This window comes from uncultured Gimesia sp. (genome assembly GCF_963972345.1).
Lineage (GTDB): Bacteria > Planctomycetota > Planctomycetia > Planctomycetales > Planctomycetaceae > Gimesia.
The window spans coordinates 1-48,409 of record NZ_CAXAVM010000028.1 but is presented as its reverse complement, the minus strand read 5'-3'; the positions used below and the strand labels follow the sequence as shown (position 1 = coordinate 48,409).

Annotated in this window: 39 protein-coding genes and 1 tRNA gene; 23 read left to right on the top strand and 17 right to left on the bottom strand. The window is 50.5% G+C overall.

Annotated elements, in window-relative coordinates; genetic code table 11:
• Positions 1-55 precede the first annotated feature (55 nt).
• Positions 56-1,075: a Gfo/Idh/MocA family oxidoreductase gene (locus tag AACZ40_RS07180; protein ID WP_291170718.1), complete on the bottom strand. Its 1,020-nt coding sequence runs from the start codon at positions 1,073-1,075 to the stop codon at positions 56-58.
• A gap of 355 nt (positions 1,076-1,430) precedes the next feature.
• Here AACZ40_RS07180 and AACZ40_RS07175 point away from each other — a divergent pair, with 355 nt between their 5' ends.
• Complete coding sequence (locus tag AACZ40_RS07175; RefSeq protein ID WP_291170719.1) at positions 1,431-2,279, top strand: hypothetical protein; 849 nt, start codon at positions 1,431-1,433, stop codon at positions 2,277-2,279.
• 168 nt (positions 2,280-2,447) lie between these two features.
• On the opposite strand, the gene ettA is transcribed toward AACZ40_RS07175, so the two are convergent.
• Positions 2,448-4,121: an energy-dependent translational throttle protein EttA gene (gene ettA, locus AACZ40_RS07170; RefSeq protein ID WP_291170721.1), complete on the bottom strand. Its 1,674-nt coding sequence runs from the start codon at positions 4,119-4,121 to the stop codon at positions 2,448-2,450.
• Between the two features lie 186 nt (positions 4,122-4,307).
• The gene (locus AACZ40_RS07165) at positions 4,308-6,446 is read right to left on the bottom strand and encodes a DUF2079 domain-containing protein (RefSeq protein ID WP_291170723.1); all 2,139 of its coding nucleotides are present in this window, start codon (positions 6,444-6,446) and stop codon (positions 4,308-4,310) included.
• A 201-nt stretch (positions 6,447-6,647) separates the two neighbouring features.
• Between AACZ40_RS07165 and AACZ40_RS07160 the strand changes: the two genes are divergently transcribed.
• The 7 genes from AACZ40_RS07160 (at position 6,648) to AACZ40_RS07130 (ending at position 15,655) form a co-directional block, all read left to right on the top strand.
• Complete coding sequence (locus AACZ40_RS07160; RefSeq protein ID WP_291170724.1) at positions 6,648-7,310, top strand: nucleoside 2-deoxyribosyltransferase; 663 nt, start codon at positions 6,648-6,650, stop codon at positions 7,308-7,310.
• A 37-nt stretch (positions 7,311-7,347) separates the two neighbouring features.
• Positions 7,348-8,679: an HD domain-containing protein gene (locus AACZ40_RS07155; protein ID WP_291170725.1), complete on the top strand. Its 1,332-nt coding sequence runs from the start codon at positions 7,348-7,350 to the stop codon at positions 8,677-8,679.
• Positions 8,680-8,832: 153 nt separating this feature from the next.
• Positions 8,833-10,017, top strand: a complete 1,185-nt coding sequence (locus AACZ40_RS07150; protein WP_291170726.1) for an SUMF1/EgtB/PvdO family nonheme iron enzyme — start codon at positions 8,833-8,835, stop codon at positions 10,015-10,017.
• A gap of 238 nt (positions 10,018-10,255) precedes the next feature.
• Complete coding sequence (locus tag AACZ40_RS07145) at positions 10,256-10,711, top strand: MarR family transcriptional regulator (protein WP_291170728.1); 456 nt, start codon at positions 10,256-10,258, stop codon at positions 10,709-10,711.
• Positions 10,712-10,789: 78 nt separating this feature from the next.
• Positions 10,790-12,085, top strand: a complete 1,296-nt coding sequence (locus AACZ40_RS07140) for an efflux RND transporter periplasmic adaptor subunit (protein ID WP_291170729.1) — start codon at positions 10,790-10,792, stop codon at positions 12,083-12,085.
• 12 nt (positions 12,086-12,097) lie between these two features.
• The gene (locus AACZ40_RS07135; protein ID WP_339673740.1) at positions 12,098-14,440 is read left to right on the top strand and encodes an efflux RND transporter permease subunit; all 2,343 of its coding nucleotides are present in this window, start codon (positions 12,098-12,100) and stop codon (positions 14,438-14,440) included.
• A gap of 3 nt (positions 14,441-14,443) precedes the next feature.
• A complete protein-coding gene (locus AACZ40_RS07130; RefSeq protein ID WP_339673747.1) occupies positions 14,444-15,655 on the top strand; it encodes an efflux RND transporter permease subunit in 1,212 nt (403 codons plus the stop codon).
• A gap of 336 nt (positions 15,656-15,991) precedes the next feature.
• Here AACZ40_RS07130 and AACZ40_RS07125 read toward each other — a convergent pair whose 3' ends face one another.
• Positions 15,992-16,657, bottom strand: coding sequence for a hypothetical protein (locus tag AACZ40_RS07125; RefSeq protein WP_291170733.1), 666 nt, complete (start codon positions 16,655-16,657; stop codon positions 15,992-15,994).
• The gene (locus tag AACZ40_RS07120; protein ID WP_291170735.1) at positions 16,635-17,015 is read right to left on the bottom strand and encodes a hypothetical protein; all 381 of its coding nucleotides are present in this window, start codon (positions 17,013-17,015) and stop codon (positions 16,635-16,637) included. The genes AACZ40_RS07125 and AACZ40_RS07120 overlap by 23 nt, the downstream gene beginning before the upstream one ends.
• A 282-nt stretch (positions 17,016-17,297) precedes the next feature.
• Here AACZ40_RS07120 and AACZ40_RS07115 point away from each other — a divergent pair, with 282 nt between their 5' ends.
• On the top strand, positions 17,298-18,413 hold the full coding sequence (locus AACZ40_RS07115) for a DUF481 domain-containing protein (protein WP_291170737.1): 1,116 nt from the start codon (positions 17,298-17,300) through the stop codon (positions 18,411-18,413).
• On the opposite strand, the gene AACZ40_RS07110 is transcribed toward AACZ40_RS07115, so the two are convergent.
• Complete coding sequence (locus AACZ40_RS07110; protein ID WP_339673737.1) at positions 18,398-20,491, bottom strand: M20/M25/M40 family metallo-hydrolase; 2,094 nt, start codon at positions 20,489-20,491, stop codon at positions 18,398-18,400. The two genes, AACZ40_RS07115 and AACZ40_RS07110, sit on opposite strands and share 16 nt — an antisense overlap.
• Positions 20,492-20,795: 304 nt before the next feature.
• Here AACZ40_RS07110 and AACZ40_RS07105 point away from each other — a divergent pair, with 304 nt between their 5' ends.
• The 8 genes from AACZ40_RS07105 (at position 20,796) to AACZ40_RS07070 (ending at position 30,787) form a co-directional block, all read left to right on the top strand.
• Complete coding sequence (locus tag AACZ40_RS07105; RefSeq protein WP_291170741.1) at positions 20,796-22,835, top strand: AMP-binding protein; 2,040 nt, start codon at positions 20,796-20,798, stop codon at positions 22,833-22,835.
• Complete coding sequence (locus AACZ40_RS07100) at positions 22,832-24,028, top strand: acetyl-CoA C-acetyltransferase (protein WP_291170743.1); 1,197 nt, start codon at positions 22,832-22,834, stop codon at positions 24,026-24,028. Before AACZ40_RS07105 ends, AACZ40_RS07100 begins: the two co-directional genes overlap by 4 nt.
• Before the next feature lie 32 nt (positions 24,029-24,060).
• A complete protein-coding gene (locus tag AACZ40_RS07095; protein ID WP_291170744.1) occupies positions 24,061-24,996 on the top strand; it encodes a 3-hydroxyacyl-CoA dehydrogenase NAD-binding domain-containing protein in 936 nt (311 codons plus the stop codon).
• Positions 24,996-25,763, top strand: coding sequence for a 3-hydroxybutyrate dehydrogenase (locus AACZ40_RS07090; protein ID WP_291170746.1), 768 nt, complete (start codon positions 24,996-24,998; stop codon positions 25,761-25,763). Before AACZ40_RS07095 ends, AACZ40_RS07090 begins: the two co-directional genes overlap by 1 nt.
• Before the next feature lie 294 nt (positions 25,764-26,057).
• Complete coding sequence (locus tag AACZ40_RS07085) at positions 26,058-27,398, top strand: sulfatase-like hydrolase/transferase (RefSeq protein WP_339673731.1); 1,341 nt, start codon at positions 26,058-26,060, stop codon at positions 27,396-27,398.
• 29 nt (positions 27,399-27,427) lie between these two features.
• Complete coding sequence (locus tag AACZ40_RS07080; RefSeq protein WP_291170748.1) at positions 27,428-28,843, top strand: neutral/alkaline non-lysosomal ceramidase N-terminal domain-containing protein; 1,416 nt, start codon at positions 27,428-27,430, stop codon at positions 28,841-28,843.
• Between the two features lie 44 nt (positions 28,844-28,887).
• Complete coding sequence (locus tag AACZ40_RS07075) at positions 28,888-29,670, top strand: DUF1080 domain-containing protein (RefSeq protein WP_291170751.1); 783 nt, start codon at positions 28,888-28,890, stop codon at positions 29,668-29,670.
• Positions 29,671-29,755: 85 nt separating this feature from the next.
• Positions 29,756-30,787: a nucleoside hydrolase gene (locus AACZ40_RS07070; protein WP_291170753.1), complete on the top strand. Its 1,032-nt coding sequence runs from the start codon at positions 29,756-29,758 to the stop codon at positions 30,785-30,787.
• A gap of 24 nt (positions 30,788-30,811) precedes the next feature.
• On the opposite strand, the gene AACZ40_RS07065 is transcribed toward AACZ40_RS07070, so the two are convergent.
• On the bottom strand, positions 30,812-31,426 hold the full coding sequence (locus AACZ40_RS07065) for a response regulator (protein WP_291170754.1): 615 nt from the start codon (positions 31,424-31,426) through the stop codon (positions 30,812-30,814).
• Between the two features lie 917 nt (positions 31,427-32,343).
• Between AACZ40_RS07065 and AACZ40_RS07060 the strand changes: the two genes are divergently transcribed.
• Entirely contained in the window at positions 32,344-32,994 is a 651-nt protein-coding gene (locus AACZ40_RS07060; RefSeq protein WP_291170756.1) for a response regulator, read from the top strand.
• A 446-nt stretch (positions 32,995-33,440) separates the two neighbouring features.
• Positions 33,441-35,129, top strand: a complete 1,689-nt coding sequence (locus AACZ40_RS07055) for a PAS domain-containing hybrid sensor histidine kinase/response regulator (RefSeq protein ID WP_291170758.1) — start codon at positions 33,441-33,443, stop codon at positions 35,127-35,129.
• An 81-nt stretch (positions 35,130-35,210) separates the two neighbouring features.
• Here the strand turns inward: AACZ40_RS07055 and AACZ40_RS07050 are convergent.
• Together AACZ40_RS07050 and AACZ40_RS07045 are read right to left on the bottom strand one after the other, a co-directional pair.
• Positions 35,211-35,294, bottom strand: a tRNA-Leu gene (locus AACZ40_RS07050).
• A 340-nt stretch (positions 35,295-35,634) separates the two neighbouring features.
• Positions 35,635-35,970, bottom strand: coding sequence for a GlsB/YeaQ/YmgE family stress response membrane protein (locus AACZ40_RS07045; protein ID WP_339673728.1), 336 nt, complete (start codon positions 35,968-35,970; stop codon positions 35,635-35,637).
• Between the two features lie 305 nt (positions 35,971-36,275).
• Here AACZ40_RS07045 and AACZ40_RS07040 point away from each other — a divergent pair, with 305 nt between their 5' ends.
• Positions 36,276-37,475, top strand: a complete 1,200-nt coding sequence (locus AACZ40_RS07040; protein WP_291170762.1) for a VCBS repeat-containing protein — start codon at positions 36,276-36,278, stop codon at positions 37,473-37,475.
• Here the strand turns inward: AACZ40_RS07040 and AACZ40_RS07035 are convergent, their stop codons facing one another.
• The 6 genes from AACZ40_RS07035 to AACZ40_RS07010 all read right to left on the bottom strand — a co-directional run bounded on the left by AACZ40_RS07035 (position 37,476) and on the right by AACZ40_RS07010 (position 43,077).
• Positions 37,476-38,537, bottom strand: coding sequence for a dihydrodipicolinate synthase family protein (locus AACZ40_RS07035; protein WP_291170763.1), 1,062 nt, complete (start codon positions 38,535-38,537; stop codon positions 37,476-37,478).
• Between the two features lie 48 nt (positions 38,538-38,585).
• Positions 38,586-39,626 carry an NAD-dependent epimerase/dehydratase family protein gene (locus AACZ40_RS07030; RefSeq protein WP_291170765.1) on the bottom strand — a complete coding sequence of 347 codons (1,041 nt, stop codon included), beginning with the start codon at positions 39,624-39,626 and terminating at the stop codon, positions 38,586-38,588.
• Positions 39,627-39,728: 102 nt separating this feature from the next.
• Entirely contained in the window at positions 39,729-40,265 is a 537-nt protein-coding gene (locus AACZ40_RS07025; RefSeq protein WP_291170766.1) for a SelL-related redox protein, read from the bottom strand.
• Positions 40,266-40,348: 83 nt separating this feature from the next.
• A complete protein-coding gene (locus tag AACZ40_RS07020; RefSeq protein ID WP_291170768.1) occupies positions 40,349-40,636 on the bottom strand; it encodes a hypothetical protein in 288 nt (95 codons plus the stop codon).
• A 25-nt stretch (positions 40,637-40,661) separates the two neighbouring features.
• Complete coding sequence (locus AACZ40_RS07015; protein WP_291170770.1) at positions 40,662-42,041, bottom strand: DUF1501 domain-containing protein; 1,380 nt, start codon at positions 42,039-42,041, stop codon at positions 40,662-40,664.
• A gap of 130 nt (positions 42,042-42,171) precedes the next feature.
• Positions 42,172-43,077: a YihY/virulence factor BrkB family protein gene (locus tag AACZ40_RS07010; RefSeq protein ID WP_291170772.1), complete on the bottom strand. Its 906-nt coding sequence runs from the start codon at positions 43,075-43,077 to the stop codon at positions 42,172-42,174.
• A 217-nt stretch (positions 43,078-43,294) separates the two neighbouring features.
• Here AACZ40_RS07010 and AACZ40_RS07005 point away from each other — a divergent pair, with 217 nt between their 5' ends.
• Positions 43,295-43,981 (top strand): hypothetical protein, encoded by a 687-nt coding sequence (locus AACZ40_RS07005; RefSeq protein WP_291170774.1) that lies wholly within the window; start codon positions 43,295-43,297, stop codon positions 43,979-43,981.
• Between the two features lie 164 nt (positions 43,982-44,145).
• Entirely contained in the window at positions 44,146-45,531 is a 1,386-nt protein-coding gene (locus AACZ40_RS07000) for a right-handed parallel beta-helix repeat-containing protein (protein WP_291170776.1), read from the top strand.
• A 12-nt stretch (positions 45,532-45,543) separates the two neighbouring features.
• Here the strand turns inward: AACZ40_RS07000 and AACZ40_RS06995 are convergent, their stop codons facing one another.
• Positions 45,544-47,034, bottom strand: a complete 1,491-nt coding sequence (locus tag AACZ40_RS06995; protein ID WP_291170778.1) for a leucyl aminopeptidase — start codon at positions 47,032-47,034, stop codon at positions 45,544-45,546.
• Positions 47,035-47,135: 101 nt separating this feature from the next.
• On the opposite strand from AACZ40_RS06995, the gene AACZ40_RS06990 reads away from it, so the two are divergent.
• Entirely contained in the window at positions 47,136-48,092 is a 957-nt protein-coding gene (locus AACZ40_RS06990; RefSeq protein ID WP_291170780.1) for a nitrilase family protein, read from the top strand.
• Positions 48,093-48,097: 5 nt separating this feature from the next.
• Here AACZ40_RS06990 and AACZ40_RS06985 read toward each other — a convergent pair.
• On the bottom strand, positions 48,098-48,409 hold a 312-nt coding region (locus tag AACZ40_RS06985), incomplete at its 5' end, for a 7-cyano-7-deazaguanine synthase (RefSeq protein ID WP_339673723.1).

Sequence of the window (48,409 nt, the reverse complement as noted above, 5' to 3'; positions counted from 1 at the left end):
AGGTCTCCACCTCAGGCACTCTCATCAAACGGGTGAGAGTGCTTTTTTAATGCGCTTATTTAGGGAAGAAGTCGGCCAGGTTCACAACGGTTTCGGTTCGCGCAGAATAGTCCAGGGCATTCAGCACCCGTTGTGTGTTAATTCCCAGATCAGGCCATTGCTGCTCCAGGTGACCCGAGCGAATGATCTTGCAGAAATGATTGATCATGCAGGTTTCCTGTAAGGGATTTTCTGTTTCGTACTTCGTCGAATTTCCCTGGGAATCGGTAATGTGGAATTGTGGTCTGGTATTTTCCCAGGGGCGGGTGAAATCGTCACAGACCAGCGATCCTTTTGTTCCGGCCAGTTCGAACCATTTTCGCATGCTGATATCAAATCCACAGTCAAAGGAAGCGATGCGGTCTTTACTGAACCACATTATTCCGGAGAAGTTGTAGTCGACATCATTCAAGGGCCGTGCTGTCCCAAATACTTTTTGTGGCAATTCATTGAATGCCCACAGCGCGACTCCGATACAGTACCAGCCCAGGTCACCCAGGGAGCCTCCTCCGAGGTTGCGTTGTAACCGGAGATCATTTTCCGGGACTTTATCCCAGCAGAAAGTGAATGCGGATGTCAGGCGACGGTGTTCGCCTAGGACATCACTGCGGATCAATTCCAGGATCTTTTTGGTCCGCGGATGATGATACCACATGACACCGTCCATCAGTTGGACTTGCTGCTCCAGACAGACACGTCGCATTTCGCGCGCCTGGTTTACATTGAGAGCCAGTGGTTTTTCACAGAGGACGTGCTTACCGGCTTTGGCAGCACGCACTGTCCATTCACCATGCAGGGAAGGGGGCAGTGGAATGTAAACGGCGTCGATTTCGGGATCGTGCAGCAGGGCTTCGTAACTGCCCACACTGCGCTTTACGTGATGTTGCTTTGCCCAGGCAGCCGCTTTCGCAGAATCGCGACTGGCAATGCACGTTACTTCTGCATTTTCAGCTTGATTAATAGCAACGCAGATTTTCTCTGCAATACGAGCCGTCCCCAGGATTCCCCAGCGAACAGTTCGGTTTGAGTCTCTCATAAGATGTGTTCCAAAGCGGTATTAAATAAGAATTATGAAAAAAAATTTGAAATCTTCAAACCAAATCGTTATTGTTGAGAGAGTGAGCAGCTTGTGTTTTTCTAATTTTCCATTCTTAATTTCGCATAAGTTCCGCTCAATATCACAGACTTGCAAAGTTCTGTAAAGTGTTCGTCGTTCAGTTTACCTGTCAGATTTTAAGTCGCGATCCTGTCACTATTCAAATTCACCGGGCTTAACGAGGCAGGCACTTTTCTTGTGTGCATGCCTTGAACATATGCGTTCTAAAAAAGCGTTCGCATTGAACACTATTACCAGATCACCGGTTGAGTGATGTGGTAGACAGGAGTTGAAAATGGTCAAACGAATACACTTGCCAACTGTGCTGGGGATGATGCTGTTTTTGTGCAGCACATCCATAGCTCCCGTCAACGGCACTCCTAAAAAAGGTGTCATGACAAAATTGAGTCTCAAGCCGGATGCACCGCAGGTGGATCTGTTCGCGGGAATCGAAAAGCAGCAACTGGGGGCGCGTGTCTATCCCATGAGTGCTTACAGTTCTTCCGTCTTTATTTCCAATCTGACGACGGAACCGCTCACAGTGAAAATTCCTGCAGCCGTTTCTTCGGTTCACATCCTGGCTCAGGCCGGACCAGGTCCGGGACTGTTACAGTCCTTGCAGGATGGTCAGCAGACACAGGTGGGAGACAGCCAGGCTGTGGGAGGAAATCTGAATCCAGTAGGAAACAATCAGAATATTGACTTCAACGGATTGTTTACCATTCCCCCCGAACAAACTGTGAAATTAAAACTCAGTTCGGTTTGCCTGGAGCATGGGAAGCCCTGTCCCTCCAGCATCAAGACTTATGAGTTACGCCCCATTGAATCCCAGGTCAAGGATCAGGCACTGGTCTTAGTACTGCAGAAGTTTAATCCCAAACGTGATGATCTGGAAATGGTGCAGGCTGTCGCCTGGCATTTGAGCAGTCACATGGGTTGGCAGGAACTCGCCAGCAAAAAGAAAAACAAGATCATAGGTGGCGGAATTCCCTACTTTACTCCAGCACAACTGACTGCTGCCCAGAAAGTGGTAGAACTCGCCAGGATCGAATCACATAAACTGGAAGCTCGCGAAGCAAAACCATTTACTGATTCAAAAGAGGATTCTGTAGCGCGTCCCATATTAAGTCGAATTCGCCAGTAGCGACGCTAAAAAAACAGGGGACCTGGTAAGTCCCCTGTTTGAACTCAATTCTGGTGTGCGCGAGCAATTAGAGTGTACCCCGTTTTGCTGCCGTGATTCCAAGGTCTTGGGGCGGCCATGGGGCCGAATCTAATTCACAAAGATACGCTATAGTGAATGTGAGGCGATCTAACGTGAAAGTGGTTTGAACTGCAGTCGATGTGGTGAGTCTGCGTCTTTGCCCAGTTCTTCATGCCGCTTGGCTTCGTACATTTTGTAGTTTCCTTCAAACCAGCGAACTTGGCTGTCTCCTTCAAAGGCGATGATATGTGTCGCCAGACGATCGAGGAACCAACGGTCGTGGCTGACCACCAGGGCACAACCCGTATAGTGTTCCAGTCCTTCTTCCAGGGAGCGCAGTGTGTCGACGTCAAGATCGTTGGTAGGTTCGTCCAGCAGCAGCAGGTTTCCACCAGACCGCAGAAGTTTCGCCATGTGAACCCGGTTGCGTTCTCCGCCGGAAAGCTCACCAACCAGTTTCTGCTGATCCGGACCTTTGAAGTTAAAACGACCTACATAGGTACGGGCATGTATGCTCGATTTTCCGACGACCAGATGCTCGTGCCCCTGGGAAATTTCTTCGTAGACGGTTTTTTTCGGGTTCAAAGAATCGCGGCTCTGATCAACGTAGGACAACTCTACCGTTTCACCTAACTCCAGCGTTCCACTGTCAGGCTGTTCCTGTCCCATGATCATTTTGAAGAGTGTTGTTTTGCCGGCTCCGTTGGGGCCGATCACTCCGACGATACCACCACGGGGCAGTTCAAAACTGAAGTTTTCAAACAGCAGTTTGTCTCCAAAACCTTTGGTCAGGTTTTCGGCGATGAGTACCCGGCTGCCCAGGGGGCGGGAAATCGGGATTTGGATATCGGAAGCATCGTCCCGATTCGCATAATCTTCCGCGGCGAGTTCTTCATAGCGTTGGACGCGGGCTTTGTTTTTGGTTGCCTGGGCTTTAGGTGACATGCGAACCCATTCCAGTTCCCGTTTGAGAAATTTCTGTCGTTTGGATTCCTGTTTTTCTTCGACAGCCAGACGGGCCTGCTTTTGTTCGAGCCAGGATGAATAATTGCCTTCAAATGGAATTCCCCGTCCGCGTTCCAGTTCCAGAATCCAGCCAGCGACGTTATCCAGGAAATAACGATCGTGGGTGATTGCAACGACGGTACCCTGGAAAGTATGCAGGTAGCGTTCGAGCCAGGCAACCGATTCTGCATCCAGGTGGTTGGTCGGTTCGTCGAGTAACAGCAGATCGGGGTTCTGTAACAGGATTTTACACATGGCAACGCGGCGTTGTTCTCCACCGGACAATGTGCCGATCACGGCATCACCGGGGGGGACCCGCATCGCATCCATGGCAATTTCGAGCGTACGATCCAGTTCCCAGAGATTGGCGGCATCGATTTGATCCTGCAGTTTGGCCTGCTCTTCAATCAGCTTTTCCATCTCTTCAGGAGTGGGGTCCTCGCCAAACTTCATGTTGACTTCATTGTAACGATCCATAATCGCCTGAGACTCTGCAACCGCTTCGGCAATGCATTCCTCTACCGTCTGTTTCGGATTTAAATCGGGTTCCTGTTTAAAGTAGCCGATTTTAATTCCCTTGGCAGGCCGGGCTTCGCCGGTGAAGGTAGTATCCTCGCCTGCCATGATTTTCAGCAGCGTACTCTTTCCCGCACCGTTCGTCCCCAGGACACCGATTTTTGCTCCCGGGAAAAAGGAGAGCCAAATGTCTTTCAGAACCTCTTTCTGTTCAAAAACTTTGGTGACGCCTTCCAGTTGCATAATGTATTGTTGTGCCATGACTTATTCTCTTGTCCTGCGGGACGGATACTCTGGAGTGAAGTTTTAGTTATGAACGCCTGTGTTTGACATGCCGCATACCATAGCTGTACGGTCACTGCAAGTCACTGGAAACGGACGACTACTCTCGGAATTAGTCAAAAAACCCGTTAAACGGCGCTGATTTTAGCCATCCTGAAGCGGAATTCAAGAGCGCGCGGCTGACTGCTTTTGTGAGGAAGCCGATTCCGGTTTTCGCTTTAAGATGATGAAATATCCATCAGTCTGATCAGGGAGCAGTTCCCAGCGTTCGGGGTGATCATGGTATTCGGGAATCTGATCGGGAGTTTTGATATTGCTGTAGGGGTGCCGGGTGTCGATCACAATGTAATCGGTATCCGGTGGTGCGCCCGGCTTATTATCATTCACTTTGCGCGGATATTCACTGTAGTCATAGGAGCGGTCAAAGTGGGTATAACGCGGGTGTATAAAATCGGTTGAGGCCACACGACTTTCCGGCGGGATCAGGTTTTCGATTTTGGCAAACTGCTGTGCGCGTTCACCGGGCACATAAAGACGTTGCCAGTAATATTTTGAACCCGGATCCCAGAAGGCCAGTCCCAGTGGGCTGAGGCTGAAAAAGATTGCGGTTGCCAAAGATGAACTCCAGAGGAAATGGGCTGAAAAACTCGGCCTCCGAATGACGTCGGGTTGATGTTGTTTTCTGAATCGCTGCAACACTTCAGTCGCATTCGTTAAACCGTATGCCGCCGCCCATGCCAGGATGGGGACGATGGGGGCATGGAAATGATGTCGCGGATCGCTGGCGACTTCATTCAGGCAAAGCAGGCCGAACAGTGGAACGGCCACCAGCAGGCGACTGGGGGAAAACAGGGGCAGAAAACCGAGCGGGACAAGAAATGCCAGGAGATTCATTAAGGTATCTGGATGCACGAGCTGGCCGAACAGCAGGCTGGGATTGAACAGTATGTTTTCGACAATTTCGGTTGGTGTTTCTCCGAATTGGCTGAAGTAGCCCACGTAATGGACTTTCGCTCCGTCACGGAACAGGGGAATCAGAACGACTACCACGACGGCCAGATAAACGACGGCAAACAGTGAGAGGCTTATTCCCGGTGCAATCGCTTTTATTTTTTCCAGATTAGAAGAAGGGGATGTGGATGTACCACGTTTGCGCTCCTGAAAAGCCCGCCAGGCAATCCAGAGCCCGAGTGGCCCCAGGATGATGGCGTAATCTTCTTTTGAGGCGAGGGTCAGCAGCAGTAGGATGAGCGCCGTTTTCCAGTGCTTAAGTTCGATTGCTTCCAGGGCGAACAGGAGCAGAGGCACTCCAAATGAAATGGGGCGGAAAGTTTTCAGGTCGATGGAAATATCGAGAAAATGCAGCGGGAAATAACACAGGTAAGCTGCCACCATTGCTTTGCCTGCTGTGGTGGAATGACTGTGTCTGACTGCCATACGATACAAGGGGATTGCTCCTGCAGCGAGTGCAACTGTTTCACACAGTTCCATCGTCAGGTGCGAAGGCCAGATCAGATAGAGCGGGAGCAGGAACAGGTGAATGAACTGAATATGTTCCCCCCAGAACAGGCCCTGGTCCAGATAACTGCGAAAGCCTTTGCCATGCGAAACATTCCAGAGGTGCTCTTCATACATGGCCGAGTCGCCATGCGGAATCAACAGGCCGTCGTATAATCGCCAGTTCATCCAGGTGAAGATGAAAGTGAAGATTCCCATCATCAGACAGGAGGTGAGGGGGATTCGTCCCCTGGCTATCAGTGAATCTGACTCAATCTCAGTTGAATTGTATTGTAGAGGAATGAGCATTTCAGCCAAAGTAGCCAGCCAGCCTGCGATACTGATCGCGAACCAGAATGGGGATGTTGCCAGCAGCAGTGATTCAACACTGTCCCAGTTTAGAATAAAAGAGGAGATCCGCAGAATTTCCCATACAGCAGGCAATAACCACCAGCGAAATCCACGGATTCCCCAGTCTGTCAATGCGGTTGGGAAGGCGTGTTTCTGGATTTTGCAGATCAGGAATGCGCCCGAGATCCAGCAACAGCAGGCAGCGACCAGTAGATAGAGCAGCAAAGGAAAAAAGGGAATGAAGGCTGACTGGTTGACCGGATCGATTTGGCCCGACCAGGCCTGGATCAGGGAATGCCGGAGTGAGTCACTCACGAAAAAACCGGCAATACCCTGGTTCCCCAGAATAGTCTGCAGGGCCAGGGTGACAGACCCGCTGCCCAGTAGAATACAGAGCAGGGCAAAGGTAAACTGTCGGCTGTCAAAAGATGGCTTTGTGGCAGGACGCTGGTTCATTTAATTCGATCTGGATTGAGTACGCATCAGAAGGTTGAGTCAGAACAGGTGATTCAAAAACCAGTTTTTTAAAGAAGCAGGCTGAAAAGATTCTGATTCGGGTGAAAAAATACGGGCTCTTGCTACAATATTCTGCACGACCCCTCTCAATCAACATTCTAAATGGTTTTCATTCAGCAGGGAAGCATTACAGGTTAGACCATGAAACATTCTGATGAGCCGATTCGTGTTTATTGTGCAGGTCCTCTCTTCAATCGCAGTGAACGCGAAGAAATGACAGCAATTGCCAACCAGTTAATCGATTCTGGTTACACTGTTTATCTGCCCCACCGTGATGGCATGGAATTTCGACTGATACTGAATGTTCTGGTAGAACGCAACTGGGATGCACCGACGGCTGCCCAGTTTCTGCATGAAGCGATCTTCGCACTCGATGTTTACCAGCTGGTGATAGAGTGTGAGGCGATGGTCTGGAATCTGAATGGCCGCACGCCGGATGAAGGGGCGGTTTCTGAAGCAGCGATGGCCTGGATTCTTGGTAAACCGCTGATTGCTTATCAGGATGACGTTCGCTCGCTGATTCAGGGGCGAGTCAATCCACTGCTGGTGGGAATGGTGGATTTTAAATCGGTTGATGAGATTGAACTCATCCCAGATACGCTTTCTGCAGCGATTAAAGCTCAGGAAATCAGATCATCGGCTTCAACCGAACAGTTGCCGCTTAAGGTTCAACAGGCGGTCAAGGCAGGGCAGGTTTTGTGGGAAGCGCTCTGTTCTGAAGGGGCACAGGAAGATAATGAGCTGATTGCCTCTGTCGTCGAAGAACTCTTTGCTCCCAATGATCCCTCTGCGATTCTCGCTTAAACTGTAATATCAAACGACCGGAAACTGTCGAATTCATATGAACCATCCTTATGTAGAGATCCCGGAGTTATCGAGTCTGCAGTCAGGCAGTGGCCTGGTGCGAATTCCCTATCAGCAGGATGTGCCTTTTACCAGGCGGGTGCGGGCTCTGGTCGATACAGCCGAATTTCGCAGGCTGTCACATATCACGCAACTTGGTTTTACTGCATTGGTTTACCCGGGCGCCACTCATACGCGGTTCGAACATGCGCTGGGCGTATATCAGAATGCGCTGCAGTATCTCTGGCAGTTGGGGAAAGACCCACGTTTTACTGCTACGATCGATGTACATACTGCCGAAGTTCTGATTGCGGCGGCTCTGCTGCATGATCTGGGGCACTGGCCTTTCTGTCATTTGATTGAAGATATGTCGCTGGAGGGGATTCCCCGGCATGAAGCATTTGCCAGAGAGTTTCTTTCAGATGGCCGCGAACTGGCAGAGATTCTGCGATCAGAATGGGGAATTGAACCAGCCGAGGTCTTGGATATTCTGGTTCCCAGTTCTGATACGCCGGAAATGCGGCTGGTCCGTTCGATTCTTTCAGGCCCCATCGATATCGATAAGATGGATTACCTTGATCGGGACAGCCTGCATGCCGGTGTTCCCTATGGTCGTAATTTTGATAAAAACCGACTGATTCAATCGTTGATGGTCAATGCCGCCGGTGATGGCCTGGCGATCGGTTCCAAAGGGAAGACCGCGGCAGAACTGATGGTGTTTGCCCGCTATGTCATGTTCAGCGAAGTATACTGGCATCATGCCGTCCGTTCCGCCAGTACCATGTTTGCACGGGCGTTTTACCATCTGTATCCGCAGCTCGATCTCTCCAACTACTTTCAGCTGACGGAATCCGATTCCATTTCCGTTTTACGTGCGCAAGCCCGGGGAACGGACTGTGAACGACTGGTAGAAGGGATTTTCAGTACGAAGCGACTGTTGTATAAGCGAGTCGCCGAATTCAGCTATTATGAATCATCTGAAGTATTTGAGTTGATTGCACATCGACCTGTTGCATCGCTGGTGCGCTGGAGTGAAAACCTGGCAAAACGGCTTTCTCAGAAGTTGCAGCAACCGGTTATCTCGACAGATATTCTGATTGATGCTCCTCCCACGCATCGGGAAGTGGAATTTAATGTCGAAATTTATTCCACGCGTGAGGCAAAATATCAACCACTGCATGTTGTCTCTCCGGTGGTGGATACACTGGCCCGCAAGCAGTTTGACGATTTTGTGAAGCGGGTGCGGGTGTTTGCCCATCCCGAAATCGCCCGGCATTGTATTGAGTTGGATGATTTTGAAAAGCTGCTGATCGATTCCGTCTCAGAGTGAAAAGATTGAGATAATGAAAAAACGCTGTTTTTCATAAGCCAGCTGTGATAAAATGGAGATAGTTGCAAGTACTGTCAGGCATATTATTCAAACCGGCTGGTCTCTCTCATGAACCGAATTCATCAAGTCAAAGATAAACTATGTGCAGGGATTATGAGCTTTTCTCTGCTGTTCATCGCGGGATGCGGAGGAAGCAGCGAACCAGTCAAGCCACAGTCACAACCGCCCCGCCAGGCAGCAGATTCTTCAAGTATGCGGGCACCGACGTTGAAACCGACTGCAGTCAAACCTGCCCCGAAAAAAACGGCGAAGCAGACGCAGGCTCCTCTTGAGGGGAATCCGGATGATCAGTTCGAGGTCGTCGATTATGTACATAACTTTGAGATTCAGCAGCCAGGTTCAGCAGGTCGAACTGAAAATGAGTTTATGGCGATGTTACCTGCAGGGCCGGGAGTGAATTCAACCAGCTTTACTGTCATCAGATCTGGTACAGAGACGGAACCGAATCAACCGGATTCTGCTTTCAAGTTGCCGGAAGGATTTACGGTGATCAAAGAAGCCGGGTACTCACCACAAGGGCTTCCCAATCGAATTCGCTGTGATGGTGACTATAGTGAAATGGTGCTGGTGCCGGCCGGGGTTTCCCTGCAGGGAGTTGTCGTCGGAGACGCGAATGCCCAACCCCGGTTTTCTGTTTATCAGGATGCATTTTATATTGATGAGCATGAAGTAACGCTGGAGCAGTATCGTCGCTGGCGTTCGGAAATGATCGCCAAGAAAGGCAAAATTCCCGAGCCTGCGGTTAATGATTCGCAGGCTGCCAATTTTCCGGCAATGGGGGTTTCCTATACTGATGCACTCAATTATTCACGCACGATGAACAAGCAGCTTCCACGCGAGACGCAGTGGGAAAAAGCAGCGCGGGGAGAGCAGGGGTTTCCCTACCCCTGGGGGAGTGGGAGGCCTCTGTGGCAGGTGACTCGTCAGCCCGGCCAAATCGATCCTGTAGCATCATTTCCCGGCGACCGTAGTCCGTATGGCGCATATGACATGGCGGGAAATGCCCGCGAATGGTGCGATGACTGGTATTCGAAAAATGCATATCAGGCAGCGCTGGCTCTGGCCGATGCAGGAGTCGTTCGTGACTGGCAGGGGCCTCGACGAGCTGTCGAACCTAGTATGCGTGTGGTGCGCGGGGGACAGAAATCATGGGAAGTCTGGAAACGGACGGGAGAAAACATGCGAACGCCACCCGCCGATGTGGGTTTTCGCTGTGTGCTGAATCTTAAATCGGCACCGACAGATACGGAAAAAACAAATACCGACAGTGCTTTTTGAGTACTGGTACCTGTTGTTTTTTTGCATCATTCTTTGTGCAGATCTACCAGGACCGGCTGGAATCGGAATATCTCCCTCGAAAAAATCGCTGGATCTCCCCCAACAGCTTCAATAAAAGCGTTAAAGCGGGCTAGATCGCGAATTCAGGTCTTGTCAGAGGGGGGATTCAATGAGTATAACAGGGCTAATGATTAGCCTGGCTAATGAATCCGGATTCTCGATATACAAGGAGAAACTGATGCTGCAATATGATTTTGAAGAAAGTGTGGGTTACTGGATCACCATGACCTCGCACTTCTATCAGGATGCATTGAATCAGGAGTTGCTGCCTTACGGGATCACGTTTCGTCAGTTTCAGGTCATCGGCTGGCTGGTTTATGAAGGACCTCTCTCGCAGGTTGAACTGGCTGAGAGGATGATGATCGAGCCTCCCACACTGGTCCGCATTCTGGATCGCATGGAACGTGATCAATGGATCATGCGCGAGAATGATCCCCACGACCGCCGCCGCAAAGTGATCAATGTACTGCCGGAAGCAAAACCGGTCTGGTCAAAGATGGTGGCCTGTCTGAAACGACTCAGGAACAAGGCAACCGATGGCATGACTCCCGAACAGGTGCAGACATTAAAAGCGTTGCTGGCACAGGTCCAGGAAAACCTGGGCGCCAAAGTCCCCGAACTTGAAACTTCCTGAACCCCGGCAAAATATAAACCCCGACAAATAAATAATTGATGCAGATTCAACAAATTTAATATGACGTTGAGGAATCAAATGAGAATAGCAACCAGTCTTGCTGCTGTGATGTGTACGATGATCATGGCAGCACAACCGCTCCCGGCACAACAGGGAGCTGCAAAGGTAGATGTCGCAAAGATCGTCGAGCGTGAAGTCGCATCAGGCCAAACCTTCGTAGGCACAGTGATGCCGATCAAGCGCAGCGTGATTGGCAGTGCTGTGGGGGGGCGGGTTGCTGAATTCCCGGTCAATGAAGGTGACTTTGTTCGTGCCAGACAACCGTTGGCCCAGTTGCTGATCAATACCATTAACCTGGAAGTAGACTCCGAGAAAGCGACTCTGGATCTGCGCAAAGAGGAACTGAAAGAGCTGGAGAATGGAACACGACCCGACGAGATTAAACGTGCGAAAGCATTGATGATGGCTGCAAAAGCAGACAGTGAATATCAGCAGAAACGTCTCAAACGCCTCGAATCGTTGTATGCCAGAAAAGCAGTCAACGATGATGACATACAGGCGGTTGTATCCGAGTCGATTCGCTCTGAAGAGATGTATTCGGAAGCGGAAGCTGCCTATCAGCTGGCAGTGGAAGGTCCCCGAAAGGAACAGATCGCCCAGGCACGGGCCCGGGTGGCCGTACAACAGGCGCTGGTTGATAAACTCGAAAGTCAGGTCGTCAAACACACGATCATTTCACCCTTTGATGGTTATGTCGTTGCCGAACATACCGAAGTCGGTCAGTGGGTGAATTCCGGAGAACTGGTAGCAGAAGTAATCGCTCTGGACTACGTCGATGTCGAGGTGCAGGTTCTGGAAAATCATGTACCCCATGTTCGACTGGGAATGGAAGTCCGGGTGGAAGTTCCCGCGATTCCCGATAAGGTATTTATGGGAGAAGTTGTATTGATTGTCCCCCAGGCAGATGTGCGGGCACGAACTTTTCCCGTCAAGGTACGTATTAAGAATGAGATTTCCAAAGATGGTCCCCTGTTGAAGTCGGGTATGCTTGCGCGAGCGGTTCTCCCCACGGGACCCAGGCAGAACGCGTTAATGGTGTCCAAGGATGCCCTCGTTCTGGGGGGGCAGACACCCATGATTTATGTGGTGGAACCGGGAAAAGAAAGCGACAAACTGGGCAAAGCCCGTGCGGTGCCCGTACAGGTTGGTGTGGCCGATGGCCGGTTGATTCAGGTAAAAGGGGATCTGAAAGGCGGAGGATATGTTGTCATTCGAGGCAACGAACGCTTGCGCCCGGGACAGGATGTTGCGATTTCAAATGTCCTGTCACCTGATGCACTACCCACAGCTAAAGCTATCAACACTGACGGTTAAAGAGGAACAGCAATGAATCTGATTAATGCCATTGTACATAATCCTGTCAAGGTGACAGTCGGCGTATTGATGACTGTGTTGTTCGGTCTGGTTGCCTTGACGCGCATGCCGATGCAACTGACACCTGAGGTGCAACGTCCCACGATTACAGTGGAAACTCGCTGGCCTGGCGCCAGCCCGCAGGAAGTGGAGCGCGAAATTGTTCTGGAGCAGGAAGAACAGTTAAAGAGCGTGGAAGGCATTACCAAACTGAGTTCTGAAAGTGCGGATTCCAAAGGGACGATCACACTGGAGTTCCTGGTTGGTACTAATATGGATGAAGCGCTGCTGAAAGTGAATTCCCGCCTGCAGCAGGTGCCCGAGTATCCGGAAGACGCTGATCAACCGATTATCAGTACGGCGAATGCCGCGGACCGACCGATTGCCTGGTTTATTCTCAGCAGTCGTCTCCCTTCCGATGAAAAAATCGCTGCTTTCCAGAAGGCACACCCGGAAGTCAAAGAGCAGTTGGAAATCGTACGAAATACCCCCAATCCGGGGCTGGCGATGCTGCGATTGCGCCTGCTGGCAGAAGAATATCCCGAAGTTCGTGGAGGCATTCTGCCTGAAAAAGATATCGAAGTCACCAAATTACGGCGTTTTGCGGAAGATGAAATTGAAGCGCGTTTCGAGCGGGTCTCAGGCGTTTCACAGTCAAACGTGCTGGGGGGGCTGGAAGATGAACTACAGGTGGTCGTGGACTCCGAACAACTGGCGGCCCGGCAGTTAACGATTAGCGATGTTCGCAACGTGCTCCGTGGTCAGAATGCAGATACATCGGCTGGCGATTTCTGGGAAGGAAAACGCCGCTGGGTCGTGAGAACGCTGGGACAGTTCCGAAATAAAGAAGAAGTGGAAAATCAGTTACTGGCAGTCAGTGATGGTGCGCCGGTCTATGTGAGAGATGTGGCGGAAGTACGCCTGGGATACAAAAAGCCGGACGGCCTGGTCAGACGATTTGGTGAATCGAGTATCGCCGTGAACTGTGTCCGTGAAACCGGTGCCAATGTGCTGGACATCATGGATGGTTTGAGAGAAGCAGTCAAAGACATCGACGAAAATATTCTCAAACCACGGGGCCTGCAACTGGTTCAGGTTTACGACGAAACCGATTATATTTATTCCTCAGTTGACCTGGTGCAGAATAATATTTTCATCGGCGGAGCATTGACGATGATCGTATTGATGTCGTTTCTACACCTGGGAATTCGTACTCTGATCGTTGTGCCGTTCATTATAATTACAGCCGTCGCGGCAACTTTTATTTCCCCCTGGTTTTTTGCTGTCAGCCTGGCGCTGATCATTGGAGCCGGATTCTGGTTTGCCCGTGGTGCGCTGGTGGTCGGGTTGGCGATTCCAACCAGTATCATTGGTACCTTTCTGATCCTCGGGGCGCTGGGACGCTCCCTCAACGTCATCAGCCTGGCCGGTCTGGCCTTTGCTGTCGGGATGCTCGTCGATAACGCTGTCGTCGTGCTGGAGAATATTTTCCGACGCTATTCACTGGGAGAATCTCCTTTCCAGGCAGCGATCAAAGGGACACAAGAGGTCTGGGGCGCCGTACTGGCATCGACATTGACTACGATTGCCGTATTTCTGCCAGTGGTATTCATTGAAGAAGAAGCAGGACAGTTGTTCCAGGACATCGCGTTGGCGATCAGCGCTGCCGTCGGTCTGTCTCTGATCGTGTCGATGACATTGATTTCAACCGCATCAGCGCGACTGCTGCATAAACGAGATGACCAGGGCCTGGAGGATGTTCAGCGTTCGACTCATCCCGAAGATGATCTTGATCAGGCAGAGAAAAAGAGCGCCCTGCATCGGGCTATTATCGGGCCGATTGAATCGGGCGGGGCTTTCTTTGTGAAATCAATTGTTGGCATGAATGCCTGGATCCAGCGGGGAACAATCAGACGACTGGCAGTGACGTGCATCCTGGTGGGAGCTGCTGTTGGCATCAGCTGGCAGTTATGGCCTAAGGTGGAATATCTGCCTACCGGTAACCGGAATCTGATTTTCTGTATATTGATTCCGCCTCCGGGCTACAACCTGAACCAGTTGATGGAACTGGGGGAGACCGTTGAGTCAGATTTGCGACCTTATTGGGATATTGATCCGGAAAGTGAAGAAGCAAAGAAACTGAATTATCCGGTCATTGGCGACTTTTTCTTTGTGGCACGGGGACGCCAGGTATTTATGGGTATCCGGGCCTTTGATTCCCAGCGTGTGGCAGAGTTGATTCCCCTGGTACAGCAGGCGGGATCAAAACTGCCGGGAACATTTACCGTCGCGAAACAGTCCAGTCTGTTCGAATAGGGACTGACGGGAGGACGGACAATTGAGGTTGAAATTATTGGTCCCGATCTTGAGAAACTGGTTGCCATGGGCGGGCAGATACTGGTCAAGTCCAAGCAGATGATTCCCAATGCGCAGGTGCGTCCTATTCCCAGTCTGGACCTTTCCAGTCCGGAAGTGCATATCGAACCGAAACTGATGCAGGCTGCTGAAAATAGAGTCAGTAGTGCCGATCTCGGTTACACGGCCAACGCGCTGATTGATGGCGCTTTTGCCGGCGATTACTACCTGGGAGGAGACAAAATTGATTTGACGATCATCGGTCAGTCGCGCCATATTCAGAATACTCAGGATGTCGCAGCCCTCTCAGTGGCGACTCCGGATGGCAGACTGGTTTCATTGGGAGCCTTGGCGAATGTGAAAATCACAAGCGGTCCCGAACAGGTGAATCACCGCGAACGGCAACGCGCGATTACGATTGAAGTTTCGCCTCCTGAAGAGATGGCACTGGAAGATGCCATGGATCAGATTCAGTCAGAAATCGTTCAGCCGATGCGCGAAAACGGACAACTGGCGGGTGGCTATCGTATCAATCTGTCCGGTACAGCCGATAAGCTGCGCGATACCTGGGCGGCACTGCAATTCAACGTGCTGCTTGCATTGATGATTACCTACCTGTTGATGGCAGCATTATTTGAATCGTGGCTGTACCCGCTGGTCATTATTTTCAGCGTGCCCCTGGGAGCCGTCGGTGGAATTCTGGGGCTCAGTGTTCTGAATCTGTTCATGCTGCAGACACTGGATGTACTCACCATGCTGGGGTTTGTAATCCTGATCGGGACTGTGGTGAATAACCCGATTCTGATAATTCACCAGTCTTTGAATCATATCAACGAAGATGGTATGACTCCCCGGGAAGCGATCCTGGAAAGTATCCGGACTCGTATTCGCCCGATCTTTATGACCACAACCACAACGGTCCTGGGGCTGTTACCACTGGTATTGTTCCCCGGTTCCGGAAGTGAACTTTATCGCGGACTGGGAAGTGTGGTGCTGGGGGGATTAATTGTCTCCACTCTGTTTACACTGATTCTGGTTCCGACTTTGTTCAGTCTGACGATGGATGCCAAAGAGTGGGGGCTGAATCTGTTACGACCAGTCGCATTGAAACGGCCTCAGCCATCTGCTGCTCCGCGTGAGGTTGAGATTGATTCCAAGGAAAATGTTACAGTGTAAAGTACGCTTTCCTGATAAAGCCCGGCCTGTGCCCACTGGAATTGAGATGGTCAGCCAGAGGGGGAGGTGAGCAGCCCGAATCATTCGCTGGAACCACTGAAAGTACAGTTGCCGGCGACGGTGCTCAGGCTCGGAATCAACGTTGACTGTTTTCAGGACAGGAGAGAGCACAATTGAGCTGGAACTTGAAGTCAACTGGCCTGTTGATTCAAGCAGTGTTCGTGGATATCGTCATTGAGCAGGAAATCCCGGTGATCGAATGACTGACGACACTGGTTTGCAGGCGGAGCTTCAAATGAGTTGACAGCAGGGGGATCAGTGGAAGTTCGATTCAGATTAGTCGAAATCGATCCCCAGTCGGTATTTCAACTGTTCCAGTTCTTCGATGGACTCATCGCTGGAAGAGTGCACATGCTCTGCTTCTGTGATGAATTTCAGATCATTGATGTGCGGGATGCCATATTCTTCGAGCGTCTGTTCGAACTGTTCAATTCCCTGGCCATACATGATGAGCAGCTTGTGCTCGTCGAATTGAACTTCCAGTGGAATCTGCGGGTTCAAAACCGCAATCCCCGCGCAGCCATCATTCAGGAGCAGGTCTTCGTAATCGTAGAGTGTACTTTTCAGAACAGGCAGATCCATGTGTTCGCGATACAGATCCTGATGCTGGTGATTGGACCCGTCGTGACTGGTTTCCAGAACAACATCGACTTCATATCCCAGTGGATCGAGCAGATCGATAAAGAGGTCAAACAGGATTTCCCGGGAAGCGGAAGCCATCAAAACAGGAATTTTAATCCCGGTTTCTTTGTCTGTGTATACGTCGTGACGATAACCAGCCTGCGGTACGACTTCGAGATCGTATGACGGACGGATGGCGTCAGTCAGCATGAAATCGCCGTATTTGGCAATTCTCAAATGTGTTTCCAGCTGGTCTTCTGAGAGACTTTCGAAACTGCTGCGCGCTTTGCCCGCGGCATTATCCCGATAAGTTGTCTTCAAGAATCGTTTCAAGAATCCCATAGTTCAATCTTTCCCCCTCACGACAGGCAACAATCATGTTGCCAACCGGGCTAGAACCGCCCAAGTATTGCTTAGTGTTTGATTTGTTGTATTGACTGGTCAGTAAGTTCACTGCTGCTGGCCCGAAACGAACTGCAATCAAAAAAACTTTAGCACGCAAAAGCAGGTGCGGTCTGATGTACTCAGGATGTTGTCTGCTTTTTTGCTGAGTTCGGGGCAGAGAAGCCGGAAGGAGGAGATACGGAGTGTGTTCCAGACAGTTAAAATGTCCGGTTATGCTGATCACGTAAATTGCCGGATCAATTTTGGGGGATGAAAACGCGCAGAACTGATGCATTTCATGTGACCGTTACGATTGATCGCGATCAGAAAAAAACTAGAGAGGCTATGTGTATAGTTGACGCATAAGTGCTTGTTTAATAGAGGGTTAAGAGGATTTGTCTGTCTGCTTTTCCAGTGAAGATTTCCTGCTGGGTCAGCCACCAGATTCAAGCGAGAAACACATTGCAGTAAACCGGGAACCTTACTAGAATCCGGCCCCCTCTCCTGTTCTGAAAATGTGAACTCCACAACAATTCCCTGAATCCTACAACTGAGTTGTCCAGCCACGGATGGTTTAATGGGTTGTTCTAACCTCTTTATTCAATCTAAAAATATTCTGCAGATCCTGTTGATACATTTAGTGTGTCTGTGGGGGCTTACGGGCAGTGTGTATTCAGCCGAAGCTTACGAGATGGAAACGCTTTACCTGAAAAGCGGTGAATTTTTCTCCGGGGAAAGCATTGGATTTGAGAATGGAAACATCCTGTTTCGTCTGTCAGATGGACAGGTACAGTCCATTCTGCTGGAGAACGTAGATCGACTGGAATATAAAGGGACCGATACTCAGGTTGAAGAAGGGGATCAACTTCTGGTCAGTAACGATAATGCAGAATTACCTCCATTACCCTCGATGATCAATCAGCTTCCTGTACCGCAGCCCCTGGGAGTGGCCCCTGATCTGGATGAGGGGGTAGATGAAGAATCAGCTTTTAGTCCAATTACTGAATACTCGGATCAGTGCTGGGAGTATGTAGAAATCTGGACAAAACGGTTCGAACTGGGGGGAACTTATCTGGCGGGGAATACCGATCGTAGTTATGTCACCACTGGACTGAATCTCGAAAAATCTGATAATGATAACCTGTTCGATTTTGAGATCGGTGGTCGCTGGGGACAAGCCAACGGGATTCGTGATGCGAATCGCTGGTATGGTAATGCCACTTTAGATATTGCCCGCACCACTAACTGGATCGTCTTCGTCACGAACAAGAATACTTATGACGAATTCGAAAATCTGGACTGGCGCGGCACGCTTTCTACTGGTCTGGGATATCGGTTTATCAATGAAGATGACAGGCGACTGATAATTCGTCTTGGTCCCGGTGGAACGCGCGAAATTTATAACAGCCCCACCCTCAAGCGAACCACGTTCGATATATTTGCTGAGCTAGAGCTTATTTGGCCGATTTCCGATCATATCAAACTGGAACATAAACAGACCTGGACTCCCAGTGTGGATATCGTACAGATTTTGCGTGTGACCACCGAAACCGGCCTGCTGTTCAAGCTGGATAATGAGGATCGTTGGAATCTGCGGATGGGACTGTTGCAGATTTATAACTCGTTTCCCAACGCAGGCCGAAAGAAAAGCGACTATACAGGCAGCGTTTCTCTGGTTTATACACGCAAATGATCAGAACGAACTGGGTTGAAATTATTTAGGTTTTCCCGCTTTCCTTCACGCATGACTGTCACTTCCACCTCTTCCCCGGGAGAGAACATGCGCAGCGCCAGGTCGAAGTCATCCAGCCCGTCGATTTTCGTTTTGCCCATTTTGATTATGGTGTCGCCGGCTTTCAGGCCTGCTTTATCAGCCGGGCTGCCAGGAGAGGCACCGGAGATGTGATATCCGGGCCCTTCGCCGCCAAAATCAGGAATACTGCCAAAGTAAGGGCGATTGCCGGAACGCATGGTGGTTGCCGGACGTTCAATTTTGACATACTCAGGACGCTTGGGATTTTCTGCAGTCGCAATGGCGATCTCTTCCAGGAAACCAACGACACGCTGCATGCCTGGAATATTGATTTTATCCCAGTCATCGGAGGGGCGATGGTAGTCGCTGTGTGTACCCGTAAAGAGATGGAGTACGGGGATCTGCTTACCATAGAACGAACTGTGATCACTGGGACCAAACCCTTCCGGTTTGAGTGACAGCTTCAAGTCGTATGTTTTTGCTGTTTCCTCAACCAGTTTTTCCCAGCGGGGCGCAGTACCGGTTCCGAATACCGTCAGTTTGTCATCGGTCAATCGTCCGACCATATCCATATTGAGCATGGCCACCGTATTTTTGATATCAAAAACTGGATTCTTAACGTAATGTGCAGAGCCAATCAGCCCCCGTTCTTCGCCGGTAAATGCAATAAAGACGATGCGCCGAGGTAGTGGTGTATGGCGCGCTGCCAGTCTACGGGCCAGTTCGATGAGCGCAACCGTCCCCGACGCGTTATCGTCGGCACCGTTATGCACGTCGGTCGATTCCGGTGCCAGCGAGCCTTCGCCTCCATAGCCTACGTGATCGTAGTGGGCACCAATCACGATCGTTTCATCTGCATGTGGTCCTTTTCCTTCCAGCACACCAATCACATTCTTGATTTCCGTACGGATCTGCTCAACGGAAATCTCCCCTTTGGCTTTCCAGTCTGCCAGGGCAAAGCTTTCCGGTTTCAGATCTTTATCAATTTTCTGTTCCAGTTCCTGCAACGTGGGCTTGCCGGCTGCTTTGAACAACTGATTACAGGCAGCAATGGTGATATGGGCGATTGGGATGGAACGTCCGTCTCCACTGCCGGCATAACCGAACTCCATCAGTTTATCGAACTTCGCGTCTTTTAAGACCTGTCGTGCCTGTTGAATATCGTGTAACGCTTTTTTGAGTTCGCGTTCGGCTTCTTCCTGTTTTTTCTCAGACGATTTTTCCCAGTTATCGGTCGCTGTAATCAGTTCTTCGATCGCATCCTGTTCGAGTTCTTTGGCTTCTTTCTTATTTTCCTGAGTGGAATAGTCGTCATTCACGAACAGAATCGCTTTGGCCCCTTTGCCGAATGCCGTGCTGACTTTATAACGCAGGGCAGCATAGCGGGAGATTCCATGTGCACCGGCAAACGGGCTGTTTTTATCTCCCTGTTGAGGAGTCCGACGCATGATGATCACAACTTTGTCTTTGACATCGAGATCGGCGTAATCATTGTACTTGAGATCATCGGCATCAATTCCATATCCGCAGAACACCAGTTCCGCATCAAATTTCCCCGATCCGCCAAAAGAACAGGAGCGAAAATCCTGATCGTATTTCAGGGGAATGGTTTTTCCATCGGGGCCCGTCAGTTCCAGTTGATTTGTGGGACCGAGTTTACTTCCCGTATTAATCGTAAATTTCTGGAAAGCAGTCTCTTCAACGACCTTCACGTTCAGTCCAGCCTGCTGGAATTCTTTCGCGATATAATCCGCGGCGAGGTTAATGCCCCGTGTATCGACGCCACGGCCTTCCAGTTCGTCAGAAGCCAGGTATTTGATAGCATCCAGCATGCGCTTTCCACTCACGGAGTCCGGTTCTGACTGCGCTTTGATTTCCGGTTTGACTGGTGTGGCAGGAGTCTCGCCGAAAACAAGTGAAGACCCAGGGCTCAAAAGCAGGCCCAAGCCAATCAGGCTCGATAGACAGGCTCGGAAAATAACAGGGGCCACATTGGATTTGATATTCCAGACAGACATAAAACCTCTTTCTCTTATCGATTTGTCTGTAAAACAGGTCAGTACTATTACGCAAGCGGTGAGGCGAGTGTTGGAACGACTGGTCGGTTTCGACTGCCATGAGTGTGCTTTTATTCTATTTTCGCAATTGTCAGCCGGAATGGAAGTCAGTACACAGGGATAAATGGAAAATCAAAATGATGGTCAACTCATTTTCTCGATTGAATTTATGCCGAGCAGGCCTGAACTGGCGATTTGATTCGCGAACGGTTAGAGTTTATTTTTTCATGCAGATCTGAGACCCCGATTGATAATGGAACCATCAATGGAGATACCCACAGCGACGCTCATTGACTGTGGTTTACCAGCAGACAAAGCGAATCAGCTGGTTGATTTACTGAGGCAGATCCCTGTCCAGTCAGATGAGGAACTCTGGCGTTTTCTGACGACAGAAGTACTGACACCGGAGATCCCTTTTGGTGTTCATCAGTTATTATACCAGCGGGTCTTTGCGGAACGTATTACTAACGGAAAGCCTGCCCCGGCCTGGTTTCCCGGGGAGAGGGAACTCCAGCAATCTCATCTTGCGGAATGGCGGGGCGATTTGAATCTGGCTGACTTTGACGCGGTCTACGACTGGTCGATTTCTAACCGGAACGATTTTACATCAAAGTTAATCGACTCGCTGGGAATTCAATTTCGAGAGCCACCGCAGCAGATCATGGATTACAGTGCCGGTGTCGAGGAGGTTGAATGGCTCAGGGGAGCGACGCTGAATATTGTTGAATCGTGTCTGCGAGAGAAGTCAGATGAAACGGCGATCCTGTTTCAGCGTCATTTAGAAGAAGTACAGAGCCTCAGTTATCGTGAACTCAGAGAACTGACGGCCCAGGTTGCCAACGGGTTATCGGAGGCAGGCATCGAACCGGGCGAACGTGTAGCGGTGATGCTGCCTATGACGCCGGAATCGGTGGCAATTTTTCTGGGAATCATTGCGGCCGGTTGCGTGGTTGTGACCATTGCAGACAGTTTCTCTGCCGAAGAAATGCAGGTGCGACTGAAAATTACGAATCCCCGGCTGATCTTTATTCAGGATGTGATTTCGCGCAATGGACGTCAATTGCCTCTGTTTGCGAAACTGGAAATATTACCTGAGTTAGCGGCGGTTGTTCTTCCCGAATCGGAATCGCTGGCAGTCTCTCTGCGTGAACATGATCAACTCTGGTCAGATTTTCTCTCGGCCGATTCGGAATTGACCTGTGTACCGCGTCAGACTGATGCTGAAACAACCATCCTGTTTTCTTCCGGAACAACAGGTAGCCCGAAAGGAATCCCCTGGGATCAGACAACGCCCATTAAATCAGCGGGGGACGGATACCTGCATCATGATATTCACGCGGGTGATGTTGTCTGCTGGCCGACCAACCTGGGCTGGATGATGGGGCCCTGGCTTGTGTATGCCTCCTTAATCAATGATGCCACTATTGCTCTGTCAGACTCCGTGCCCACCAGTCGCCGGTTTTGTGAATTTGTACAGAATGCGAATGTCACCATGCTGGGCCTGGTACCAAGTATCGTGTCGGCCTGGCGAAGTCAGGATGCGACCGCAGGTCTGGACTGGTCGCAGATTAAGGTCTTCAGCTCTACGGGGGAATGTTCAAATCCCGAGGATATGTTCTGGCTGATGTCACGTGCCGGCTACCGACCGGTAATTGAATACTGTGGCGGTACTGAAACCGGCGGAGGATATATCACGGGAACAGTTCTGAAGCCGGGGGTACCCGGTCTGTTCTCCTGTCCGGCACTCGGCTTTGAGTGGCTGTTATTGAATGAAGCTGGAGAGGAAACCAAGAACGGTGAAGTATTTTTTGTGCCCCCGGTAATTGGACTCTCGACGCGATTGATTAACCGAAACCATCATGACGTTTATTTCGCTGATATTACGCCTGGTCCACAGGGACAGACACTCCGCCGACATGGTGACCAGATTGAAGCGTTACCGGGCGGCTACTTTCGGGCCCATGGTCGCGTCGATGATGCCATGAATCTGGGAGGTATTAAAGTCAGCTGTGTTCAAATAGAAGAACTGCTGACGCAATCTACAGGAGTCAGAGAAGTCGCTGCCATCGCGGTTGCGCCACCTGGAGGGGGACCGGGCCAGCTCGTGATTTTTGTGGTGATGCAAAATAGAGACTCCTTTATTGCGGCAGACCTAATGCAGGAGATGCAGCAGATGATTCGCAGTCAACTCAATCCTCTTTTCAAAATACATGCCGTCCGTGAAATTGAACAACTACCCCGCACAGCCTCCAATAAAGTGATGCGTCGGAAATTGCGTGATTTATACCAGAGTGAGGAATTATGAGTCAGCAGAAACAGACCAGGGTGGCCGTACTCAGTGCCGCCCGCACTCCCATCGGTTCTTTTAACGGCGTGTTCAAAGATCTTTCAGCAGTCAAGCTGGGGACGATTGTTGCAAAGGAAACATTGAAACGTGGCCAACTGAGTGCCTCACAGATCGATGAAGTATTCCTGGGGCAGGTATTTACTGCCGGGTGTGGCATGAACCCGGCCCGGCAGGTGGCGCTCAATGCAGGAATGCCCTTCGGTGTGCCGGCTACCACTGTGAATATGGTATGTGGTTCCGGGTTGAAATCAGTGGCGTTGGGTGTGCAGTCGATTTTGTGTGGCAATGCCCGTATTGTCCTGGCAGGGGGTATGGAAAGCATGAGCAACGCTCCCTACCTGCTGCAGGGAGCCCGCAGTGGTTTCCGGATGGGAAATCAGCAATTGGTCGACTCGATGATTCACGATGCCCTGTGGGATGCCTTTTACGACTGTCATATGGGGATGACGGCAGAGAATCTTTCCGAAAAATATGATATCTCCCGCGAGGAACAGGATCGCTATGCCCTGCAGAGTCAGGCACGCTGCCAGGCAGCAATCGAAGCGGGAAAATTTATGGACGAGATCGTGAGCGTTCCCGTCACGAACAGGAAAAAAGAAACAACTCTCATTTCGCAGGATGAATACCCGCGCAAAGAGACCAGTTATGAAACGATTTCCTGTCTCAAACCTGCATTTAAACCCGAGGGAACTGTCACTGCTGCTAACTCCTCCGGCATCAATGACGGTGCCGCCACCCTGCTGATTGCTGAAGAACGTTTTGTCGCCGAACATCGTCTACAGCCGCTGGCCTGGATTCGCGCGTTTTCCAATGTGGGGCTCGACCCGCAATTCATGGGCATGGGGCCTGCGCATGCAGTGACTGCATTATTGAAAGCAGAAAAACTTTCCATGGCGGAGATTGGTCTACTGGAAGTCAACGAAGCATTTGCGGCTCAGACGCTGGCAGTTGGTAAATCACTGAGCTGGGAAGAGGAGCGGGTCAATGTCAACGGCGGGGCGATTGCCCTGGGACATCCACTGGGTGCCAGTGGGGCGCGAATTGCGGTGAGTCTATTACATGAGATGCAGAAACAGAGAACCCAACGGGGTATTGCCTCGCTGTGTATCGGTGGCGGCATGGGGATTGCCATGTTGTTCGAAGCGACCTGATCAGCTGAGTCGAAGATGAAAGCGAAAGAATCATGCAGGAAATTGGAATTCTGGGAGCAGGGTTAATCGGTGCCAGCTGGGCGACATTCTTTGCAGCGCAGGGACTGCCGGTCCGTATCTACGATGTGAATGACCATGTCAAGCAGCAGGCGCTGGATCAGTCAGTCAAGAATCTACAGCGTCTGGCTGATCTGGAGCTTCTCACTCAGCAGGCTGCAGCAACTGCGCAGGGGAATCTGAAATCTGTCGACTCGCTGGCGGAATTGCTCCTCGATGTGGAATATGTACAGGAATCCGTGATCGAAGATTATGAAATCAAAGCAGACGTGTACCGGGAGTTCGAGCAACACGCACCGGACACAGCGATTCTGGGCAGCAGTTCATCGGGACTCTTGATGACACGGATGCAGTCCGTGATGCAGCATCCCGGACGGGCATTAATCGCGCATCCCTTCAATCCGCCTCACCTGATCCCGCTGGTGGAACTGGTTCCCGGTGATCAGACTGCGGTTGCGACACTGCAAACCGTCAAAGAATTTTTTCTGAAACTGGGCAAACATCCCGTGGTCTTAAACAGGGAAGTGCCCGGTCACATTGCCAATCGACTGGCGGCTGCAGTCTGGAGGGAATCACTGGCATTACTGGATGCGGGAGTAGCCAGTGTGGAAGATATTGACGCCGCACTCTGCCAGGGTCCGGGTCTGCGGTGGGCGCTGATGGGGCAGCATCTGATTTACGAACTCGGCGGGGGCACAGGTGGCTATCAGAAATTTATTGACACAATCGGAGCTTCTTTTGAAGCATACTGGGAAGATATGGAGCACTGGACGCGCATCCCTGAGTCCGCAAAGCAGAAGGCCGTTTCCGGTACGCAGTCTTATTTGAATCAGAAAAGCCCGGGCGAATGGGCTGCCTGGAGAGATGAGAAACTGGCCCGCATTCAACAGATCTTACGTGAGGAAAAGTGATGTCTGCACCTCGAACTGCCCTGATTACTGGAGCTGCCAGTGGTATCGGCGCTGAGATTGCGCAAACTCTGTTTCATGAAGGTTATCATGTGGTGATTGCTGACCGGAATGAACCCGATTACCTTGCAAACCTCAGCGCAAGTGATCGGCGAATAAGGTTTATCTCTACGGATCTCTCACAACAGGCTGACTGTCAGTCGCTGGTCGAACAATCGATCACTGAGTTTGGAGTGATTGACATTCTGGTCAATAATGCCGGTTTTCAGCACGTGGCACCATTGGAAGAGTTTCCCGAAGCCACATGGGACAACATGCTGCAGGTCATGCTGACCGCCCCGTTTCTGTTGACAAAATATGTCTTTCCGGGAATGAAGCAGCAGGGTTGGGGCCGCATCATTAATATGGGATCAATTCACTCGCAGGTGGCGTCGCTCAATAAAGCCGGTTATATCGCGGCAAAGCATGGTCTGGCAGGGCTGACAAAAACAACGGCTCTGGAAGGGGGGCCCTATCAGATCACCGCGAATCTCATTTGTCCAGCTTACGTAAGGACGCCTCTGGTGGAACGGCAGATCGCTGCGCAGGCAGAGACGCTGGGCATCAGTGTGGAGCAGGTCGAAAGCGAGGTTTTTCTCAAAGCCTCCGCGACGGGCAAAATGATCGAACCTGCTGAAGTGGCTGCGATGGTCTGCTTTCTATGCTCTGACCAGGCAAAATCAATTACCGGCGCCAGCTGGACCATCGATGGCGGTTGGACTGCACAATAAACCTGCTTATCGCGCGCTGTCAGTCACCTGGTTCTCTCGAAGTTGATGGAATACTTTACCAATACCGGACGTCCGACGATGCTGGTCCCCCACGGTCGCATTATGCATGAACTGTTTACCTGAACTCGACTGGAATCAGTGCTTCTCTCTGTCCTCACGGGATGGCTATGATTGATTTGTATCAGAGACTGCGGTCTAATTAAGATCTGGTGAAGTGACAGGTAATCGTTAACTTAAACTGATGCAAAAGATTTTTTGACCTGCATTAGTTGCTCCCGGGAACGAGGCTGCTCCGTGGCAAAGATTCTGGTCATCGCTCTATCTGTGTTGGTAATTCTGCCAGCGGTACTCACCGCAGAGAACACCATTGGGAAACCTAACATTGTGTTAATTATGGCGGATGATTTAGGGTATGGAGACTTGAGCTGTTATGGGAGTCAGAATGGTAAAACACCCCATCTGGATCAGCTTGCTGCCAGGGGAATGCGTTTCACCGACTTTCATTCAAGTGGAGCAGTCTGCAGTCCCACGCGGGCCGGTTTATTGACCGGGCGCTATCAGCAGAGAGCGGGCATTGATGGCGTGGTCTATGCGGATCCCCGGAAGAACCGACATCATGGACTTCAGAAAAATGAGATCACGCTGGCGCAATGCCTGCAGGATGCGGGGTATCAGACGGGCATGTTTGGTAAATGGCATCTGGGTTATCAAAGGCAGTACAATCCGACGTTTCGCGGTTTTCAGCACTTTGTGGGTTATGTGAGCGGCAATGTCGACTACTTCGCTCATCTGGATGGAACAGGAGTGTTTGACTGGTGGCATAATGCCGAGTTGAACCGTGCAGAGCAGGGCTACGTAACTCATTTGATCAATGACCATGCGGTCAATTTTATCCGTCAGCAGCGAGAGAAACCTTTTTTTGTTTATATCGCGCATGAAGCCGTGCATTCTCCCTACCAGGGACCCGGGGATCAACCGATGCGAAAAGAGGGGGTGGGGGATATCAAATCTGCCCGACGAAAAGATATCGCCAATGCCTACCGTGAGATGAATACGGAAATGGATAAAGGCATTGGTCAGGTCGTCAACGTCCTGAAAGAACTGAACCTGACGGAGAATACATTCCTGTTCTTTCTATCCGATAATGGTGCGAATAAAAATGGTTCGAATGGAATACTGCGTGGTTTCAAAGGGAGCCTCTGGGAAGGCGGGCATCGTGTGCCAGCCATCGCTTGCTGGCCCGGTCAGATTCCCGCAGGAACCGTTTGTGATGAAACCGTCATCAGTATCGATCTGATGCCCACGATTCTGGAATTGTCGGACGCGAAAGTCCCCGCTGGTCATAAACTGGATGGTGTCAGTCTGGTCGCCCTGTTAAAGCAACAGCAATCATTAACGCCTCGACAGATCTTCTGGGAATACAATGGTAAATCTGCGGTGAGACAGGGACCCTGGAAACTGATCATGAATCAGACTCGTCAGGAACCGGTCGAGTTGTACGATCTCAGTCGAGATATGACAGAATCAGAAAATCTGAGTGAATTGCAGCCCCGCCGTGTTCAGCAAATGCAGTCTGCACTCGCTGACTGGAAAACAGAAGTGCAGCAGACGGCAACACCTCAACCTGAAAAATAAACTTTAAACTGCTGGCAGGAGAACCAAAGATGCTTCGTCTCACGATCTTGTTCCTATTATTGTTTCCGCTGTCTCTGCTGACTGCGGAAGCAGCCCCGGATTCTTTACAGGCGGGAGCGGCAAAATATGATATCACCCCGCGGAAATTCCCTGTATCAATGACCGGCAGTTTCCAGGATCGCCAGGCACAGTCTGCACATGATCCCCTGCATGCCCGGGCGCTGGTTTTGAAGAGTGGTGATGTCAGTGTTGCGTTTGTGGTTTGTGATATCTGTCTGATTTCACGCGAGATCTTTGACGCCGCCAAGCAGATGGCATCCAGTAAAACGGGCATCCCCACTAGCCAGATGCTGACTTCTGCTACTCACACGCATACCGCGCCGACTTCCGTCCCCCTGGCACAGTGTCAACCCAGTCCGGAATACGTGCAGTTTCTCACGGAAGGAATCGCGCAGTCCATCATTAACGCCCATGCCCGGTTAGAGCCGGCACAGATCGCCTGGGGAGTCACAGAGGAACCCGCTGAAGTGAACAACAGGCGATGGTATGTCAAAGAGGGAGGAATCCTGCCTAATCCCTTTGGGAAGCTGACTGACAAAGTCCGGATGAATCCGCCCCGGGGGAGTGATATTCTGATCAAGCCGGCTGGCCCCATTGACCCGGCGGTTTCCTTTCTGTCGGTTCAGACTGAGGATGGAAAGCCCCTGGCGTTGCTGGCTAATTATTCTTTACATTATGTGGGAGGAATTCCGCCCAATCAGCTCTCGGCAGATTATTTTGGAGAATACTGCCGGCAGATCAAAAAACGGCTGGGAGGTGATGAGACTTTTGTGGGCATCATGTCTAATGGCACGAGTGGAGATATCAACAATTATAATTTCAAGGAACCTCGCCCGCGTGCGGCCGCCTTTGAACGGGTCATTGAAGTGGCATCCGTGATAGCAGATAAAACTTATGAAGCTATGAAATCATTGAAGTATCAGCGACAGGCAGAAATCGTCATGCAGGAACGGACTCTGGATCTGGGAATTCGCAAGCCGGACCAGGACGAACTGGCGTATGCGAAGAAACTGTTAGCCGAAGCGAAAGACCCCGACCGTTTAACCACGAACGAAGTGTATGCCCGGGAAACGGTCAAAATTGACAAGGGGCCCGAAACCGTCAATATCAAACTGCAGGCACTGCGGATCGGTAAACTGGGAATCGTTGCGATACCCTGTGAAGTCTTTGCGGAAATTGGTCTGGAGATAAAACAGAAAAGCCCGCTGAAACCAACATTTGTGATCGCCCTGGCAAACGGCTATAACGGATATCTGCCTACTCCGGAACAACATGTATTGCAGGGTTATGAAACCTGGAGATCGGGTTGGAGTTATCTGGAAGCAGATGCTTCAAATAAGATCAATCAACAGATATTTCAGATGTTGAACCAGATTTCAGACTGATACCCATGATTCAATCATCCATAACGAAACACCGAGGTCAAAATATGAAAAAACAGATTGCGATCATCTGTGTGGCATGTCTGGTTCTGTTTCAGTTTAATCAGGCCGGTTGTACTTCCGAGCCGAATCAATTAACGGAACAGGAGCAACAGCAGGGTTTCAAGCTCTTGTTCAATGGCAAGGATCTGACAGGTTGGCAGCATGATGGAAACTGGAAAGTCGAAGACGGCGTCATCACCCGTTCCGGTAAAGGGGGAAGCCTGACATATCAATCACAGCGAGTGCCCGACAACTTTGAATTAAAGTTTGAATGGAAGGTGGCGGCAGGAAGTAACAGCGGCGTGTATTACCGTCCCGGGCAATATGAATATCAGATTCTGGACAATAAGCAGCATGCAGATGGCAAGAATCCCCGTACGAGTGCCGCTTCGATCTATTTTTGCCTGCCACCTTCGCATGATGCGACGCGTCCTGTGGGTGAATGGAATACAGGACGCATCGTCTGTCAGGGGACCGTGATTCAACACTGGTTGAACGGGGAAAAAGTCATCGACCTGGATTACACCGACCCACGCTATGCCTGGCAGGTAGAACTGCTGGCCAATCGGGGAGGGAACCTGTCTGATCGTGACGCGAACCTGTCTCTGCAGGATCATGGTGATCCGGTCTGGTATCGTGGTCTGAAGATGCGGGAGATTCCTGATACAGAGAAACTCAAACGCAGTGATGTGAAGCCGGCGGAAATTTCGGATGCGGCGCTGGCAGCGGAGCAACGCAAGCTGCAGCGGATTATGGAAAATCGTGCCCGGCAGCAACAGAAAAAATAGTCAACAGTTCGCAGGTTTCAATCGAACGAGATGATGTAATGCTAACATCTGACGTTCCGTCGCTCTTGAAAGGATGACAAATTTCATGTTCTGGAAGCGTTTGAGTGTGATCTGTTTATTCTTGATGATGTCTAACCGGTTACTGCCCGCGGCAGAACCGGTTCAGGTGATTTTTGATACGGATATCTCGGGAGACGTCGATGACGTTCTGGCACTGGCGATGTTACATACGCTGGCAGATCGAGGGGAATGCAATCTGCGGGCGGTGACCATTTCCAAAATCAATCCGCTGACAGGTCCGTTCACTGATGCCACGAATACCTTTTACGGACGGGGCGATATTCCCATTGGAGTCACCCGCGATGCCCAGAAACGTGAGAGTCGCTATTTGAAGCTGATCCAGGAAAAGCAGGGAGACCAGAGTCGTTATCCCCATGATATCAATTCGAATCAACAACTTCCGGATGCAGTTTCGCTATTGAGGAAAACGCTGGCTGCTTCTGCAGATGGTTCGATCGTCATTATTCAAGTAGGCCTGGCGGCAAATCTGGCGGATCTGGTAGAGTCGAAAGCAGATGGGTTCAGCCCGCTTTCCGGTTCTGAATTGATCAGACGAAAAGTCAAACTGGTCTCCGTGATGGCAGGTGCGTTTGAACCCATTGAGGGAAACACACATTTCCTCGAAGCCAACGTGCGAAACGGAATTCAATCCATGCAGCGATTTGTCCGCCAGTGGCCTCTGAGTACTCCGGTAGTCTGGAGTGGTTATGAAGTCGGAATTGCCGTCCGCTATCCGCGTGAGAGTATTGCCAGGGATTTTAACTATATGAAACATCACATCGTACGGGAAGCTTACCTGCTGCACAGTGGACCAGAGCACGACCGTCCCAGTTGGGATTTAACGAGTGTGTTATATGCAGTTCGTCCACACGATGGGTATTTTGATCTGTCCGAACCTGGAAAAGTGACGGTCGACGACGATGGGTTTTTGAGTTTCCATCCAGAAAAACAGGGACGGGATCGCTATCTGAAAATGAATCCCCTGCAGGCAGTACAGGTGAAAGAGGCTTTAAGAAGTCTGGTCAGTCAGCCCCCGGTCAAGCGGAACCTTCGATAATCGCAGGAGGCAGGAATTCATTCTTTACTGCATCGAATTTCGACTGACTTCCTCCAGTAATGTGTCGATGGAGTTACACATTTCCCGTTTGAGTGCATGCAGACTGTTTTGCATTTCTTTGAGTTGATCGAATCGATTATGAGAATTGACGGGGGGAGCGCTCTGGTCTTTTATTTCAGGGGGATCAGGCTGAAATGGTGTTTCTGCAGGCTGGTCTGTATCAACCTCTTCGAGCACCATCGGAGCAGCGTTTCTTAATTTTGAGACAAGTAAATCCGTGTCGATCGGTTTAATCAGTAGATCTCTAAATCCCAATGCCAGTGCTTCGCGTGTCAATTGCTTCATTTTGGGTGAAGAGGTGCCATGCTCTTTGGTCACCATGAGGTAAAAATTCAGAGGTGGAATGACGCCTTCATCATTGAACCGTTCGATTCTGGCAGCGGCCCTGTATAGTTCAAGGGCATTCATTGTCGGAAGAAACAGACTGGTCAGGACGGCATCGATCGAGAAATCGGTCTTCAGGATCAGAAGCGCCTCTTCACCGCTTTCGGCAGAGACGGTCTCAAAATGATGACGTCCCAGCTTCTGGTTCAGGCTCTGGCGGATGAATCCGATTTCGTCGACAATCAGTATTTTCATGGTTGTGTCCTGATGCGAATTAAAGAATCGATCATGATCGCTATCTGATGAGAGAAGTTCCCATAATCTTGTATCGCCCTCTGGAAAAAAAATAAAAATGGGGGAAATTACCCAATTCTTGGTACTGTTTTCACCTCAATGTTGAATGAAGCACTAAGTTTAGGTAGAAAGGGGTGAATGAGGTAAATAGGATAATCTTGTTGTCTATTGTAAAACAGTGATACAGGAAGGATGACTGGACTGTCTCCCGTATTGCTGAAACGTCTCCAGGAGCATTGGTATCGCGTAATATTGAGTGAGAGCATCTATGGTGAAAAGCGATGTGTTCAAGTGCTTTGTCAAGCTGCAAATTGAGGGTTGGGGGTGTTGTTTACGTGCTCCGTTGTCGCACTCTCGTGATATCTATCAACCCAAATTTTAAAAATGACACTCCACTAGTCAGGACTGATCATACCAATTCCAAAACTTACTCGATCAAACCAGACTGTAACTCGAGATGTCTTTTTTGAACCGGTGGTTCAAAACAAATGATTTAAAGATAAAGCATCAACGAAAACTGTCCTCCGAATGCTTCTGTCCCGTTGAAAACTTATACTCGAAGTGACCTTCGTTTCTGTTCCACTGAATCCCCTCTTAGTGGATACAACCTGTTTGTACTACTGGTGTGTGTCCATCATTTCAGATAAATGAACTCCTGTTGACAATCAGTACAATTTGATCCCTCTGATGAAGCAGGAGAAGATCTGGTTGTTTCGCTGTCGTAAGAGATATTTCTATAGAAAAAATATAAACCGAATTGAAATCGGATAACTAGATAATAAAACATTTCCTGTTGAGTCGTATAAATGACTTTTGCAAATCATTGAATGAGATGCAGGAATCATTTCGTTTCAGATTGTATTTCACTTGAGGGGCCAATGAAGGAATTTAATGTTTACATCATCGACGATGATCCTGATGTCCTGGATTCGATTGCCTGTCTGTTGCGAACGTCCGGTTATACGGCGATACCTTTTAACAGTGTTTTCTCTTTTCTGGAATCCAGCGAACCTGATACGCCGGGGTGTGTGCTGATTGATCTGATCATGCCGGAAATTTCCGGCATTGAAGCGATGCAGTTATTTGAAAAAAGACAGCTTCGCTTTCCAGTGATTATGATGAGTGCCTACGGAAATATTGAAAAAGCAGTCTCTGCCGTCAAGCAGGGAGCCTGTGAATATCTGGAAAAACCATTTGCCCGAGAGAAGTGTCTGCAGGCAATTGAAACAGCACGCATTATCTGGAATCAGCGGACAGAGGAGACAGCCGACAATGGAATGCAGGTTCTGCAGTTGTATGATGGTCTTACTCGCAGGGAAAAACAGGTCTTTCACCTGATCGCAGAAGGCCATTCAGGTAAGCAGATCGCAAATTCCATGTCGATCAGTTATCGGACAATGGAAAAACATAAAGCGAATGTTCTGAATAAATTAGGGGCTTCCAGTACCACCGATATCGTTCATATTCTCTATAAGATCAAAGATATGCCCGGTTATCGAAAAAATGGATCTTCTGATTCTTCTCAATAGATTGAAAAGTACTGAAAATCGACCTTCCTCATACATTTCTCCGTTTCTGTAATTTCCTGATTTGATTCCCTGTATTCACTCTGAAATAGACAGACTTTCCGTGTCAGTCGGGCAATTCGCCTGACGTCGGGCTGAAAGTGACGTCTCCAGAGGCCTCTGGGTCTGTGTCAGCAGTGTGTGGGGCGCTATGTTAAGGCGGTGCCCTCCTTTGTCTGATTTCCGCCTGCAACTTTGGGGATCCTGATTTGAAGTACAGGAAGCGGTAATGGGGGGATTCCCCCATCGATTGAGGAGGTCAAACATGCCGATACAACACCAACTGATGTTATGAACAAGTAGTGGTCATGTTTGTGAACACGACCTTTATTCTTGAATTGAGTTCTAAAGACAAAGGGGTAAAACGGAAGAATCGCATTGTAGTTTTCACCGACAGATAAGGGCCGCGTATGAGTTCCATTCAAACTCGATATTTAAAAAATCACCTCGCAGAGCATCTGCTGAAATTCAGTATTGATGTGGTAGTCGTGATAACTGAAACCGGCAATATTGAGACAGCTGGCCCTTCCATTGAATCAGCCTGGGGATGGAGTACAGAGGAGATTTCTGAAGCGAATATTCGTGATCTGCTGACTGAAGCCTCCTGTGATGCATGCCGGCATTGTTTTTCGGAGTGTATCGTCTCTGGAAACGGTGCCGTTTGTGAGTTGGTCGTCAAGCATAAAGACAATACCTGCATTCCGTACGAGTTGACTCTCCATCAACTTGAAAAATCATATGAAGGCGTTCACTTCATCGGAATCTTCCGCGACATATCCGAGCGGTTTCGCTTTCTGAATCAGCAGACTGAATATCTGGAACGTCTCAAGCAGACGCGACGGGAACTGAAACGAAAAGAATTTGAACTCAAATCAGCACTCAATCTCGTTGAACAGGCTAACCAGGCTAAGAGTGAATTTCTCTCGAATATGAGTCATGAGATTCGTACACCGATGACGTCAATTGTCGGGTATTCCGAAGTATTGAAAGAGTCGACAAGTCTGCCAGAACATCATGCTCTGATCGATATCATCCAGAGAAATGGTGATCATCTTCTGCAGGTCATCAACGATATTCTGGATATTTCAAAAATGGAACTGGGTCAGTACGAACTCATCAAAGAAGATTGTTCTCCTGCAATATTACTGCAGGAAGTGATTGATGTTTATGAACCACAGGCAAACCTGAAGGGGTTGCAGTTACTGACACAAATTCAGGAGACGATTCCTGAAACAATTCAGACTGATCCAGGGCGGCTGAAACAGGTTCTGGGTAACCTGCTAAGCAATGCAGTCAAGTTTACAGACACCGGCCAGATTCGCATTGAAATCAGAGCGTTTACCCAGTCAAATTTCGAGTCACTTCTGCAGTTTAATGTGGCTGATACCGGTAAAGGAATATCACAGGGGAACCTGAAACATATTTTTGCGCCGTTCACTCAGGCCGATAATTCCGCATCGCGACAATATAGCGGTACGGGGCTGGGGCTGACGCTGAGTCAAAAACTGGTACAGTTGCTGGGAGGAAAATTAACTGTGCAATCGACTGTGAAACAGGGAAGCGTGTTCTCGGTTACCTTGAATGTCGGCAGGAAAATATCAGAGGGAACGGAGACAGACAGCCCGCTGGACCTTCGCGACAAAAAATGCCTTTCGCAAACCTCATCTGATTTCACAAAGGGAAAAATCTCAACCGGGATGAAAGGTAAAGTTTTGCTGGTTGATGATACACAGGAAATTCGCAGGCTCTTCAGCTATATGTTGTCAAAGATGGGACTGGATGTGACGACTGCCACGAATGGCAGGGAAGCAATTGAGGAAATCCATGAGGCTGAGGGACTGGGGACGCCATATGATCTGGTCCTGATGGACATGCAGATGCCCGTCATGGATGGTTATGAAGCGACCCGGTATCTGCGGAGCCAGAATTATCAGATTCCTGTGATTGCGATAACCGCTCATACACTGATTACTGATCGGGAGAAATGCATCGCGGCAGGTTGCAGCGACTATCTGGGGAAGCCAGTCAAATTTGAGTTCCTGTCAGACATGGTTTTCCGTTATCTGCCAGTGACACTGCGATTGCCCAAATACTCCTGAACCAGATTGAAATGGATCGTAATTTCGCAACAAATCACGGTTCAGACAGGCATGATTCAGTGAGCATTTTACTGAAAGAGATAGCCGAGGCGGGACTCGAACCCGCACGCCCTTTACGGACCCGGGATTTTAAGTCCCGTGCGTCTGCCATTCCGCCACTCGGCCATGTGCTTTAAGATTATATAGCGTATTAAGTTATGCAGTTCAACCCAGTTTACCAGGAAAAAAACATCAAAAAAGCCGTCTCACAGGATATCAGCGAGGCTGGATTTGCAATGAAACAGCTTTTATTAAAGGGTGATGATCGGTGACATTGATGTGGGCTCCCTTTGATTTTGAGGCAGTTTTTTACCAGCCAGGTGGCGCTTTCTCTCTCGCATCTGAAGAGAATTGAGGAATTTGCCAGGTTTGCTTTAGACTGCGCCCAGATTTACTGTCGCGTCTTCAGGGCGATGGGAGCCGAGTATTATAGATTGAGAGTCGCTCTGGTTATATGTGTGGCGCTCTAATATGTTTCGTCAGCCAGTCCCCGTGCGCGACGACGTCGACGACGACGATGCAGCCAGCGTTCGCCATCTTCGGCTTCAGCAAAGAAGGAACCGGAGAGCAGCCGATAGAAAAACAGGAGCACAAATGCGCCGCCTGTCGCTGCAATAAAGCCAAATGTGCTGATCGGAGTCACCCGGGCACCATCCCAGAAAAACATCAACGTACCACAGCCGACAACACTGCCGCCGATCCCCATTAACATCGTACTCACAGCACCACCAGGATCTTTTCCAGGCATAATGGCTTTCGCTGCCAGGCCGACCAAAGTGCCAAAACCTACCCAGACTAACATTTCGTTTACGGCTTCCTGGAGGATTCGGCTGGTATTGTCATCAAACATTATGACGGTCCTTCGTCGATAAATGCTTATCGAGATATGATTTACGGTGTTGAGTCGAGGGTGGTGTTTCGATAGCGGAGAGGAGCCTTTTATTACTCGCTTTTATCATTATCGTCAACCCCGGCCTGAAACTTGGGTAATGAACGAGCGATTTGATTTTTGATTAAAGTTTTGTAGAGTTAAAACAGTTTTCGAATCAATAGATCAGTTTGCAGGAACAGATATTTTCCCTGTGACGCGCCTGGGTAAATGAAATAATGAAACTAGTTGCTCCGATTTTTGTATTGTGTTCTTACATCGCTCTGGGTGTATTCACTTCCGTGACCCAAGGGGCAGAGTTTCAGAAAAAAATTCTGACTGAAAAGTATTTTGCAGATGGAATCGCGAGTGGCGATTTCAATCATGACGGGCAGCGCGATATTGTCGCTGGCCCTTACTGGTATGCAGGGCCCACTTTCGAGAAAAAGCAGAGTTTTTACGAACCGGTATCCTGGCCACCCGCTGACAGTCCCAGTAACTGCATGCTGGTGTTTGTATACGATTTCAATTCGGATGGCTGGGATGACATTCTGGTTCTGGGACGCGTGCATCTTCACGAAGCATACTGGTTCGAAAATCCACGAACGGAAAACGGAGAATGGAAAAAACATTTTGTGTTCGAACGCGTTCAGGGTGAATCACCGCTTCTGGTCGATGTGACCGGAGATCAAAAGCCCGAACTGATCTGTCACTGGGAGAATCACTGGGGCTGGCTGGCGCCTGACTGGAGTGCACCAGACAAGCCCTGGCGTTTTCATTCTGTAGGACCGCGTGGGGAATGGAATCGTTTCTATCATGGAACGGGAGCTGGAGATCTGAATGGAGATGGTGCAACAGACATCGTGATCAATGATGGCTGGTTTGAAAATCCAGCGCAGCGAGGAGTCGACTGGAAATTTCATTCATTCGCTTTTTCAAAAGATAAAGGTGGCGCTCAGATGCTGGTTTACGATGTAGACGGAGATGGTGACAACGATGTCATCTCCAGCGTCGATGCACATGGTTGGGGACTGGCCTGGTTTGAACAACAGCAGAAGGATGCGGAAATCACTTTTGCGAAGCATACAATCATGAGTGATCGCAGCGAACTGAAGCAGTATGGTGTGGCATTCACTCAGCCACATGCTCTTGCTCTGGCTGACATTGACGGCGATGGTTTGCAGGATGTAGTGACCGGTAAACGGCGTTGGGCTCATGGTCCGAACAGAGATATTGAACCCGCGGCAGCACCTGTGGTTTACTGGTTTCAAATGCAACGCAGCGAGGATGGTAAAGTCCACTATATTCCCCATCTGGTCGATGACTGGTCTGGCATTGGTGTGCAGATTGAAGCCTCCGATGTCAACCAGGATGGGAAGACTGATATTCTGACCGCCTCCAAACTGGGGACGTTTCTGTTTTTGAACACGGGAAAATAATCAGCCGCTGAGCCAGTCGTCCCGGTGGGCTTCAACAAACTCATCATCATTCAGATGTGGGTAAGCTGCATAGATGCGATCGATTTCTTCCAACTGACCGGGGCCCAGGGTTTCATGGGGATTCAGGCACCAGGTACCTTCCAGCAGGCCTTGACGACGCAACACTTCGTGGATGCCGGGAATACAGCCCTGAAAGCGATTGGCGACATCGAACAGTACGGCGTTGCAGTCTGTCACTTCTGTATTGCGATGAATCGTGGAGAGGGGAATATCCGAATTCGCTTCCGCGACCTGCCGGCATTCTTTGAGAATCTCCACAGCTTTACTGGTCCAGACAGCCCAGTGCCCGAGCAGCCCACCTGCGATCCGTCTTTCAAGCTGCCTTCCATTCGAGGTGAAGCGAAAGGGGGTGACCAGATCGAGCACGATGTTGTCATCGTTTCCTGTATATAATGCGATCTCGTCGCGTCCCGATTCCGCGACCGCGCGGATCACATCCAGGGTATGATAGCGATTGAAAGGGGCCAGCTTGATGGCAGCGACATTTTCGATTTCGCAGAAGCGACGCCAGAACGAGTAAGGCAGCAGACGTCCGCCGACATCGGGTTGCAGGTAGAAACCAAATACAGGGATGACTTCCGAGACGGCCTGGCAATGCTGGATCAGGGTTTCTTCGTCGGCGTTCTTCAGCGCGGACAGGCTGAGTAATCCAAAATGGTAACCGGCTTCACGGGCGATGGCTGCTTCGCTGGTTGCCTGTTGCGTATCTCCACAAATGCCGGCGACACGCAGCAGAAGTTGATCGCGCTGGTCATCGGCGCGGTTCATTTCTTCGGCTGCCAGTTCCAGGACAGGTTGATACAGGTCGATGCCGGGATCGCGAATTTCAAACTGTGTGGTATGGACGCCCACGGCCAGACCACCAACTCCGCTGGCGATATAGTAACGTGAGAGGGCTCTTTGTCGGCGTTCGTCCAGTTTTCGAGATGCATTCAATGCAAGCGGGTGAGCGGGGATCGCGGTTCCCAGCTGTAGTGTGTTTGTGATTTGGGAAGAGTTCACGATAATAGATTCCTGTATCATCAAGCGTTCAAGCCAGGCAGGCCGGGGTTAAAATTTGCCGCTGCGCGATTCAAAATGCGTGGGCTTACCCAGCAGGGGACGTTCATTTCGGATCCAGTCAGCAGTCCAGTCGAAGATCTGTTCGATCTCCACCAGGGGGGCTCCGTATCGTTTGTGAGCGAATTGCCCATTATTGAGCAAGGCATCTTCGGCTGGTATTCCAGTGAATTGAGGAGTTTTATTGAACCGTGTTCCAAACGCTTCGCAGATGTCACGAACTTTAAGAATTTGCGGACCGGAAACATTCAGGTAAGTCGGTGGGGAAGCGGCATCGGGCATGGAACAGACCGTGATGGCATTCGCGTCTCCCTGCCAGATGACATTCACATAACCCATGGAGAGATCGATGGGCTGCTCGTGATAGACCTGTAATGCCAGATCGACGAGTACTCCGTATCGACATTCTGTCGCATAATTCAAGCGAATGATGGTCATGGGAATATTCAGCGTACGGCTGAAGTGTTCGAACATCCGTTCGCGTCCCAGGCAGCTCATGGCGTATTCACCCACCGGATTGGGCTTGTCGGTTTCAACGGATCCCTGACTGGTTGCCGGGACGAGACCATAGATATTGCCGGTAGAGAATGCAGTGATGCGGCTGTTTTGATATTTATTGCAGACCAGCGCAGGCAGGTAGGTGTTCATGGCCCAGGTAAGAGATTCGTTGCCTGTCGCCCCAAATTTCATCCCCGCCATATAGATGACATGGGGGACGTCAGGCAGGCTGTTGATAAACGTATTGTCGAGCAGATCTCCCTTGATGGTTTCAATTCCCAGGTCTTCGAGTGGCTGCCTGCTGGTTTCATCAGAGAAGCGGCTGACGCCAATCACCCGTCGACTGATGCCAGCTGCTTCATCGCCGCGGAGAATCATGCGGGCCAGTGTCGGTCCCATTTTACCGGCAATGCCGAGAAGGATTATGTCTCCGGAAGTCTGCTGGAGTGTCTGAATCACCTGGGGAGTGGGGCGGCTTAACAATTCGTCGAGTTGTTCGACCTGATTGATTGTTTCTGGAAATTCGGTAGTCATGATATGTCTGAAACTGTCAGTCTTCAAATTGGAAAATGCGAGGATAGTTACTTCTCACCGCATTATGGCAGGTTCAGGATCGAATTGGAAATCAACGTTAAGTTATTCCCGGGGTAGCTCGCAGGCCAGGAGTTGATCCCAGTCGGGCAGGTCGGCTGAATTTTGTGAGAAATAACTGGCGACGACTTCGCCCCGGTCAAGTATCAAAGCGGCGCCCAGTTGTTGTACGTCTTTACCCGGTATGCCCGGAAGATAACCAGAGAGAATGGTCGTTTTAAAGCCAGACCACCAGACAGCGGGCCCCACAGTCTCAGCCAGGCTGCCTCGTTTAACCTGAAACAGTTCATACAGTTTACGATCCGGGTCGCTGAAGCTGTAAACGTTTGATAGCTCATAGCGGGCCAGTAATCTGGCTGCTTCTTTTTCGTTCATCATATGCACGACAGCCAGTTGCAGATGACGTTCCACCAGTTGGGCAGATAGCGATTTCAACTGGTCGAGAACCTGGCGACAGAACGGGCAGCCACCATGTCTGAGAAAGACGACCAGTACGGGTGAGCTATCCGATAGTTCTGTGAGCGTTTTTCCCTGGCTGGAAGAAAAGCGGGAAAGGGCCTCCCGCAACGGGGCGGAGTTCATGAGAGTCTTTCAGTTTGAGAGTCAAAGTTGTGATCAGACCGACGCAGGAGATCAGTTCTGAGGTCATTCCGTCTCTATCGAGTTTACCACAAAGCGTCCGGATGTTCTTTGTGGAAGTTGGTGATTTCCTGAACGGTTTCCTCAATCGTTTCGAGATCGGAATAGAACATGGCGGTGGGGTCGATCTGTTTTTCTTCCAGAAAATCGATTTCCGCCTTCATTTGAGGGATCGCAGCGATCCGTGGCAAGACGACCAGCCAGAGCAGACCGACGCCCGCCAGCAGGATCAGGAACTGAGCCCATTGTTGTCGGGAGCGCGATCTGACGGCCGCCTGGTCTTCTGATTTGAACTTGAGGGACGAATGACTCACAGGATGTTACAGACTGTATGAGAGCTTAAAATAGTTCGTGAATGACTTCACCATGGTCTATGGCGGCAACTGGTCTACCTGAGTGATCAAGGAAATACGTTTCAGGATCCATACCCAGTACCCGATAGATGGTATGATGAATATGCCCGGGGCGTACCGGTCGATCGGCCGGAGCTTCTCCCAGTCGATTCGTGGCTCCGATGATGCGTCCGCCTTTAACGCCTCCGCCACCCATCAGGCAGAACATCGCGTTCCCCCAGTGGTCGCGGCCCGGCGTTCCCATGCTGAGGGGAGGCCCCCCGTTACCGCCGTTATTCATGCGCGGCGTACGACTGAATTCGCCACACAGTACGACGAGAACTTTTTCACTTAAACCTCGCTGAGCCAGGTCTTCAAACAGGGCACTGACTGCCTGATCGACGCGGGGCAGGTAACTGTCCATGCCGCTCTGCAGGTCCCAGTGGTGATCCCAGCCGCCAAAATGGACGGTGACAAAGGTAGTTCCTGCCTCGACCAGGCGACGTGCCAGCAAAACGCTTTGCCCCCAGGTGTGGCGACCATATTTTTCTCTCAGTGCATTGTCTTCGGAATTCAGATCGAACGCCTTTCGGGCTTTTTCACCGGTGACCATTTCGTAGGCTTTCTGATCCAGTCGATCCATGGAGCTCAGCATGCCTGACTGATCCACTTCGCGACGCAACTGGTCAAAGCTTTGCAGGAGACTCTTTCGATCCTTCAGGCGATCAATCGACAGTCCGGTGGTGGGATTGAGGTTCGTGACTTGAAAATTCGGGCTGTTGGGATCAGAGTCCGTCTCAAACGGATCATGCTGAACGCCGAGAAAGTTTCCACCAAAGTAACCCGGTCGTAAACCGATGCTGGAAGCATAGGGGACGGAAACATATGCGGGCATGTTGGGATCACGCGGGCCAAGGACCTTGGTCGCCATGGACGAGATTGACGGATTTCGACCGGCAGTGCTGCCACCATTAACGTCACCGCGACCGGTAAGCATCCAGTGACCGCCGGTAAAATGATCGCCGGTATCATGGTGCAATGAGCGGACCAGCGAAAATTTGTCTGCACATTTTGCCTGCAGCGGAAACATTTCGGTGATGTCCATGCCAGGCACGTTGGTAGATATCGGATTCCAGATGCCCTTGTATTCACTGGGGGCTTCGGGCTTCAGGTCGTAAAGATCCATGTGGCTGGGGCCCCCATCCAGCCAGAGTAGAATGACGGAGGTATCTTTCTTCTCCACACCCGCCTGTTCGGACATTGATTTCGCATGCAGAATCTGTGACAGGCTGGCGGAGCCCATCCCGGCAATCCCTGCCTGTAGAAAATGGCGTCTGCTGATGCCATCACAGTACTTCCCTGATTTACCAAATTCAACGCGGAACATATTTGCGATCCTTAGCGCGAAATAAAAATAAGAGTTCACTTATGCGTGTATTTTATTGATGGCGATCTGGTTTCGTCAATAAGGAACCGCACTGATTTATTCTGAATACGTAGCCTGTGAGTCAGTCAGCTTAAGGAGATTTTTCTGCTTTCAGTTTGGCAGCCCGGTAGATGACACCGTTGATTTCGCCGCCGATCATCAGGATTGCTCCTGTCAGATAGAGCCAGGCCAGTAGCACAATGAAGCCCCCGATGGTGCCATAGGTCTCGTTGTAGTGGGCAAAATTCTCGACATAAAGACGAAAACCCTGCAACATCAGGATCCAACTGGTGACAACAAAGATGCTGCCGGGAGTAAAAATCTTCCAGGGTAACTTAATACTGGGAACGGCCGAGTAAATTACCGACGTGGAAATCAGCATGAAACCACAAGCCACGGACCAGCGGACGCCAGCCGAAAATAAGAGGTTTATCCACGTGGAATGAAGATTTGTGACCAGCAGACTGGCGATTTCTGGACCCACCACCAGCAGGATGGAAGCGGTGAGCAGCAGGATCAATACACCAAATGTGAGCAGCAATGCCAGCCCGCCTGACCGCAGAAAAGAACGGCGATGTTCGACTTCAAATACGGAATCCAGTCCCTCTTCCATGGTAATAAAGAGACGGGTTCCCCCCCAGGCGAGCAGAAATACGCCCCCACCGATCAGGCTGAGTGTGGTTTTCTGCTGTATATCTTCAATCTGAGCAAACAGCAGACTTGAGACATTGCTGGGTAACCCCTGGTTGATGGCGTTCTCTACACTCAGGATGACGCCTCGAATCGGTAATTGTGCCAGACAACCAATTATAACAATCAGCAGTGGAAATAAAGTGAATATGGAGTAGTAGGCAAATTGCGCGCTATGGGCACTGAGGTGATGCTTGTCGTAGCCTTTCAGCGTTTGAATCATCAAGTCCCAGAGTGTCAGCCCGCCAAATTTCCACATGGCGCGGAACCCAATTTTTCCCAGCTGTATCTGTTCCCGTTCTGACATGTCAGTCCGATCTTATATGTTGTGGTTTAATACTTTACGGTGATCTAAGTGTTACAGCAGCAGTGAAAGCAAATTCCTTATAATTGATATAATCATTAAAGGTTAACATTTTGAAATGACGATGACAGAGATAAGGGGAGCTTACATCTCAAGTTTACTCTCATCGAAATGAATTACACCTCTTATCTGAAAAACAGAGATTAATCGGATTTTCAAAATGAATTCGTTGCTCAAATTGACTGCGGGAATTGTACTTTGTCTGCCACTGACCGGCTGTGCGAGCCCTGGATATTACGACCCTGCCACTGGCATGATCTGCAGTGGTCCGATGTACGGCCCCACAGATTTCATGGATGATATCAAATGCAAGCTTTCTAAACACCGTGCCAAGCGGATGATGAAGCATTGTTGTAATCCCTGTTCGCCCTGTGATCCCTGCAACACCTGCGATCCTTGCGGCGGAGGCGGATTTGGCAGCACGCTTCCCGGCATGATGACTTCGGGCACTTTCAGCTACGGCGGAGATGATGGCTCGATGGAGTCTTACCCTTCGCCGAATTATGCTCCTCAGTCCAGTTGTCCCACTTGTGGGCCACAAGGTTACCAGGGGCAACAAACTTACGAGACTCCGCAAACCTATGAAGGCGAATACATGCAGGAGTCTGCACCACACGAAGTCGCTCCGCATACAGGACCTGCTACCGTCGTTCCCCAGAAAATCTCTCCGGTCCCTGAACATGGATCAAAAGGAGTGTTAGGTAAACCGGCGCCGGCTCCCGCTGCAGAAGAGCCCATGTCCTCGGTTCCTCCTGCTCTGTTACATACACCGACGATGATCCCAGGGTCCGCTCAACCGCGACAGGGAGCAAGACCTGTGCAGTGGGTACCCGCGCAGGTTCATTAGACTGCCACGCGAATTAAAAATTCAGGTCAGCAGATAGTGAGTGTTGGGCATCCCCATATTTCCAAGACGAAGACGGGTTTGTTCAGAAAGGTCCAGACGGAGTGATTCAACCTGATCGAGTCTATCAAAGGTATCTCAGGTTGCGAAGGCTGTATTCCAGTCGAATGCAGATTTGCCTGACCTGTATTCTTTTTTGTCTGTTCACAACAGATGCCGAAGCCACGATCTACGAAGTCGGTCCTGGAAAGAAATATTCCCTGGTTGAGAAAGTTCCCTGGGAAAGCCTGGTTGCCGGGGATGAAGTCCAGATCCACTGGCGGCCTCAACCTTACCATACCAAATGGGTTCTCTGTCGCCGCGGTACGAAAGACAAGCCGATCGTGATCAAAGGCATTCCCTCAGAAAAAGGGGAACTGCCCGTGATTGACGGACGCCGGGCAATGACGCGTCCGCAGTTACGATTCTGGGGAGAACAGCGAGGCATTATTAAAATTGGAGGTGCCCGCGATCCGGAAGATACCATGCCCGCCTACATCGTGATTGAAAATCTCGACATTCGCAGTGCGCGGCCTTCCTTTTTCTATTTCAGTTCAGAAGGACTGCAGAAATACTTTCAGAATGCAGCTGCCATTTTTGTTGAAAAAGGGGAGCATATTACGATTCGAAACTGCTACCTGCATGACTGCGGCAATGGATTATTCGTAGCGTATGACACGAAAGATCTGCTGGTGGAAAACTGTTCGATCTACCATAACGGGATTGCCGACAGTTATTACGAACATAATGTCTACACCGAAGCCGCGGGAATCACTTTTCAGGGCAACTACCTGGGACCGCTCAGGAAAAACTGTCTGGGGAATAACCTCAAAGACCGGTCTGCAGGGCTGGTGGTACGATACAACTGGATTGAAAGTGGTAACCGCCAGTTGGACCTCGTGGATTCCGAAGGCGGCGATACGATTCGCTTTGATCCACGCTATCGCAGTGCGTACGTGTATGGGAATGTGCTGGTTAAACTGGAAGAAGATTCCAACAGCCAGATGATTCATTATGGCGGCGACAGTGGTGATGAAAGTGCTTACCGAAAAGGAACGCTGTTCCTGTACAACAACACGCTGGTTTCACGACGCGCGTCGACAACACTGGTCAGGCTTTCTACGAACAGTGAGCATCTGGAGTGTCGCAATAATATTTTATATACCACGCATGCGGGCAGCAGCTTCGCGATTCTGGACGAGAAGGGAACGGCGAGTCTCAGCTATAACTGGATCAAACCGGGTTGGAAAGCCGCGCATTCCAGCAGTTACGGAAATGTGAAATCAGAAGCAGAAGTCCATTCCGGTGATGATCCCGGTTTTCAGGATGAAGCAAAAAATCTCTTCTTTCTGACGGCTAAATCAGCGTGTCTCAACAAAGCTGGTCTGCTGCCCGTGGCAATTCAAAACAACTTTCCCGTACTTCAGCAGTTCAAAGGTCCGCGTGGAATTGAAAAACGCCCCGCAGCATCTCTGAAGGACCTGGGGGCGCTGGAAAGAGAATCGGAAGAATAGCTACCCTTCTGATCAGGCGGAACCATACCGGGCGGCGACTTCGACCAGTGTTTTCACCATGCAGCCGGTCCCGCCGCCTTCGCGATGCGGAGCATTGGCAGCAGCAAACGCAGGTCCGGCGATATCCAGGTGCACCCAGGGAGTTTCGCTGACGAAATTCTCCAGAAACTTGGCTGCGGTAATCGCACCACCCCAGCGGGTTCCCACATTCTTCAGGTCGGCGACATCGCTTTTCAGCTGCTCGGCAAACTGCGGGAACATGGGCATTTCCCAGACATCTTCACCACTGGCCTGTGCCGCATCCTGAACTGCTTTGGACCAGTCGGCGTTGTTTGCGAAAACACCCGTCACTTCTTCACCCAGAGCGACCACACAGGCGCCTGTCAAAGTTGCCAGATCAATCAGGTTGGAAGCACCACGATCGACTGCCAGCGCGAGGACATCTGCCAGAACCAGTCGCCCTTCTGCATCCGTATTAAGGACTTCGATTGTCTTGCCGTTGCGGGCTGTCAGGACATCGCCCAGCTTATAGGACGAACCGTTGATCATGTTTTCGACCAGCCCCATGTAGCCGATGACATTTACAGGCAGCTTGAGCTGGGCGATCGCATGCATGGCCCCCAGAACCGCAGCGGCACCTCCCATGTCACATTTCATGGTTTTCATGCCGTCACTCGGTTTCAGGGACAGTCCACCACTGTCGAAGGTGACCCCTTTGCCCACCAGGGCCAGTGTCGGTGCAGATGCATCTGCGCCTTGATATTTCAAAATGGCCAGACGGGGGGGCTGATCGCTGCCCTGGGCGACGGCCAGCATGGAGCCCATCTTCTCCTGTTTAAGCTGCTTTTCATCAAGGATTTCAGCTTCCAGACCTGTAGACTTCGCGACTTCCACCACGCGGTCAGCAAAACTGACAGGGAAAATATCCCCCGCATGGCGGTTTACCATTTCCCTGGCGAGGTTGATTGATTCCCCCAGAATTCTACCCCGATCTACAGCCTGCTGACTGGCGGCTGTATCACCGGTGCCAGCAATGGTGATAGTCTGAAAGGGAGAATGGGCTGCTTCTGCGCGATACAGGTCCTGCCCGACCGCACCGACGATCATTGAGGTACTGGCAACTGTGGCGAGCTGCTCAGCCGAGAGTACACTATTATCGACTTCGGGCAGGGCAACGATGATATTGGTTTTGGGTTTACTGGAAATCGAACGGGCGGCAGTTGTCATCGCTTTTTCCAGCGAAGCCAGGCTGAGGCTCTCTGCTGTCCCCAGGCCGACCAGCAGAATGCGCGGCGTTTTGATTTCGGTGATGCCCAGCAGTGTGGTAGTTGTACCTGCTTTGCCGGTGAAGTCTTCACTTTCGATCAGACGGGAAATCAGACCGCCTAATGTCTGATCCAGTTCTGTTATGGAGTTGTTAAGCGGAGCCGATTCGACCAGCGCCAGAACCAGCCAGTCAGCAGTGAGAGAGGAGAGTGATTCATTCGTAAATTGCGTAGACATCGGTTCGATCAGTCCCTTTATTGTTGAAAATCATCAGATTAAGATAAGTTGTTCCACAGATTGTTTGTTCCACAGTTTAGCAGATCAGGATTAAAAACCAAATGAGAGACATCAGGATCGCTGCCGTCCAGTTTGAACACCGTAATGGAGACAAGGCATATAACCTGCAGCGGATTCGTGAACTCTCTCAACAGGCGGTTGCCCAGGGAGCGGAAATCGTCAGTTTCCATGAGTGTTGTATCCCTGCTTACACGTTTGTGCAATCATTTTCGAAAGAAGAACTGCTGGAACTGGCAGAACGGGTTTCCGATGGTCCGAGTACTCAGGAACTGATGAAGATTTCCCAGGAAGTGGGAGTGCCGATACTGGCGGGACTGTTCGAGGTCGATCAGGGGGAAGTCTATAACAGCTATGTCTGTGTGGATGGCGGTGAACTGGTTGCCCGCTTTCGCAAGCTGCATGCGTTTGTGAATTCGCATCTGGCATCGGGCAGCGAGTATGTGGTTTTCGATCTGCGGGGCTGCCGCTGTGGCATTTTGATCTGCTACGACAATAACCTGGTTGAGAATGTGCGGATGACAACGATGCTGGGGGCTGAAATCATTTTCATGCCTCACGTGACCTGCTGTCTGCCCTCTGTGATGCCCGGACGAGGACTGGTCGATCCTGCACTCTGGCAGAATCGAGATCGTGATCCGGTCCGGTTGCGACAAGAGTTTCAGGGACCGAAAGGGAAAGGCTGGCTGATGAAGTGGCTCCCTGCGCGAGCCTACGACAATGGCATTTATGCCATCTTCACGAATCCGGTCGGCATGGATGATCGGGAGGTCAAACCGGGACTTTCGATGATTGTGGATCCGTTTGGAGAAATCATCGCCGAATGTACCAGGCTGGGAGATGACATCGCCATCGCATTGTGTACAGACGAAAAACTGCATCAGGCCGGCGGACGCCGCTACATACGTGCTCGACGACCGAACCTGTATGGAAAACTGGTCGAACCACCGGCAGAGCCGCCGGTCACAGCGCCTGGCTGGGAACTGAAACCGTCCAGTTGAGTCAGTCAGTCTGTTTTCAAAGCGGGGTCAGCAAAACCGGCTTCCTGAAACCCCTTGATCCGCAGCTGACAGGAATCACAGTGGCCACAAGGCGTGCCATCGGGCAGGGGATCGTAGCAGCTGTGTGTCAGTCCATAGTCGACACCAAGTTCCATGCCGGTTCTGATAATATCCGCTTTCGTCAGCGAAATGAGGGGAGTGTGAATTTTCCAGTGACCGGAATGTTCCACACCGGTTTTGGTCGCCAGTGATGCGACCGTCTGGAACGCACTGATAAACTCGGGGCGACAGTCAGGGTAACCGCTGTAATCGACGGC

Excerpts from the sequence above, each read along its gene's own strand:
- AACZ40_RS07080 (WP_291170748.1), top strand. The coding sequence starts at position 27,428 with ATGCTTCGTCTCACGATCTTGTTCCTATTATTGTTTCCGCTGTCTCTG.
- AACZ40_RS06990 (WP_291170780.1), top strand. The coding sequence starts at position 47,136 with ATGAGAGACATCAGGATCGCTGCCGTCCAGTTTGAACACCGTAATGGA.
- AACZ40_RS07095 (WP_291170744.1), top strand. The coding sequence starts at position 24,061 with ATGCAGGAAATTGGAATTCTGGGAGCAGGGTTAATCGGTGCCAGCTGG.
- AACZ40_RS07070 (WP_291170753.1), top strand. The coding sequence starts at position 29,756 with ATGTTCTGGAAGCGTTTGAGTGTGATCTGTTTATTCTTGATGATGTCT.
- AACZ40_RS07175 (WP_291170719.1), top strand. The coding sequence starts at position 1,431 with ATGGTCAAACGAATACACTTGCCAACTGTGCTGGGGATGATGCTGTTT.
- AACZ40_RS07115 (WP_291170737.1), top strand. The coding sequence starts at position 17,298 with ATGGGTTGTTCTAACCTCTTTATTCAATCTAAAAATATTCTGCAGATC.
- AACZ40_RS07110 (WP_339673737.1), bottom strand. The coding sequence starts at position 20,491 with ATGTCTGTCTGGAATATCAAATCCAATGTGGCCCCTGTTATTTTCCGA.
- AACZ40_RS07045 (WP_339673728.1), bottom strand. The coding sequence starts at position 35,970 with ATGTTAGTCTGGGTAGGTTTTGGCACTTTGGTCGGCCTGGCAGCGAAA.
- AACZ40_RS06995 (WP_291170778.1), bottom strand. The coding sequence starts at position 47,034 with ATGTCTACGCAATTTACGAATGAATCACTCTCCTCTCTCACTGCTGAC.
- AACZ40_RS07155 (WP_291170725.1), top strand. The coding sequence starts at position 7,348 with ATGAACCATCCTTATGTAGAGATCCCGGAGTTATCGAGTCTGCAGTCA.
- AACZ40_RS07000 (WP_291170776.1), top strand. The coding sequence starts at position 44,146 with ATGCAGATTTGCCTGACCTGTATTCTTTTTTGTCTGTTCACAACAGAT.
- AACZ40_RS07160 (WP_291170724.1), top strand. The coding sequence starts at position 6,648 with ATGAAACATTCTGATGAGCCGATTCGTGTTTATTGTGCAGGTCCTCTC.
- AACZ40_RS07140 (WP_291170729.1), top strand. The coding sequence starts at position 10,790 with ATGAGAATAGCAACCAGTCTTGCTGCTGTGATGTGTACGATGATCATG.
- AACZ40_RS07065 (WP_291170754.1), bottom strand. The coding sequence starts at position 31,426 with ATGAAAATACTGATTGTCGACGAAATCGGATTCATCCGCCAGAGCCTG.
- AACZ40_RS07010 (WP_291170772.1), bottom strand. The coding sequence starts at position 43,077 with ATGTCAGAACGGGAACAGATACAGCTGGGAAAAATTGGGTTCCGCGCC.
- AACZ40_RS07165 (WP_291170723.1), bottom strand. The coding sequence starts at position 6,446 with ATGAACCAGCGTCCTGCCACAAAGCCATCTTTTGACAGCCGACAGTTT.
- AACZ40_RS07135 (WP_339673740.1), top strand. The coding sequence starts at position 12,098 with ATGAATCTGATTAATGCCATTGTACATAATCCTGTCAAGGTGACAGTC.
- AACZ40_RS07040 (WP_291170762.1), top strand. The coding sequence starts at position 36,276 with ATGAAACTAGTTGCTCCGATTTTTGTATTGTGTTCTTACATCGCTCTG.
- AACZ40_RS07015 (WP_291170770.1), bottom strand. The coding sequence starts at position 42,041 with ATGTTCCGCGTTGAATTTGGTAAATCAGGGAAGTACTGTGATGGCATC.
- AACZ40_RS07025 (WP_291170766.1), bottom strand. The coding sequence starts at position 40,265 with ATGAACTCCGCCCCGTTGCGGGAGGCCCTTTCCCGCTTTTCTTCCAGC.
- AACZ40_RS07090 (WP_291170746.1), top strand. The coding sequence starts at position 24,996 with ATGTCTGCACCTCGAACTGCCCTGATTACTGGAGCTGCCAGTGGTATC.
- AACZ40_RS07030 (WP_291170765.1), bottom strand. The coding sequence starts at position 39,626 with ATGACTACCGAATTTCCAGAAACAATCAATCAGGTCGAACAACTCGAC.
- AACZ40_RS07120 (WP_291170735.1), bottom strand. The coding sequence starts at position 17,015 with ATGCATCAGTTCTGCGCGTTTTCATCCCCCAAAATTGATCCGGCAATT.
- AACZ40_RS07100 (WP_291170743.1), top strand. The coding sequence starts at position 22,832 with ATGAGTCAGCAGAAACAGACCAGGGTGGCCGTACTCAGTGCCGCCCGC.
- ettA (WP_291170721.1), bottom strand. The coding sequence starts at position 4,121 with ATGGCACAACAATACATTATGCAACTGGAAGGCGTCACCAAAGTTTTT.
- AACZ40_RS07105 (WP_291170741.1), top strand. The coding sequence starts at position 20,796 with ATGGAGATACCCACAGCGACGCTCATTGACTGTGGTTTACCAGCAGAC.
- AACZ40_RS07075 (WP_291170751.1), top strand. The coding sequence starts at position 28,888 with ATGAAAAAACAGATTGCGATCATCTGTGTGGCATGTCTGGTTCTGTTT.
- AACZ40_RS07180 (WP_291170718.1), bottom strand. The coding sequence starts at position 1,075 with ATGAGAGACTCAAACCGAACTGTTCGCTGGGGAATCCTGGGGACGGCT.
- AACZ40_RS07060 (WP_291170756.1), top strand. The coding sequence starts at position 32,344 with ATGAAGGAATTTAATGTTTACATCATCGACGATGATCCTGATGTCCTG.
- AACZ40_RS07005 (WP_291170774.1), top strand. The coding sequence starts at position 43,295 with ATGAATTCGTTGCTCAAATTGACTGCGGGAATTGTACTTTGTCTGCCA.
- AACZ40_RS07055 (WP_291170758.1), top strand. The coding sequence starts at position 33,441 with ATGAGTTCCATTCAAACTCGATATTTAAAAAATCACCTCGCAGAGCAT.
- AACZ40_RS07150 (WP_291170726.1), top strand. The coding sequence starts at position 8,833 with ATGAGCTTTTCTCTGCTGTTCATCGCGGGATGCGGAGGAAGCAGCGAA.
- AACZ40_RS07145 (WP_291170728.1), top strand. The coding sequence starts at position 10,256 with ATGCTGCAATATGATTTTGAAGAAAGTGTGGGTTACTGGATCACCATG.